60 protein-coding genes and 2 pseudogenes (1 of these 62 only partly in view) are annotated in these 55,551 nt (G+C 66.2%); 19 read left to right on the forward strand and 43 right to left on the reverse strand.

All coding sequences use genetic code 11. The features are described from left to right. Window positions 1–201: 201 nt before the first annotated feature. The 7 genes from CSQ99_RS05765 to CSQ99_RS05795 all read right to left on the reverse strand — a co-directional run bounded on the left by CSQ99_RS05765 (window position 202) and on the right by CSQ99_RS05795 (window position 9,651). The gene (locus CSQ99_RS05765) at window positions 202–2,889 is read right to left on the reverse strand and encodes a fumarate reductase/succinate dehydrogenase flavoprotein subunit (RefSeq protein ID WP_099038111.1); all 2,688 of its coding nucleotides are present in this window, start codon (window positions 2,887–2,889) and stop codon (window positions 202–204) included. After that, window positions 2,889–3,632 (reverse strand): ABC transporter ATP-binding protein, encoded by a 744-nt coding sequence (locus tag CSQ99_RS05770; RefSeq protein WP_099038112.1) that lies wholly within the window; start codon window positions 3,630–3,632, stop codon window positions 2,889–2,891. The genes CSQ99_RS05765 and CSQ99_RS05770 overlap by 1 nt, the downstream gene beginning before the upstream one ends. Next, on the reverse strand, window positions 3,629–4,444 hold the full coding sequence (locus tag CSQ99_RS05775) for an ABC transporter permease (protein WP_099038284.1): 816 nt from the start codon (window positions 4,442–4,444) through the stop codon (window positions 3,629–3,631). Before CSQ99_RS05775 ends, CSQ99_RS05770 begins: the two co-directional genes overlap by 4 nt. A gap of 44 nt (window positions 4,445–4,488) precedes the next feature. Continuing rightward, on the reverse strand, window positions 4,489–5,910 hold the full coding sequence (locus CSQ99_RS05780; RefSeq protein ID WP_099038113.1) for an ABC transporter substrate-binding protein: 1,422 nt from the start codon (window positions 5,908–5,910) through the stop codon (window positions 4,489–4,491). Window positions 5,911–5,926: 16 nt separating this feature from the next. Then, window positions 5,927–6,154, reverse strand: coding sequence for a 4Fe-4S dicluster domain-containing protein (locus CSQ99_RS05785; protein ID WP_099038114.1), 228 nt, complete (start codon window positions 6,152–6,154; stop codon window positions 5,927–5,929). Next, window positions 6,154–6,915: a GntR family transcriptional regulator gene (locus tag CSQ99_RS05790; RefSeq protein WP_245908737.1), complete on the reverse strand. Its 762-nt coding sequence runs from the start codon at window positions 6,913–6,915 to the stop codon at window positions 6,154–6,156. The genes CSQ99_RS05785 and CSQ99_RS05790 overlap by 1 nt, the downstream gene beginning before the upstream one ends. A 240-nt stretch (window positions 6,916–7,155) precedes the next feature. Further along, window positions 7,156–9,651, reverse strand: a complete 2,496-nt coding sequence (locus CSQ99_RS05795) for a glycogen/starch/alpha-glucan phosphorylase (protein WP_099038116.1) — start codon at window positions 9,649–9,651, stop codon at window positions 7,156–7,158. Between the two features lie 61 nt (window positions 9,652–9,712). On the opposite strand from CSQ99_RS05795, the gene CSQ99_RS05800 reads away from it, so the two are divergent. Next, the gene (locus tag CSQ99_RS05800; RefSeq protein WP_099038117.1) at window positions 9,713–10,327 is read left to right on the forward strand and encodes a pyridoxamine 5'-phosphate oxidase family protein; all 615 of its coding nucleotides are present in this window, start codon (window positions 9,713–9,715) and stop codon (window positions 10,325–10,327) included. Between the two features lies 1 nt (window position 10,328). Here the strand turns inward: CSQ99_RS05800 and CSQ99_RS05805 are convergent, their stop codons facing one another. The 7 genes from CSQ99_RS05805 to CSQ99_RS05835 form a co-directional block, all read right to left on the reverse strand. Next, a complete protein-coding gene (locus CSQ99_RS05805) occupies window positions 10,329–11,093 on the reverse strand; it encodes an SDR family NAD(P)-dependent oxidoreductase (protein ID WP_099038285.1) in 765 nt (254 codons plus the stop codon). A 77-nt stretch (window positions 11,094–11,170) separates the two neighbouring features. Next, entirely contained in the window at window positions 11,171–11,761 is a 591-nt protein-coding gene (locus CSQ99_RS05810; RefSeq protein WP_099038118.1) for a TetR/AcrR family transcriptional regulator, read from the reverse strand. A 67-nt stretch (window positions 11,762–11,828) separates the two neighbouring features. Then, a complete protein-coding gene (locus tag CSQ99_RS05815; RefSeq protein WP_099038119.1) occupies window positions 11,829–12,839 on the reverse strand; it encodes a zinc-binding dehydrogenase in 1,011 nt (336 codons plus the stop codon). Further along, complete coding sequence (gene phnE, locus CSQ99_RS05820) at window positions 12,815–14,416, reverse strand: phosphonate ABC transporter, permease protein PhnE (protein ID WP_099038120.1); 1,602 nt, start codon at window positions 14,414–14,416, stop codon at window positions 12,815–12,817. Before phnE ends, CSQ99_RS05815 begins: the two co-directional genes overlap by 25 nt. 2 nt (window positions 14,417–14,418) lie before the next feature. After that, on the reverse strand, window positions 14,419–15,231 hold the full coding sequence (phnC, locus tag CSQ99_RS05825; RefSeq protein WP_099038121.1) for a phosphonate ABC transporter ATP-binding protein: 813 nt from the start codon (window positions 15,229–15,231) through the stop codon (window positions 14,419–14,421). Window positions 15,232–15,235: 4 nt separating this feature from the next. Further along, window positions 15,236–16,207, reverse strand: a complete 972-nt coding sequence (locus tag CSQ99_RS05830) for a phosphate/phosphite/phosphonate ABC transporter substrate-binding protein (protein WP_099038122.1) — start codon at window positions 16,205–16,207, stop codon at window positions 15,236–15,238. A gap of 28 nt (window positions 16,208–16,235) precedes the next feature. Beyond that, window positions 16,236–16,922 (reverse strand): phosphonatase-like hydrolase, encoded by a 687-nt coding sequence (locus tag CSQ99_RS05835; protein WP_281258452.1) that lies wholly within the window; start codon window positions 16,920–16,922, stop codon window positions 16,236–16,238. Between the two features lie 109 nt (window positions 16,923–17,031). Between CSQ99_RS05835 and CSQ99_RS05840 the strand changes: the two genes are divergently transcribed. The 3 genes and pseudogenes from CSQ99_RS05840 to CSQ99_RS31755 form a co-directional block, all read left to right on the forward strand. Beyond that, the gene (locus CSQ99_RS05840; protein WP_099038287.1) at window positions 17,032–18,393 is read left to right on the forward strand and encodes a hypothetical protein; all 1,362 of its coding nucleotides are present in this window, start codon (window positions 17,032–17,034) and stop codon (window positions 18,391–18,393) included. Window positions 18,394–18,445: 52 nt separating this feature from the next. Next, window positions 18,446–19,786: a molybdopterin-dependent oxidoreductase gene (locus tag CSQ99_RS05845; protein ID WP_245908764.1), complete on the forward strand. Its 1,341-nt coding sequence runs from the start codon at window positions 18,446–18,448 to the stop codon at window positions 19,784–19,786. 4 nt (window positions 19,787–19,790) lie between these two features. Continuing rightward, window positions 19,791–20,255, forward strand: a pseudogene (locus CSQ99_RS31755) (hypothetical protein); the annotation flags it as partial. A gap of 9 nt (window positions 20,256–20,264) precedes the next feature. On the opposite strand, the gene CSQ99_RS30675 reads toward CSQ99_RS31755, so the two are convergent. The 3 genes from CSQ99_RS30675 to CSQ99_RS05860 are packed head-to-tail and all read right to left on the reverse strand — an operon-like array spanning window position 20,265 to window position 22,214. Continuing rightward, window positions 20,265–20,894 carry a methyltransferase domain-containing protein gene (locus CSQ99_RS30675; RefSeq protein ID WP_141562649.1) on the reverse strand — a complete coding sequence of 210 codons (630 nt, stop codon included), beginning with the start codon at window positions 20,892–20,894 and terminating at the stop codon, window positions 20,265–20,267. Between the two features lies 1 nt (window position 20,895). Next, the gene (locus tag CSQ99_RS05855) at window positions 20,896–21,561 is read right to left on the reverse strand and encodes a TIGR04282 family arsenosugar biosynthesis glycosyltransferase (protein ID WP_099038124.1); all 666 of its coding nucleotides are present in this window, start codon (window positions 21,559–21,561) and stop codon (window positions 20,896–20,898) included. After that, window positions 21,558–22,214, reverse strand: a complete 657-nt coding sequence (locus tag CSQ99_RS05860; protein WP_099038289.1) for a glycosyltransferase family 2 protein — start codon at window positions 22,212–22,214, stop codon at window positions 21,558–21,560. The genes CSQ99_RS05855 and CSQ99_RS05860 overlap by 4 nt, the downstream gene beginning before the upstream one ends. A gap of 102 nt (window positions 22,215–22,316) precedes the next feature. On the opposite strand from CSQ99_RS05860, the gene CSQ99_RS05865 reads away from it, so the two are divergent. From CSQ99_RS05865 to CSQ99_RS05895, 7 genes are all read left to right on the forward strand, one after another. Next, complete coding sequence (locus CSQ99_RS05865) at window positions 22,317–23,012, forward strand: response regulator transcription factor (protein WP_099038125.1); 696 nt, start codon at window positions 22,317–22,319, stop codon at window positions 23,010–23,012. After that, a complete protein-coding gene (locus tag CSQ99_RS05870) occupies window positions 23,002–24,027 on the forward strand; it encodes a sensor histidine kinase (protein ID WP_099038290.1) in 1,026 nt (341 codons plus the stop codon). The genes CSQ99_RS05865 and CSQ99_RS05870 overlap by 11 nt, the downstream gene beginning before the upstream one ends. A gap of 87 nt (window positions 24,028–24,114) precedes the next feature. Further along, the gene (locus tag CSQ99_RS05875; RefSeq protein ID WP_099038292.1) at window positions 24,115–25,401 is read left to right on the forward strand and encodes a sensor histidine kinase; all 1,287 of its coding nucleotides are present in this window, start codon (window positions 24,115–24,117) and stop codon (window positions 25,399–25,401) included. After that, complete coding sequence (locus CSQ99_RS05880; protein WP_099038291.1) at window positions 25,398–26,042, forward strand: response regulator; 645 nt, start codon at window positions 25,398–25,400, stop codon at window positions 26,040–26,042. Before CSQ99_RS05875 ends, CSQ99_RS05880 begins: the two co-directional genes overlap by 4 nt. A 72-nt stretch (window positions 26,043–26,114) precedes the next feature. Then, entirely contained in the window at window positions 26,115–26,564 is a 450-nt protein-coding gene (locus CSQ99_RS05885) for a nitroreductase/quinone reductase family protein (protein ID WP_099038126.1), read from the forward strand. A 70-nt stretch (window positions 26,565–26,634) separates the two neighbouring features. Next, window positions 26,635–27,057, forward strand: a complete 423-nt coding sequence (locus tag CSQ99_RS05890; RefSeq protein ID WP_141562650.1) for a hypothetical protein — start codon at window positions 26,635–26,637, stop codon at window positions 27,055–27,057. A 229-nt stretch (window positions 27,058–27,286) separates the two neighbouring features. Next, entirely contained in the window at window positions 27,287–28,132 is an 846-nt protein-coding gene (locus tag CSQ99_RS05895; protein WP_176560892.1) for an LLM class flavin-dependent oxidoreductase, read from the forward strand. An 84-nt stretch (window positions 28,133–28,216) separates the two neighbouring features. On the opposite strand, the gene CSQ99_RS05900 is transcribed toward CSQ99_RS05895, so the two are convergent. From CSQ99_RS05900 to CSQ99_RS05920, 5 genes and pseudogenes are all read right to left on the reverse strand, one after another. Next, window positions 28,217–29,335, reverse strand: coding sequence for an NAD(P)H-dependent flavin oxidoreductase (locus tag CSQ99_RS05900; protein WP_099038129.1), 1,119 nt, complete (start codon window positions 29,333–29,335; stop codon window positions 28,217–28,219). Between the two features lie 13 nt (window positions 29,336–29,348). Beyond that, window positions 29,349–30,237: pseudogene (locus CSQ99_RS05905) on the reverse strand (alpha/beta hydrolase). Further along, window positions 30,238–31,299: an NAD-dependent epimerase/dehydratase family protein gene (locus tag CSQ99_RS05910; protein ID WP_099038130.1), complete on the reverse strand. Its 1,062-nt coding sequence runs from the start codon at window positions 31,297–31,299 to the stop codon at window positions 30,238–30,240. After that, window positions 31,296–32,072 (reverse strand): S-methyl-5'-thioadenosine phosphorylase, encoded by a 777-nt coding sequence (locus tag CSQ99_RS05915; protein WP_099038131.1) that lies wholly within the window; start codon window positions 32,070–32,072, stop codon window positions 31,296–31,298. Before CSQ99_RS05915 ends, CSQ99_RS05910 begins: the two co-directional genes overlap by 4 nt. A 6-nt stretch (window positions 32,073–32,078) precedes the next feature. Then, window positions 32,079–32,297 (reverse strand): hypothetical protein, encoded by a 219-nt coding sequence (locus CSQ99_RS05920; RefSeq protein ID WP_099038132.1) that lies wholly within the window; start codon window positions 32,295–32,297, stop codon window positions 32,079–32,081. Window positions 32,298–32,368: 71 nt separating this feature from the next. Here CSQ99_RS05920 and CSQ99_RS05925 point away from each other — a divergent pair, with 71 nt between their 5' ends. Beyond that, window positions 32,369–33,244, forward strand: a complete 876-nt coding sequence (locus tag CSQ99_RS05925; RefSeq protein ID WP_099038133.1) for a 1,4-dihydroxy-2-naphthoate polyprenyltransferase — start codon at window positions 32,369–32,371, stop codon at window positions 33,242–33,244. Between the two features lie 37 nt (window positions 33,245–33,281). On the opposite strand, the gene CSQ99_RS05930 is transcribed toward CSQ99_RS05925, so the two are convergent. Together CSQ99_RS05930 and CSQ99_RS05935 are read right to left on the reverse strand one after the other, a co-directional pair. Then, a complete protein-coding gene (locus tag CSQ99_RS05930; RefSeq protein WP_099038134.1) occupies window positions 33,282–34,388 on the reverse strand; it encodes a DUF1214 domain-containing protein in 1,107 nt (368 codons plus the stop codon). Beyond that, on the reverse strand, window positions 34,385–34,960 hold the full coding sequence (locus CSQ99_RS05935; protein WP_099038135.1) for a TetR/AcrR family transcriptional regulator: 576 nt from the start codon (window positions 34,958–34,960) through the stop codon (window positions 34,385–34,387). The genes CSQ99_RS05930 and CSQ99_RS05935 overlap by 4 nt, the downstream gene beginning before the upstream one ends. A gap of 124 nt (window positions 34,961–35,084) precedes the next feature. Between CSQ99_RS05935 and CSQ99_RS05940 the strand changes: the two genes are divergently transcribed. Then, a complete protein-coding gene (locus CSQ99_RS05940) occupies window positions 35,085–36,248 on the forward strand; it encodes a sulfotransferase family protein (protein WP_099038293.1) in 1,164 nt (387 codons plus the stop codon). 11 nt (window positions 36,249–36,259) lie between these two features. Here CSQ99_RS05940 and CSQ99_RS05945 read toward each other — a convergent pair whose 3' ends face one another. Further along, the gene (locus tag CSQ99_RS05945) at window positions 36,260–36,625 is read right to left on the reverse strand and encodes an ester cyclase (RefSeq protein WP_099038136.1); all 366 of its coding nucleotides are present in this window, start codon (window positions 36,623–36,625) and stop codon (window positions 36,260–36,262) included. Window positions 36,626–36,771: 146 nt separating this feature from the next. On the opposite strand from CSQ99_RS05945, the gene CSQ99_RS05950 reads away from it, so the two are divergent. Then, complete coding sequence (locus CSQ99_RS05950; protein ID WP_099038294.1) at window positions 36,772–37,446, forward strand: response regulator; 675 nt, start codon at window positions 36,772–36,774, stop codon at window positions 37,444–37,446. Here the strand turns inward: CSQ99_RS05950 and CSQ99_RS05955 are convergent. Beyond that, a complete protein-coding gene (locus CSQ99_RS05955) occupies window positions 37,424–37,846 on the reverse strand; it encodes a response regulator (RefSeq protein ID WP_099038137.1) in 423 nt (140 codons plus the stop codon). The genes CSQ99_RS05950 and CSQ99_RS05955 overlap by 23 nt on opposite strands. Before the next feature lie 104 nt (window positions 37,847–37,950). Between CSQ99_RS05955 and CSQ99_RS05960 the strand changes: the two genes are divergently transcribed. Continuing rightward, a complete protein-coding gene (locus tag CSQ99_RS05960) occupies window positions 37,951–39,540 on the forward strand; it encodes a sensor histidine kinase (RefSeq protein ID WP_245908739.1) in 1,590 nt (529 codons plus the stop codon). Here the strand turns inward: CSQ99_RS05960 and CSQ99_RS05965 are convergent. After that, window positions 39,529–40,563, reverse strand: a complete 1,035-nt coding sequence (locus CSQ99_RS05965) for an aminotransferase class V-fold PLP-dependent enzyme (RefSeq protein WP_099038138.1) — start codon at window positions 40,561–40,563, stop codon at window positions 39,529–39,531. The genes CSQ99_RS05960 and CSQ99_RS05965 overlap by 12 nt on opposite strands. Beyond that, complete coding sequence (locus CSQ99_RS05970; RefSeq protein WP_099038139.1) at window positions 40,560–40,868, reverse strand: DUF4229 domain-containing protein; 309 nt, start codon at window positions 40,866–40,868, stop codon at window positions 40,560–40,562. Before CSQ99_RS05970 ends, CSQ99_RS05965 begins: the two co-directional genes overlap by 4 nt. A gap of 48 nt (window positions 40,869–40,916) precedes the next feature. Between CSQ99_RS05970 and CSQ99_RS30910 the strand changes: the two genes are divergently transcribed. Next, window positions 40,917–41,075, forward strand: a complete 159-nt coding sequence (locus CSQ99_RS30910) for a hypothetical protein (protein ID WP_099038140.1) — start codon at window positions 40,917–40,919, stop codon at window positions 41,073–41,075. Between the two features lie 9 nt (window positions 41,076–41,084). Here the strand turns inward: CSQ99_RS30910 and CSQ99_RS05980 are convergent, their stop codons facing one another. The 8 genes from CSQ99_RS05980 to CSQ99_RS06015 form a co-directional block, all read right to left on the reverse strand. Continuing rightward, on the reverse strand, window positions 41,085–42,260 hold the full coding sequence (locus tag CSQ99_RS05980) for a MinD/ParA family ATP-binding protein (RefSeq protein ID WP_099038141.1): 1,176 nt from the start codon (window positions 42,258–42,260) through the stop codon (window positions 41,085–41,087). 15 nt (window positions 42,261–42,275) lie between these two features. Next, window positions 42,276–43,250, reverse strand: coding sequence for a c-type cytochrome biogenesis protein CcsB (gene ccsB / locus CSQ99_RS05985; protein WP_099038142.1), 975 nt, complete (start codon window positions 43,248–43,250; stop codon window positions 42,276–42,278). Continuing rightward, window positions 43,247–44,821, reverse strand: coding sequence for a cytochrome c biogenesis protein ResB (gene resB / locus CSQ99_RS05990; protein WP_099038143.1), 1,575 nt, complete (start codon window positions 44,819–44,821; stop codon window positions 43,247–43,249). The genes ccsB and resB overlap by 4 nt, the downstream gene beginning before the upstream one ends. Before the next feature lie 98 nt (window positions 44,822–44,919). After that, entirely contained in the window at window positions 44,920–45,693 is a 774-nt protein-coding gene (locus CSQ99_RS05995) for a cytochrome c biogenesis CcdA family protein (protein WP_099038296.1), read from the reverse strand. A 23-nt stretch (window positions 45,694–45,716) separates the two neighbouring features. Then, window positions 45,717–46,310 (reverse strand): TlpA disulfide reductase family protein, encoded by a 594-nt coding sequence (locus tag CSQ99_RS06000; protein ID WP_099038297.1) that lies wholly within the window; start codon window positions 46,308–46,310, stop codon window positions 45,717–45,719. A gap of 14 nt (window positions 46,311–46,324) precedes the next feature. Continuing rightward, window positions 46,325–46,933 carry a histidine phosphatase family protein gene (locus CSQ99_RS06005; RefSeq protein WP_099038144.1) on the reverse strand — a complete coding sequence of 203 codons (609 nt, stop codon included), beginning with the start codon at window positions 46,931–46,933 and terminating at the stop codon, window positions 46,325–46,327. Continuing rightward, window positions 46,930–48,246, reverse strand: coding sequence for a glutamate-1-semialdehyde 2,1-aminomutase (hemL, locus tag CSQ99_RS06010; protein WP_099038145.1), 1,317 nt, complete (start codon window positions 48,244–48,246; stop codon window positions 46,930–46,932). The genes CSQ99_RS06005 and hemL overlap by 4 nt, the downstream gene beginning before the upstream one ends. A 51-nt stretch (window positions 48,247–48,297) precedes the next feature. Beyond that, window positions 48,298–48,630: a nitroreductase/quinone reductase family protein gene (locus CSQ99_RS06015; RefSeq protein WP_099038146.1), complete on the reverse strand. Its 333-nt coding sequence runs from the start codon at window positions 48,628–48,630 to the stop codon at window positions 48,298–48,300. A 65-nt stretch (window positions 48,631–48,695) separates the two neighbouring features. Between CSQ99_RS06015 and CSQ99_RS06020 the strand changes: the two genes are divergently transcribed. Both CSQ99_RS06020 and CSQ99_RS06025 read left to right on the forward strand, forming a co-directional pair. After that, complete coding sequence (locus CSQ99_RS06020) at window positions 48,696–49,076, forward strand: nitroreductase family deazaflavin-dependent oxidoreductase (RefSeq protein ID WP_099038147.1); 381 nt, start codon at window positions 48,696–48,698, stop codon at window positions 49,074–49,076. Window positions 49,077–49,180: 104 nt separating this feature from the next. Continuing rightward, window positions 49,181–49,897 (forward strand): polyamine aminopropyltransferase, encoded by a 717-nt coding sequence (locus tag CSQ99_RS06025; protein WP_099038148.1) that lies wholly within the window; start codon window positions 49,181–49,183, stop codon window positions 49,895–49,897. A gap of 69 nt (window positions 49,898–49,966) precedes the next feature. On the opposite strand, the gene CSQ99_RS06030 is transcribed toward CSQ99_RS06025, so the two are convergent. From CSQ99_RS06030 to CSQ99_RS06050, 5 genes are read right to left on the reverse strand one after another with little or no spacing between them, the layout of a single operon-like run. Continuing rightward, on the reverse strand, window positions 49,967–51,325 hold the full coding sequence (locus tag CSQ99_RS06030; RefSeq protein WP_099038149.1) for a cytochrome P450: 1,359 nt from the start codon (window positions 51,323–51,325) through the stop codon (window positions 49,967–49,969). After that, complete coding sequence (locus CSQ99_RS06035) at window positions 51,322–51,807, reverse strand: pyridoxamine 5'-phosphate oxidase family protein (protein ID WP_099038150.1); 486 nt, start codon at window positions 51,805–51,807, stop codon at window positions 51,322–51,324. Before CSQ99_RS06035 ends, CSQ99_RS06030 begins: the two co-directional genes overlap by 4 nt. A 19-nt stretch (window positions 51,808–51,826) precedes the next feature. Then, a complete protein-coding gene (locus CSQ99_RS06040; protein WP_099038151.1) occupies window positions 51,827–52,138 on the reverse strand; it encodes a hypothetical protein in 312 nt (103 codons plus the stop codon). A 45-nt stretch (window positions 52,139–52,183) separates the two neighbouring features. Beyond that, window positions 52,184–52,804: a TetR/AcrR family transcriptional regulator gene (locus CSQ99_RS06045; RefSeq protein WP_099038152.1), complete on the reverse strand. Its 621-nt coding sequence runs from the start codon at window positions 52,802–52,804 to the stop codon at window positions 52,184–52,186. A 10-nt stretch (window positions 52,805–52,814) separates the two neighbouring features. Further along, entirely contained in the window at window positions 52,815–53,672 is an 858-nt protein-coding gene (locus CSQ99_RS06050; protein WP_099038153.1) for an oxygenase MpaB family protein, read from the reverse strand. A 149-nt stretch (window positions 53,673–53,821) separates the two neighbouring features. Here CSQ99_RS06050 and CSQ99_RS06055 point away from each other — a divergent pair, with 149 nt between their 5' ends. Beyond that, window positions 53,822–55,183: a WS/DGAT/MGAT family O-acyltransferase gene (locus tag CSQ99_RS06055; protein WP_099038298.1), complete on the forward strand. Its 1,362-nt coding sequence runs from the start codon at window positions 53,822–53,824 to the stop codon at window positions 55,181–55,183. Window positions 55,184–55,201: 18 nt separating this feature from the next. Here the strand turns inward: CSQ99_RS06055 and CSQ99_RS06060 are convergent, their stop codons facing one another. Beyond that, a complete protein-coding gene (locus CSQ99_RS06060) occupies window positions 55,202–55,465 on the reverse strand; it encodes a hypothetical protein (RefSeq protein ID WP_099038154.1) in 264 nt (87 codons plus the stop codon). A 14-nt stretch (window positions 55,466–55,479) separates the two neighbouring features. Continuing rightward, window positions 55,480–55,551 carry the 3' portion of a DUF3093 family protein gene (locus tag CSQ99_RS06065; protein WP_099038155.1) on the reverse strand. 420 nt of this gene lie beyond the right edge of the window, so only the last 72 of its 492 coding nucleotides appear in the window; the start codon falls outside the window, past its right edge; the stop codon is at window positions 55,480–55,482.

Below are 55,551 nucleotides of genomic sequence, written 5' to 3' on the forward strand. Positions count from 1 at the left end.
CCGCCCGGCTCCTCAAAGTGACGACGAGCAAGTCCGACCACGCCACCAGAGCCCGCATCCCCAAGCGCGCACAATCACATGAGGCAACGAAACCACCCTCGCGCGCATCTTGACATGAGGCAACACGCGGTCGACGATGTGGCGTGTGGGACTAACCAATACCAAAGTGACGCAAGAGAATTCAGCAAGCCGGTTCGGCGGTTAGTTCGCGAGAGCCCGCCTCGCATAGGCGCGTACGTCGGCGTCGCCGTCGTCGAGCGCGCCGGCCAACGCCTCTCGTGCGAGTGTGGCCTCCTCGGAGGACGCCCACCGAGTGAGGCTCAGTACGGCGGCCTTGCGGACGTCGAGGTGCGGATCGGACAGCGCTCGCGACAGCGATTCTACGGCAGCGCCCGGTGACGGCGCTCCGGCCAACGCGCGGGCCGCGCCCTGCCGGATCTGCCAGGCCGACGCGGTGAGTGCGCCTTCGACCGTCGCCACATCGACGTCGTCCCAGCCGATGGTTCCCATTGCCGCCAACGCCGCGGCCCGCACCAGGGGGTCCGTATCCTCGATGAGCCCGCGGACGGTGTCGGCTCCGGTACGCAGTGTGCCTAGCCCGTTCGCGACGCCGATGCGCACTTCCCGATTGGCATCACTGCGGGCCGCCGCAACCCCGGCGTCATCGTCGACCGACACCAACGCGCGGACGGCCTCGATACGCACCCCGTGATCCTTGTCGGCGAGCGCTCGGCGGTACTGCTCGACGCAGCCGGCCCGGCGGGAGCACAAGACGTAGACGGCGGCACCCCGAACGACAGGGTCGACGGACGTCAGGAGGGTTCGTAACGCGCCCGGGTCGGGCAGTACCTCGACCAGTTCGCGGATGCCGTCGGCCGCGACGCGACGCACTGCGGCGTACCTATCGCTCAGCGCGGTAAGCAGCGCAGACGCATACCCGTCAGGCAGGTGCTCAGTGAGCACATCGACAGCCGTCCTGCGCACCCCGGCGTCGGCATCGCGCAGGAACGGCGCAAGCTCATCGATCGTGGGCTCGTCGAGTGCCAGTAGGGCAGCGATGCGCGGCGACGGTGGCTGTGCCGCCGCGCGGTCGCGGACCCGGGACACTTCGGAAGCCGGCGCCTGCCCACCCACGAGGTCGGGCTGGCGCACGGGGATGGGTTCGGTTTCACCGCTCGGCAGTTCGTCGAAGCCGGGCACGGCGACGAAGTACGGCGCGACAGGCCGCTTGAGGAACTCGATGTCGCCGTCGGCGGTCTTGCGAAGGTTGAGGTGATAACGCCAGCCGACGTCGTCGCGTTCGGGGGTATCGCTGCGGTCGTGGTAGAGCCCCCAGCGGGACTCCGTGCGGGTGAGCGACGAGCGCGCAGCCATCTCAGCGCAGTCGCGAATGAACGACACCTCCACCGCCCGCATCAACTCGTGGGGCGTCATTGCGCCGATGCCCGCGATCTCGTCACGCATCCGGTCGAACGTCTGCACCGCGATGGACAGTTTGGCGGCCGTCTTGGGCGGGGCGACGTAGTCGTTGACGAAGCGTCGAAGCTTGTACTCCACCTGGGTCTGCGGCGGACCGTCGGGATGCTGCAGCGGCCGGTAGATCAGTTCATGCGCGGTCGCGATTTGATCGTTCGGAAGCTGTTGCGGCGCTTCGACATCGGCCAAGGTAGACGCCGCGTGACTGCCGGCAAGATCGCCGTAGACGAAGGCGCCGATCATATAGTTGTGCGGTACGCAGGCGAGGTCACCTGCAGCATACAGACCTTCGACGGTGGTACGCGCGTGCTCGTCGACCCAGACGCCGGAAGCGGAATGACCGCTGCACAGACCGATTTCGGAGATGTGCATCTCGATGTCGTGAGTGCGGTAGTCATGGCCGCGGTTGGCGTGGAAGGTGCCGCGGGTCGGCCGCTCGGTCGTGTGCAGAATGCCCTCGAGCGTGTTCAGCGTCTCGTCGGGTAGGTGGCTGACCTTGAGGTAGATGGGTCCGCGCGCCGACTCGATCTCGCTCTTGACCTCCGACATCATCTGCCCCGACCAGTAGTCGGAGTCGACGAACCGCTCTCCCTGCGCGTTGACCTGGTAGCCACCGAACGGATTGGCGACATAGGCACAGGCGGGCCCGTTGTAGTCCTTGATCAACGGATTGATCTGAAAGCACTCGATTCCCGAGAGTTCTGCGCCGGCGTGCAGCGCCATCGAATAGCCATCGCCTGCGTTGGTCGGGTTCTCGTACGTGCCGTACAGGTAGCCCGACGCGGGCAGCCCGAGCCGCCCGCATGGTCCGGTGGCGAGGATGACGGCCTTGGCGCCGACCACGACGAATTCACCGGTACGGCTGTTCAATGCCGCGGCGCCGACCGCCCGCCCGTTCTCGGTGAGCACGCGGACCGGAACGAGCCGGTTCTCGATGCGGATCCTCTCGCGCATCTTTTTCTGCCGCAGGACGCGATAGAGCGCCTTCTTGACGTCTTTGCCCTCCGGCATCGGCAACACGTATGAGCCGGAGCGATGGACGCGACGCACCGCGTACTCGCCGTGCTCGTCCTTCTCGAACTTGACGCCGTAGCGCTCAAGCCGCTGCACCATCGCGAAGCCGCGGGTGGCGGTCTGATAGATGGTGCGCTGGTTGACGATTCCGTCGTTGGCGCGGGTGATCTCGGCGACGTAGTCCTCGGGTGTGGCCTTGCCGGGGATGACCGCGTTGTTGACGCCGTCCATACCCATCGCCAACGCACCCGAGTGCCGCACGTGGGCCTTTTCGAGCAGGAGAACCTGCGCGCCGTTCTCGGCTGCGGTGAGGGCGGCCATCGTTCCTGCCGTGCCGCCGCCGATGACGAGGACATCGCAGTCGAGCCGGACGGCGTCTTCGAGTAGAGGAACTTCCATCAGCTGACTGACTCCGAATGATCCAGTGCGGCGATCACTTCGGCGCGCATTGCCGCGCGTGTGACGCTGGTGTCGCGTGGTGACGGTACGTCGAGCAGTGCTCGTAACGGCTGGCCCGCGCGCCCGAGGACCGCGATGCGGTCGCCGATAAGCAGCGCCTCGTCGACATCATGGGTGACGAAGACGACGGTGGTCGGGTGCGCCCGCCAGGTGTCGATGAGCAGGTGCTGCATGGTGGCGCGGGTCTGCGCGTCGAGGGCGCCGAAGGGTTCGTCCATCATGACTGCGCGCGGCGCACCGGCCAGTCCGCGGGCAAGTTGTACACGCTGACGCATACCGCCGGACAAGCTCTTCGGAAGATACTTCTCGAATCCAGTGAGGCCGACGTCGGCGATCCAGCGCAACGCTTCTTCGCGACGGCCCTGGCGCGGACGCCCAGCCAACTTGAGCGCAAGCTCGACGTTTGATTGGACTGTGCGCCAGGGCAACAGCGCGTTGTCCTGGAACACCATCGCCCGGTCGCGCGACGTCGTGGTGACACGGTCGCCGTCGCCGAGCACCTCTCCCCTATCGGGTGGCAGCAGACCGGCGAGTGCGCGTAGCACCGTCGATTTGCCGCAGCCCGACGGTCCGGTCAGCACCAGGATCTCGCCGGGTGCGACGTCGAGGTCCAATCTGTCGACGACGGCCGCGCCTCCGTAACTGAGCACCACGTCGCGCAGCGCCAAGGACATACCCGTCATCGTGCGTTCTCCTCACCGCGGGGCAGCCAGCGGGTGACGCGGCGGCCGATCAATTCGACGGCGGCCGACGTCGCGAAGCCGAGCACGCCAATGGTGATGATTCCGACGAACACGTCCGGGTAGGCCAGCACGGTGTACGCCTGCCAGGTGCGGTAGCCGACGCCGAGTCGTCCGGAGATCATCTCGGCGGAGATCACGCAGATCCACGCGACGCCGATGCCGACGGACAGTCCACCGAAGACGCCGGGAAGGATCCCGGGCAACACGACTCGGGTGATGACGTCGGTCCGATTGCCGCCGAGCGTACGCACGGAGTCCTCCCACAGCGTCGGCAACGCACGGACGGCGTGGCGGGTGCTCACCATGATCGGAAAGTAGGCCGCGAGGAAAGTGATGAAAACGATCCCGGCCTCGTCGGTGGGGAAAAGCAGAATCGCCACGGGCACGATCGCGATCGCGGGGATAGGCCGAGCCAGTTCGGTGAGCGGGCCGAAGACGTTCGCGAACCTCGATGAGCGGCCGAGCAGGATGCCGGTGACGACGCCCGCGACCGCCGCGAGGACGAAGCCGGTGAGGATGCGGATCAGCGACTGACCGAGGTCCAACCAGTAGTCCTGCGTACCGATCCGGGTACTGAAGGCGGCGAGGACCTCGGTGACGGTCGGCAGCGTGTCGAACCGCAGCCACAGCCGAACATCGTTGGCGGTCAACACCTGCCATAGTGCAATGGCCGCTGCCACCGACGCGATGCGCACGGACCAGGCGGTCCAGCTGCGGCGTACCGGCGCCCTGACACCGGCTTCCGTCGGCACCGCGAAGGCGGGGGCGTCGGCGGTCAGCACCGCGGGAGCGGCCGTCACACCGCACCCACTAGCGCCTGCTGGTAGTCGACGACCGTCGCGCCGGGATGGCCTCCGATGTAGCGCTGCGCACCGGCGGGCGTTCCAAACGGCAGGTAGTTGCGCCCGTCCTGGACCCAGACGGACTTGTCGGCGAACCAGCGGGTGCCGAACTCGGTATCGGGGACGTAGGCGGCACGCACATGCTGACCGCCGGCGTTCGCCTCGCGGATGGCCCGCAGCAGGCATCCCGGGTTGGCGGCGGGTTGGGTGGCGTCCGCGCCGTCGATCCAAAGTTCGCTCGCCAGTTTGGGATCGGCAACAGCGACGTTGCAGACCGGGTCCTGGCCGCTCAGTGCGGACGGGTTGGTCGCCGAGTTCAGCGCCGCGTCGTAATCCTGCCCGCGCTCTGCGAACGCCTTGCGGATAGCGGTGTCGTCGACGAACTCGTCGATGTTCAGGTCGGCGAAGTCGCCGATGGACTTGAGGTAGGGCACGTCCCCCTTGAACGCCTCGATGAGTGACGGCTTGAGCGTGGTGTCGAAGCTGGTGCCGCCGGGTCCGTTGTAGAGGTACACGACTTCCTGCGGCAGACCGCTGCCCTCGGCGACCAGTTGGGCCGACTCCAGCGGGTTCTCGTTGAGGAACTCGGTGGCATCGAGTTGCGCCTGCAGGAACGCGTCGAGCACCTCCGGGTGCTGGCCGGCGTAGTCACGGCGGACGACGACCCCGTGGAAGGTCGGGTAGTCGCCCTCCGCGCCGTCGTAGAGCAGCTGGGCCTTGTCCTGGAAGACGAGCAGGCCCGGCCAGGCTACGAACTGCGAAAGGGCCTGCGCCTGGCCTGATTCCAGTGCTGATGCGCCGACCTGCGGCTGCTGGTTGAGCACCTCCACACCCGTCTTCGGATCGATGCCTGCGTTGTCGAGCGCGCGGACCAGCGTGCCGTGGCCGGCGGAACCGACGCTGGCGGAGACCTTCTTGCCCTCGAGGTCGCTGATCGAGCGGACTGGTGAGTTGGGCGGGACCACGACCATATTGAGCGAGCCGGTCGGGCTGTATCCGGTGACCGACACGAACTCCGTGCGGGCACGTTCGTTCGCCTGGGTCTTGGACCCGTTGATGAGCAGCGGGTAGTCCCCCATCGAGCCGATGTCGATCTTCTCGGCGACCATCTGCGCGGTGATGGGCGCGCCCGTGTCGTAGTCCTGCCACTGCACGTTGTACTTCTTGCCGGTGGTATTTGAGACGTCGGCGAGACGCTGTTCCAGGAAACCCTTGGCCTTCAACAAGGTTCCTGCGGTGACGGTGTTGATCGTCTTCGACTGATACCCGACGACGACGTTGACCGTGCCGTCGGACTGAGACTGTGAGTCGAGCGAGCAACTGGCGAGTGCGGCGGTGGTAACGGCGGCGAGCAGCAAGGCGAGTGCGCGTTTCATGGGATGTCCTGGAGTCTTATCGGAGGAGGTAGGGCATGTTGACGGAGACGGCGCCGGTGGGACAGCGCGCCGCGCACGGGCCGCAGTACCAACACTCGTCGACGTGCATGAACGCCTTGCCGTTCTCGGGGTTGATGGCCAACGAGTCGAGCGGGCAGATCTCGACGCACAACGTGCAGCCTTCGATACACAGCGACTCGTCGATGGTCACCGGCACGTCGACGCGCTGATTGACCTGGGCCATCAGTTCCCCCTAATCAGATTGCTGCGCAGAGTGATTCGGTCCCCGCGCATACGGATGTACTCGAGGTCGACGGGTCGGCCGTCGTCCAAATGGGTGAGGCGCTCCAACAGCAGCACGGGCGCGCCGTCGGGCACTTGCAGGATCGCCGCCGAATGTGCATCGGCGGCAACGGACTCGACAGCCAGGGTGGCTCCGCCGAGGCGACGGCCGGTGACCTGCTCGATGAGCGCGAACACGTCATTGACCTCGAGGGAATGCTCGACGACCGCACGACCGATGTCGGGGGCGAGGTAGGTCATGTCCAGCGAAAGAGGTAGATCGCCGAGGTAACGCAGGCGTTCGATGAAGACCACGGGCTCTGAAGGACGGAGTTGCAACCGGTAGGCGACCGACGGCGGCGCAGCGACGTTCATGGTCGTGCGCACTTCATTGCGGATTTCGCCGTAGCCCTTGAACGTCTCCTTCAGACCGACGAGCGCGTCGAGGCCGTGGTCGTACTTCCTGATCGCGACGTGGGTACCGGTGCGCGGCCCGCGGTCGATGAGGCCTTCGTCCTTCAACGCCGCGAGTGCCTCACGAACGGTGTTGCGGGAGACGAAGAACTCATCGGCGAGGTCCTGCTCGCTCGGCAGCCCATCGGAATAGCCGCCGGCATGGATCTGGTGCCTCAGGACATCGGCGACCAGGCGCGCCTGGTCGGCGCGGGGTCGGCGAAGCGGTGTCGGTTCCGCACGGTGCGCACGGGCTTCTTGGCTGGCCACGGTCACCTCCCGGGGGCTGTTCGTCGTGTGACTGACCTGGTCAGTGACGCTATCGGGGGATTCGGCGGTGCCCGCGCGATCGATTACGGGGGCCTGCGCGGCGCACCCCATTGCGCCGGTCCAACGCGGGACCGACCTGCTGTTAAGGGGCTTGCGGCCGCCATTGCGCCACTTATGGAACGGTGCAACGGTTTCAAATCGCGGTGAGCAGAACGCCCACCGCAGATGAGTTCGGGGGTGCTAGACCTTCACCGTCACCGGCAGCACGTTCCAGATGTCGTCGGAGTACTCGGCGATGGAGCGGTCCGACGAGAACTTGCCGCTGCGCGCCGTGTTCAGGATCGACATCCGCGTCCACGACGCAGTGTCCCGCCACGCCGCGCTCACGCGCTCTTGACATGCGACATAGGACGCGTAGTCGGCGAGAACCAGGAACGGATCGTCGTGCCGCAGGTTGTCGACCAGCGGACGGAACACCTCGGTGTCGCCGCGGGAGAACCGCCCACCCGCGATCAGATCCAGCACCGCGGCCAGCTCGGCGTCGCCGTCGATGTAGTCCGACGGCCGGTACCCGTCGCGCTTGACCTGCTCGACCTCGTCGACGGTCAGACCGAACAGAAAGAAGTTCTCGGCGCCCGCCTCCTCGCGGATCTCGACATTCGCGCCGTCGAAGGTGCCGATCGTCAGCGCGCCGTTGAGCATGAACTTCATGTTTCCCGTGCCCGACGCCTCCTTACCCGCCGTGGAGATCTGCTCCGACAGATCGGCCGCCGGGTAGATCAGGTGGGCGTTCTGCACATTGAAATTCGGGATGAACGCGACCTTGAGGAACTGGTTGACATCCGGGTCGTCGTTGACGGTCTCGCCAACGGCGTTGATCAACTTGATGATTCGCTTGGCCAGAAAGTAACCGGGCGCGGCCTTGCCGCCGAAGATGAATGCCCGCGGCGGAAGGTCGATGCCGGGGTTGGATTTGATGCGGTGATACAAGGTGGCGATGTGCAACACGTTGAGGTGCTGACGCTTGTATTCGTGAATTCGCTTGACCTGGATGTCGAACAGCCAGCCGGGATCGAGCTGCACGCCGGTCGTCGATGACACATAGTCGGCCAGCCGCGCCTTGTTCGCCCGCTTGACGTCCCGCCACTTACCGCGGAAGGCAGCGTCGTCGACGAACGCTTCGAGCCTCTGCAACCTGTCGAGGTTCGACAGCCAACCCTCACCGATCGTGTCGTCGAGCAGATTCCGCAGGCCCGGGTTCGCCAGCGCCAGGAACCGTCGCGGAGTGACCCCATTGGTCTTGTTGGAGAAGCGCTCCGGCCACAACTCGAAGAAGTCCTTGAGCACGCTCTGCTTGAGCAAGTCCGAGTGCAGCGCCGCGACGCCGTTGACGGCGTGGCTGCCGACCGTGGCCAGGTGGGCCATTCGGACGTTCTTTCCGCCGTCCTCGCCGATGAGCGACATCCTTCGCAACCGGTCGTCGTCACCGGGGAACGCCGCACGCACCTCGTCGAGGAAACGGCGGTTGATCTCGTAGATGATCTCGAGGTGCCGCGGCAGCGACTCGGCGAACAATCCCAGCGGCCACGTCTCCAACGCTTCGGGCAGCAGCGTGTGGTTGGTGTAGCCGAACGTGGCCACCGTGATGTCCCAGGCCTCGTCCCAATCCAGTTGACGTTCGTCGACCAGCAGCCGCATCAGTTCCGCGACGCCGATCGACGGATGGGTGTCGTTGAGCTGCAACGCGAATCGGTCGGCGAGATCGGTGACGGACGCGTCGGCCAGGTCATCCATGATGTGCAGGACGTGCTGTATCGAGCACGAGACGAAGAAGTACTGCTGAAGCAACCGAAGCCGCTTGCCCACGTCCGGCTCGTCGTTGGGGTACAACACCTTGGTGACCGTCTCCGAGGTGACCTCGTCCTCGACGGCCTTGTAATAGTCCCCGGTGTTGAAGGCATCCAACGCGAACGACTCGACGGCGCGTGCACTCCACAGGGTCAGCACGTTGCACGTGTTCACGCCGTAGCCCTGAATGGGGGTGTCGTAGGCGACACCTTTCAAGACGCGGCCGGGCACCCAGCGGACGCGGTCATGTCCGGCGTCGTCAAGGTAGTGCTCGGTGTGGCCGCCCCAGTTGACCAGATAGTTGACGTCGGGCTTCGGGATCTCCCAGGGGTTCCCATTGGCTAGCCAGTTGTCGGTCTTCTCGACCTGCCAACCGTCGTGGATCTCCTGATCGAAGATGCCGAACTCGTAGCGGATTCCGTAGCCGATGGCCGGGCGCTCCAGCGTGGCCAGCGAGTCCAGGTAGCACGCGGCCAGCCTGCCGAGGCCACCGTTTCCCAGCCCGGGTTCCTCCTCGCAGGCCAACACCTCGTCGAAGCCGACACCGATTCCCTCCAGCGCCGCGCGCGCCTGCTCCTCGATCCCGAGGTTCAGCAGATTGCTGCCGAGCTGCGGGCCCATCAGGAACTCGGCCGACAGGTAGCACGTGACCTTGCGGCCCAGATCGAGCGAGGTCAGCGTGGACGCCGCCCGGTTGTCCTGCATGCGATCGCGGACCGCCAGCGCGGTCGCGCGGTAGAAGTGCTCCGGCGTCAGGGCAGCGGCCGGCCGGCCGATCGAGTAGCGAAGGTGGTCGACGATGCCCCGTCGCAATGCATCGGCGGACCGCCCGGAGCGGCTGCGCTCATCGAGGTCGGCGGCTTTTCCATTCTGGGTGACGTCGCTCATTGCCGGAGTGTGGCATTAAATGACGTCGCACAAATGAACTTCAGGCGAGCATGATGTAGCCATGCGCAGCGTAGTCACCTCTGTCGAGGACCTCCGTGCGATCGTCGGAGAACCGCAGCAGGCCGTCGCGAACAAGGTCAAGGACCGGCTCTCGCCTGTGCAGCGGGATTGGCTGGCGCACTCTCCGCTCGGCTTCGTTGCGACGACCGATGCACGGGGCCGCGTCGACGTCTCCCCGAAAGGCGATCCTCCCGGTTTCGTTCACGTCATCGACGACACCACCATCGCGATCCCGGAACGGCCGGGCAACAAGCGGGTCGACGGCTACCTCAACGTATTGCAGCGCCCGCAGGTCGGCACTCTGTTCTTGATTCCCGGTCGCGGCGACACGCTGCGGATCAACGGCGCGGCCCGGATCCTCTCTGACGCCGACTATTTCGACGCGATGGTGGTGAAGGGCAATCGGCCCATCCTCGCGCTGGAGATCGACATCGAAGAGGTGTTCTTCCACTGCGCCAAGGCTTTCATGCGCTCAGACACCTGGGACCCGTCGACGTGGAATCCGACGGCGCTCCCGAGTGTTGCGGAGCTCGCCAAAGCCGTTCGTAGCGACTGGACTTCGGCCCAGCTCGAGGAGTACTACGGCGAGGACAACTACCGCAAGATGCTCTACTGAGTCAGATCTGGTTGATACCGCCGTCGACGGGGATGTCGGCACCTGTAGTGAAGCTGCTCAGATCCGAGGCCAGGAACAGCGCGGTCTTGGCGACCTCGTCGGGCGTGCCGAAGCGGCCCATCGGAACGATGCTGCGCTGGTAATTCTCGAACTGCTCCCGGGAATCAGGCTGCCCGTCGAAGAGCATCCGGGCGAGCGTCTCGATCCCGGGTGTATCGGTCGCACCGGGGCTCACGGAGTTGACACGAATTCCACGGTCCCGCAATTCAAGAGCCCAGGTCCTGGCGAACGAGCGCACAGCGGCCTTGATTGCCCCGTAGACCCCGATCGCGTCGTTGCCGCGTACCGCGGTCGTGGACGCGTTGAGGATGACCGACCCGCCGTCGTTGAGTAGCGGCAGAGCTTTCTGCACCGTGAAGACGACACCCTTGAAGTCCACCCCGAGTTGGTAATCCAACTGCTCTTCGGTGATTTCTCCGATGCGTGCCACTTCGAGAATCGCGGCGTTGGCGAACACCACGTCGATGCGCCGACCACTTTCGGCGACCACGGAGTAGAGCCGGTCGAGATCCTCGGCCTTGCTCACGTCGCCCTGGACCCCGGTCGTATGGTCGCCGAGTTCCTTGACCGCCAAGTCGAGCTCGGCCTGCCTGCGGCCGGTGATGAAGACGTAGGCGCCCTCCTCGATGAACCGCTTGGCGGTGGCGAACCCAATGCCGGTCGAGCCGCCGGTGATGACCGCTGTCTTGCCCTCAAGTAGTGCCATGTTCGTGCCCTTCACTAGTTATGTACTAATCAGTCAATAACTAGGACGTACTGGATCCACGATCTATTCCGCACCGGTCAAGGGGTGGGAATGAGCGCGATCATCTCTTCGGCCGCGGTCTTGAGGTGGGGCGGCTTCACACCGCCTTCGTGCAGCGCCTCGATACCGCGCATGAAGGTCAGCAGGGTGCCGGCCAGCGCCTTCGCGTCGACCTCGGCATCGATGTCCCCGTCCTGCTGCGCTTCGGCGACGGTGTCGGCGAGTTCGTCGCGCCATACCGAGTACGCGCGCTCGACCTTGCTCTTCACCTCGTCGTCGGTGGAGCCGAGTTCTGCGGCGCTTCTTGCCATCATGCAGCCGCGCCTGGCCTTGTCGGTGGCGGCGGCCATGGCCTGCCAGCGGATATGGCGCGTCAGCCGTTCGTAGGCGCGGTACTTGGGGTCGTGTAGTTGGGCACGGACGCCGTCGAGAGCAGTGGCGATGTAGTCGTCGAGCGACCGCATGAACAGACCGTGTTTGTCGCCGAACGCGCCGTACAGGCTGCCCTTGCCCAGTCCGGTCGCGGCCGTCAGGTCGTCGACCGAGGTTGCCCCGTAGCCGCGTGTCCAGAACTCATCGCGGGCGGCCGCGATGACGTCGGACTCCTCGAACTTGCGGGGGCGGGCCATATCCCACACTACGTCCGTTTTGGAATGAATATTCCGTAAAGTCTGCTGTGAAGAGGCTCCGGTCGGCTCAGGGCTTGATGGCGGCACGCAACTTGCCCGCCGGCACCGGAGCGAGCGCCGACGCGATGGCGTCGAGGTCGACGGGGTCGGCGACCACGCTGTGCCACGGATACGCCTCGAGTGTGCGCTCCAGGAACTTCACAGCGCGGGTGAGGTGCCGAGGTTCGTAATTGTGGACACCGGTGATCGTGAGCCACTGCCGCACCATCGTCTCCGGGCTCACCTCGATCCGCCGACCCGGCATCACCGAGCCGGCCAGCACCAGCACCCCGCCGGTACTCAAGCGGCCGAACGCCGAATCGATTGCCGTCGAGGACCCGGAGAAGTCGATCGCTGCGTCCACCGACCCGCCGCCGTCGGGCGTTCCGCCGAATCGGCTCACCATCTCAAGCCGCTGTTGATCGAGGTCGGTGACGCGCACCCGCGCGCCGGCCTCGGCGAGCGCCGCGGCGGCGGTGAGGCCGAGCATGCCCGCCCCGACGACGAGCACCCGGCGTCCGGCGACGTTGCCCGCAGCTTCCAGGGTCGCCATCACCGTCGCGGTCGCGCATGCCGCGGGTGCGGCCACCGCATCGGGCATGGCGTCTGGCACCTTCGCCATCGCCGTACCTGCAGGCAGCACAACGTGTTCCTCATAGGCGCCGGACAGCGGCCAATCGCCGTCGAAACGTTCATGACCGACCTTTCGCACCGAAGAGCACTTCGCAGTGAATCCGGATCGGCAGCGTGCGCACCTGCCGCATGACACGGTGACCGACCACACCACGCGGTCCCCGACCGCGACCGAGCGGGTGCCTCCCGCGACGACGGTGCCGACGGCCTCGTGCCCCAGCACCGAGGGGCACGGTGCGCGGCGGCGGCGGGTCACGGTGTGCAGATCACTTCCGCACACGGTGGCCAACCGCACGCGAACCAGCGTTTCGCCACTGCCGAGTTCGGGCAGGTCGACATTCTGCACGTCGACGCCGCTGCCCGTCCACACCGCGGCGCGGGTCACACGAGTCTGGATCGTATCCATCCTGACAGCCTCTCGATCGTGTAGACGATCACGAAGATGATCAGCACGATGGCGCCGGTGACGTCGAAGTTGACGGTGCGGATCGATTCGAACAACAGGAACCCGATACCGCCCGCGCCGACGATGCCGAGAATCGTCGACGTCCGGATGTTGACGTCGAACATGTAGAGACTCGACCCCACCATCGATGGCATCGCCTGTGGAATCACCGCGGAGAACAGCACTTTCCACCATCCGCCGCCGACCGACCGGACCGCCTCCATGGGTCCGGGGTCGATCTCCTCGACCGAGTCCGCCACCAGCTTGGCCAGGAATCCGATGGATGCGATCGCCAACGCACAGGTGCCTGCGACCGGTCCGAGCCCCAGCGCGGCGACGAAGACCACCGCAAGGATCAGCTCCGGCACCGCACGTACCGCGAGTATCCAGCCGCGCGCCAGCCAGTAGACGGTTGCGTTCGGAGACACGTTGCGGGCAGCCAGGATTCCGACCGGGATCGACAGCACGATGCCTATCGCCGTCGACACCACACCGATCGCCACCGTCTGCAATGCGGCTGCCCACAGGTCAATGCCCAGCGCCTCGAAGTTGGGCGGGATCATCCTGGTGAAGACTTCCAGCGACGGTCCCACCCAGGTGAACAGAGATATCGGATTGATCTCCAACACGAGAAGCGACGCGATGGTCGTGACGATGAGCAGGCCGGAGAACACGAAGCGCATCACGCGATCTCGTCGTGGACTCGATTGGGACGGGTTGAGCAGCATGCGCCGCACCCAGATCGCCAGCAGTTCCATCGCCACGATGATCACCAGGATCACCAGCACGATGCCCAGCGCTCGCGGATAGATCAGCCCCCGCAGTGCGTCCTGCAGCGCGAATCCGATGCCGCCCGCGCCGACGAAGCCGAGCACCACCGACATGCGCAGGTTGATGTCGATGCGATAGACGAACGTACCGATCCACGACGGCATGACCTGTGGGATAACGGCATTGATCATCTCGCGGAAGTACCCGACCCCCGTGCTGCGCACCGCCTCCCGCGGACCCGGGGCGGTCTGCTCGATCGCGTCGGCGAACAGTTTGCCGAGCATGCCGATGGAGTGCACGGCCAGCGCCAGAATGCCGGGCAGGATACCGATTCCCAGCGCCCGCACGAACAGCACGGCGAATAACAGGTCGGGCATCGCGCGACAGAAGGTGATGAAGGCACGTGCCACGGCATACACCGCCGGATGGGGGGTGGTGTTTCGAGCGGCCATGAACGCCAACGGAACCGAGGCGATCGCGGCCAGCACCGTACCGAGCACCGCCATCAGCAATGTCTCGAACGCCAGGTTGCCGATGCGGCCCGGATCGTCAAGCCGCGGCGGCAGCATGCGATCCAGCAGCCGCATCACATCGTCGAGACCGTCGACCAGGGTGGCGAGGTTGAAGTCGATGTACCACGCCGCGGCCAGGGTGGCGACCACCGCGCCCACTGCCAGGATCGGCAGCAATCCCGGCAGCGGAGCCCGCTTCCGGACGGGCGGGGCCGCACCCGGGTCGGCAGGAGGATCCTGCAGCGCGGTGCTCACTACTATCCCGTCACCCGTGATTTCGACTCTGCGACTGTGGGATCCACGCGTTGGTAGATTTCCATGACGTCCTCGCGCGTCATCCCGACAGCGGGCCGGTCCAGCACCTTCTGGCCGTTGCGAAGACCGACGAGCCGGTGCGCCCAGCCGAGCGCGAGGTCGATCTGGTGCAGGGTGCAGACCACGGTCAGCTTCTCCTCGACGCAGACCTGGAACAGCAGATCCATGACGACACCGGCGTTTTCGGGATCAAGGGAAGCGACCGGCTCGTCGGCAAGCAGAAGTCCCGGCTGCTGCATGAGCGTGCGGGCAATCGCCACTCGCTGCTGCTGTCCGCCGGACAGTGTGTCGGCGCGTCGCTCGGCGAACTTCGCCAGACCGACACGGTCGAGGTGCGCCATCGCCTCGCTGCGCATCTTCCTCGGATAGGTCAACGATCCGTACCGCGGCACACTCAGCTGACCGAGCCCGCCGATGAGGACGTTCTCCAGGCAGCTGAGGCGGCCCACGAGGTTGAAATGCTGAAAGACGAATCCGACATTGCGGCGCAGCGCCCGCAGCTGCGCCCGCGACGCCGTATCGACCCGCGTCCCGCCCACCTCGACGGTGCCCGATGTGACGGGATGCAGACCGTTGAGGCAGCGCAGCAGCGTGGACTTGCCCGATCCCGAAAGACCCAGCAGCACAACCAGTTCACTGCGGTGCACGTCAACGGATACGTCGTCGAGCGCGAGGGTGTCGCCGAATTTCTTCGTGACGTTCTTGGCTGAGACGACAACGTCGTCGCCCGCCACTGGCGAGTCGGCGTCCGACATCAGGTCAGCTCTTGCACTTCTCGGAGCCGGTGACCTCGCACACCTTGCGCACGCCGTCGTAGTCGGAGTCCGAGGCGGCCACGACACCCCATGCACGTTCGTCGGTGATCAGGCAGCCGTCGCCTTCGCAGAAGCCTTCCTGTTCCAGCACTTCGGCGTTGGCCTTCTCCGTGAAGACCTTCGTGAGCTTCTCGATGGCTTCGGTGCCCAGCGAGTCGTTGGCCGCGAACACCGAACCGGCGATCATCTCCGACTTCCACACCGTCTTGATGGCACCCGGCTGCAGATCGCCCTTCTCGATCAATGTCGAGTCGACCATGCTGTCCTGCGCGAAGCCCGCGTCGCAGTCACCCGAGTTGACGGCCAGCACCGCCGCGTCGTGGGCGCCCGCGTAGATCGGGGTGACGGCGGCGGAGATGTCGGCCTCCGACCCCGACGTGATCACGCCCTCCTCGATGAGCCCGGCCGTCGGGTACAGGAAGCCCGACGTCGAACCGGGATCGACGAAGCACACCTTCTTGCCCGCGAAGTCCGGAAGGCCGTTGACGGCGCCGTTGTCGGCCTTGGCGATGCCGTATGACTGGTATCCCGGCTCTTCGCCCTTCTCCCCGATCACCGCGCCGAGCGGCGTGATCTTGGCGCCGTTGAGGCCGGCCACCACGTAGGCGAACGGGCCGAAGAAGGCCAGGTCGACGTTCCCGGCGATCATGCCCTCGACCACACCTGCATAGTCGGAGGCCTGGACGAACTCGACCTTCGATCCGGTCTCTGACTCCAGCAGCTTGATCAACGGCTCGTAGCTGGCCTTGAGGTCCGCGGAGTTCTCGGATGGGACACCGGCCAGCTGGATCGTCTCGGGGAAGCCCTGTGCGTTCTTCTCGTCGGATGCGGAATCGGAGCCCGAACATCCGGCTAGTACAAGCGCTGATACGGACACCACGACTGCGGCGGTCAGGAAGCGGTGGCGAATTTTCATGCGTGGCAATCCTTTTGGTTGGGCGATTTCAATCGGACAAGACGTGCTCGGGGAATTCGGCCACCGAATCCAGCACGTGGGTGGCTCCGGCGGCGAGCAGCGTTTCGGTGTCGTGGGCGCCGGTGAGAGTGCCTGCGACGATCGAGGCGCCGGCCCGCACTCCGGAAAGGACGTCGCTGGCGGTGTCACCAAGGACAGCAACCTGCGCGACGTCGTCGACGCCGGCCAGCATCAGCGCGGTGAGCACGAGGTCCGGATAGGGGCGGCCGCGGCAGCCCTCGCCCGGTGCCAGCGTCAGGTCGGCGATGTCCTGCCATCCCAGCGCTGCCAGCAATCGCTGTTGGGTCGACGGACTGAAGCCGGTGGTCAGTGCGACCTTCACGCCGGCATCGCGAAGCTGTGAAATCGCCTCCGCCGCACCGCTGATGGGTGTCACACCCTCGTCGATGTGCTTTTCGTAGGCCTTCTCGAATGCTGCGTTGGCCTCGTGCGCGCGGTCCTCGGTTCCGAACAGAGCCCGGAAGACCTCGATCTTGGATTGGCCCATCGTGTCCAGGACGTACTGCCGGGCCTGCTCGCGTTCGTCGCCGCCGGCGGGGACTCCCACCGCGGACGCTGCTTCATCGAATGCCCGGATGACCAGGCCGTCGTCGCTGACAGTGGTACCGGCCATGTCGAGCACCGCCAGCGCGATTTCGTGTTTCTGGTCTCGCACAGCCACACCCTGTGCGGTGGTGCGGACCATCAGGTACCGGCCGGCGAAACGCAGGATGAACAGTCGTTGGCGAGTTGGTCTAGACCACTGCGTCGGTATGGTCGACGAGATGGCGGCCACAAATCACCGGAAAGAGATCGTGGCGGCCGGCGTCGGAGTTGTCCTCGTCGTCGCGGCGTTCGTGGTGCCGCATCTGGACCTGGGCGTCGTCACGCCGCTGATCAATGCGACTCCCGACCGCTTCAAGGACTTCGCGGGCACCGCGCCGATCTTCGGGTGGTGGAATGCCCACGTCGGCTGGGGCACGGTCCCGGCCATCGTGATCGGTGTGGCGGCGGTGCTGTGGGGACAGTCGGTGGCGCGGCGGTTGCCGTGGCGATGGGTGCCGTGGGTCGCCTGGGCGACGGCGTGCGCTTGGGCGTTCTCGCTGGCGATGATCGACGGCTGGGAGCGCGGCTTCGCTGGACGGCTCACCGCCCGCCACGAGTACCTGCGGCAAGTGCCCACCGTCGTCGACATACCGGACGCGGTGCGCACATTCGCCGGCAGAATCCTGGATTACCAACCGGATTCGTGGATCACCCACGTGTCGGGTCACCCGCCGGGCGCGCTGCTGTCCTTCGTCTGGCTTGACCGCATCGGGCTGGGCGGCGGCGCATGGGCGGCGTCGCTGTGTCTGCTCGTCGGTTCCAGCGCCGCTGCCGCGATCGTGGTTGCGGTGCGCGCCCTGGCCGACGAGAACCTCGCTCGGATGGCGGCACCGTTCGTCGCGGTGGCGCCGACAGCGATCTGGATCGCGGTATCGGCCGACGGCTACTTCGCCGGAGTCGCGGCCTGGGGTATCGCCCTGCTGGCGTTGGCGGCTCGGCGCACGACCCGGTGGCCGATGCTGGCAGCCGTCGGCTCGGGACTGCTGTTGGGCTGGGGCATCTTCCTGAACTACGGCCTGGGGCTCATGGCGATTCCCGCGATAGCGGTGTTGCTGGCCGCCGTGGACTGGCGGGCGGCGCTGCGCGCGCTCGTTCCCGCGGTTCTGGCGGCGCTCGTGATCGTCGCGGTGTTCGCCGCCGCGGGCTTCTGGTGGTTCGACGGCTATGTCCTTGTTCAGGAACGCTATTGGCAGGGCATCGCCAATGACCGTCCGTTCCAGTACTGGTCGTGGGCCAATTTCGCATCGGTGGTGTGTGCGATCGGCCTCGGCAGCGTGGCGGGCATCGGTCGGGTCTTCGACCGTGCCGCGATCAGGCTCCGGCCGGGTCTGCATCTGGTGGTGCTCGGCGCGCTGATCGCGATCGTGTTCGCGGATCTGTCCATGCTCAGCAAGGCCGAGACAGAGCGCATCTGGCTGCCGTTCACCATCTGGCTGACGGCGGCGGGAGCACTGCTGCCGCCGCGGTCACAGCGCTGGTGGTTGGCCGTCAACGTCGTCGGGGCACTCGCACTGAATCACCTGATCCTGACGAATTGGTAACGGAAGCGGACCAGGGGCACACAACAGGGGCATGACAAGTGACTCTGGAGTGATGGCCGACGGTGATCCGCCACCGCCACCGACGGACTCGGGCGGATACGGATTCCCCAGGCGGGTGTGGCGCGGGGTGGATAAGCACCCGCCGCCTGGGTTGCAACGCGCAACGCGTTGGCGTAGCCCGCTGCGCGGCCTCTGGTTGACATCGGTTCTGGGGTCGGTGCTGCTGGTCGCGCTCCCGGTGGTGACGATCACCGGGCTGCTGTCCTACATCGCGTACGGACCGCAGTTCGGCCAGGCGATACCGGGCGACGTCGGTTGGCTCAAGTTACCGACGTTCGACTGGCCGACGGACCCGTCGTGGCTGTATCGGCTCAATCAAGGCCTGCATGTCGGACTCGGACTGGTCCTGATCCCGGTCGTGTTGGCGAAACTCTGGTCGGTGATCCCGCGGTTGTTCGCGTGGCCGCCATCGCGGTCGATCGCACAGTTACTCGAACGCATCTCCTTGCTGATGCTCGTCGGCGGCATCCTGTTCGAGATCATCACCGGCGTCCTCAACATCCAGTACGACTACATTTTCGGCTTCAGCTTCTACACGGCCCATTACTACGGCGCGTGGGTCTTCATTGCAGGCTTCGTGATCCACATCGCCTTCAAGATCCCCCGCATGTGGGCGGGACTTCGGTCGATGTCGATGCGAAAAGTACTGCGCACCAATACCAAAGACACCCGTGCCGAGCCATACGAGCCAGACGGTCTTGCCGCTGCCGAGCCCGGACCAGCGACGATCAGTCGCCGCGGCGCCCTCGCTCTGGTCGGTGGTGGTGCCCTGTTCGTGGCGGTGATCACGGCGGGTCAGACCATCGGCGGCTGGACCCGCCAAACTGCACTCCTGCTGCCGCGCGGACTGAGTCGTGGTGACGGCCCCAACGACTTCCAGGTCAACCGCACCGCCGCCGCGGCGCAGATCACCCCCGATCTCACCGGCGAGCGATGGCGCCTCACCCTGACCGGTCGGCCCGGACCGATAGTGCTCGACCGCGCAATGCTGGCCGCGCTGCCCCAGCACACCGCCCGCCTGCCGATCGCGTGCGTCGAAGGGTGGTCCACCACCGAGACGTGGACCGGGGTGCCGCTGCGGGATCTGGCCCGGATGGCCGGGGTACCCGACCCGAAGTCCGCGTTCGTGCGTTCAGTGGAACGCTTCGGTGCGTTCAACCGCGCCACCCTGCAGGCCAACCAGGTCATGCACCCGGATTCGCTTCTCGCACTTCGAGTCAACGACGCCGACCTGTCACCCGATCACGGCTTCCCGGCGCGAATCATCGTTCCGGCAATGCCGGGTGTGCACAACACCAAATGGGTAGGCTCTATCGATTTCAGGACCGAATGACTTGATAATCAACAGTTTTCGCCGGATCTACGGGTCGCATCCGCTGCACCTGCTGACGCTGACCGCCGGCTTCGCACTCTTCGGCTACGTGTTGGCCACCATCAAGCCCCAGGCGTTGTGGAACCCGAACGTATGGTGGCAGTCCATTGCGGTGTGGTTCGCCGCCGCGATCATCGCCCACGACCTCGTCTTGTTTCCGATCTACTCGCTGGCAGACCGGTTGTTGGTCGCCACCGGCGGGGGCCGCCCATCGGCTTCGCGGGTCCCGGTCCTCAACTACGTCCGGGTACCTGCACTCGGCGCGGGGCTGTCACTTCTGGTTTTCCTGCCCGGCATCATCGAGCAAGGCGCGCCGACGTTCAAGGCCGCTACCGGTCTGACTCAGGACGTATTCCTGGGCAGGTGGCTGCTGCTCACTGCGGCGATGTTCGCCGTCAGCGCGGTCATCTACGCGATTCGGCTGGCTCGCACCGGCCCGCTACGCCGGAGTGAGACTGGCCAGGACGCGCTGGCCGATCGGATGGATGTCCGTCAATGCCAGTCCGGCTTCCTGGGCGAGCCCAGCCACGCAATCGATGCCGACCGACGCCCACCGGAACCAGGGCCCGACCGTTCGGGATGACTCGAGCCGCACCCAGCCGGTGTGGACACCCGTTGCCACCGGGTCGAATTCGGCGATGCACCGGCCGCCGCGATGCAACAGCTCCGCCGATCGCCGGAGTACCCGCAGCGGGTCGCCGCCGAGCCCGACGTTGCCGTCGGCGAGGAGCACCGTGTGCCACCGCCCGGTCGCAGGCAGGGTGTCGAAGACATCGCGCCGAAGGACTGGTGCGCCGCTGCGTCGAGCCAGACAGACGGCGGTCTCGGACTGGTCGACGCCAAGTGCGGGTACACCGCGGCGAACCAGCTCGGTAACCAATCGCCCTGGCCCGCAACCCAGGTCGATGGTTGGACCACTGCACAGTCCCACCACAGCATTGTCGAACTGGTCGTCGGCATCGCGCCCACCGATCCACTGCCGCACCGGAAGCTTGCACACTTCGCCGTCGTCCCGCCTGATCCAGCAGCGTTCGCCGTCCAGCGCGCGGTCATAGAGGTTCCCCAACATGTCAGTGCATCACCCCCGCAGTGGCACGGACGAACCGACTGTCGGCCGCGCACATCTGCCGCACCGCATCGATGTCGTCGACGGTGTCGACATCGGCCAGCTCGGCTACAAGGTCCACGTGAAATCCCTTCGCACACAACGCAGCCAGGGTCAGCGCACCCGTGTCGGGCCGCGACATCGGCACTTCCCGCAGACAGTCGGCCATCGACGCATCCGAAACGCCAAGCACCCACCATCCGCCATCGTCAGCCAGTCCCAGCACCGCATCGGTGCCGATGAGTTCGGTCCCACATTCGACAATCATCTCGGCCGACACCTGGGGTGTGTCCATGCCGATCTGGAGCACCCTTCGGTTACCTGCCGCTGCCGCCGCGTCGACATGGGCGTTGGCGAGGCGCTCGGCGAAATCGTCGCCGCGCTGCGGCACGACGGTGAACGCGGCAAGGCGGCTGCGGATCTCGTCGGATGCAGCGGCGGCATCGAGATCTCCCGTCATCGCCACCACCCGTGCCTGTACAGGTGCGGCGGCGACCGCGTCAAGGGTGTCCAGCAGCGCCGCCGCCGCGATGGCGGCGGCGCATCGATCGCCGACCGAAGCGGCCAGACGTGTCTTGGCCAGTCCGGGCACCGGTGCCTTCGCGACGACGAGTGCGACCACCGGAATCACGAGATCACCCGCCAGAAGTCCATGGCCGCCACCACACTGCCGCGCAGCGACCCGCTCACCTTGGATCTCCCGCCGGTTCGCGGCCCGTAATCCACGTCGCGCTCGACGACCTGCCAGTCCGCGGCCGCCGCCCGCACCAGCAGTTCGAGCGGATACCCCGACCGGCGGTCCTCCACACCGAGCCCCAACAACGCATCGCGGCGCACCACCCGCATCGGGGCGATGTCGTGCACGGGCAGGCCATGCTTGTTTCGCAGCCGCCAGCACACGGCCGCGGTCCCGGCGCGGGCATGCCACGGCCACTTGAGTCCCTTGACGGCGCGCCGCCGTCCGATCGCCATATCGGCTCCGCGTTCGAGGTCGCCGACGAGTTTCGGCAGATCGCGCGGGTCCAGCGAACCGTCGGCGTCGATGACCGCCACGATCGGCGTCGCCGCCGCCACGATCCCGGCGTGTACCGCGGATCCATAGCCCGGACGGGTTTCGGTCACCACGTCCGCACCGTGGCGTCGCGCTACGTCAGCGGTGCCGTCGGTGCTGTTGTTGTCGACAACCAGGGCCAGGTACCCGTGCGGGATGGCCGCCAGCACGCCCGGCAGTGACGCCGCCTCGTTGAGGCACGGCAGCACCACCGTGACGGGACAGTCGGGCATATACCCGAGGCTATCCACTCCTGCAGGCGCTTAACCAGGCGATCCGTGACGAAACCATGACGTCGGCGCAGGTCGCGGGTTTACGAGGCTAACCTCGGTGGTGTGACGAGGGTGCTGATCGCCGACGACGACACCGTCGTCCGCGATGTCGTGCGCCGGTACCTGGAGCGCGACGGCCTCGAAGTCGCGATCGCCCACGACGGCAACGAGGCCCTGCGGCTGCTCGGTTCGCAGCGCATCGACGTCGCGGTGCTCGACGTGATGATGCCCGGCCCGGACGGGCTGACCCTGTGCCGCAGCCTGCGGCAGCGCGGCGACTATGCGATCCCGGTCATCCTGCTTACCGCGCTCGGTGAGGAAGACGACCGGATCGCGGGGCTGGAGGCCGGCGCCGACGACTATCTGACGAAGCCGTTCAGCCCCCGCGAACTGGCACTGAGGGTGCGGTCGGTGCTGCGCCGCGCGCCCACGCCGACGGGCCCATTGGCGCTCGACATCACCGTCGGCGATTTGAGCGTGTCGACGGCCGCCCGGTCGGTGACCGTCGCCGGGCAGGCGGTGTCGCTGACGAACCGCGAGTTCGACCTTCTGACGTTCTTCCTGACTCATCCCGACGCCGTGTTCTCCCGCGAGGAACTGTTGAAGCAGGTGTGGCGCTGGGACTTTGGTGACCTTTCGACGGTGACGGTGCATGTGAAGCGACTGCGGTCCAAACTCGGTGACGCGCATCGACTGCAGACGGTGTGGGGCCGCGGCTACCTCTGGAGCAGTGACGAGCAGCGAGCTCATGCCGACTGATTTATGGGAGATCGCCTCGTGGGCGCTGGCGTGCTCGGTGCCCGTTGTGCTGGCGGGCGCGATCATCATCCGGCTCGCCCGGTCGTGGTCGTTGGCGGTCAGCATGGTGGCGCTGGTACTGATCCCCGTCCTGGCGACATTCACCGGAGTCCTTGGCGCCAGCGGGTTCATGGTTACCGAGACGTTCGAGCAGACGGCGGTTGTGCTGGTCATCGTCTCGGTGGTGACGATTCCCGCGGCGGTGATGCTGGCGCGGTACCAGGCCCGCCGCACCGTATGGGAGCAGGAGATCCGTGACTCCGAACGGGCCGCAGAGCAGTCGCGCCGCCGTCTGGTGGCCTTCGTGAGCCACGACCTGCGCACGCCGTTGGCCGGGATCCGCGCGGTGTCCGAGGCTATCGCGGACGGCGTGGTGCCCCAATCCGAGGTGCAGGTACACGCCAAAACCATTGAACAGGAATCGATTCGGCTTGCCGAGATGGTCGACGATCTGTTCGAGATGTCGAAGATCAACGCCGGCGCGATACAACCCGCGCTGGACAAGGTGGCACTCGACGAGGTGGTCGACGACGTTTTGGCCGCGCACCGGATCGCCGCTGAGCGCGCCGGTGTGCACCTGAAGGCCGAGTTGCCCTCGAAACCCGTGCGGGTGGTCGGTAGCGATCGCGCGCTGGTCCGGGTGCTGTCGAACCTGGTGGCCAACGCGATCGCGCACACCCCTCAGGGCGGGCAGGTCTCGCTGGCACTCGGCGCTGACGAGAACGGCGCGTGGGCCCGGGTCGACGACACCGGCGTCGGCATCTCCGAGGCGGATCTGCCGCGGGTGTTCGACGTCGCCTATCGGGGCTCCAACAACCGTGTCCCGCGAGCGGATTCGTCACTCCCCAGCGGATCGGGACTCGGACTGGCCATCGCGGCCGGTCTGGTTCAGGCCCACCGTGGCACGCTGTCGGCGCACAATCTGAGTACCGGCGCACGGTTCGAGGTGCGGTTGCCGTTGGCGGCCGACGACTGAGGTCCACCGATGGTGGGGATGGCCCTACCGTCGATCGGGTAGCACACCGGATGTGTCCGACCCTGACACTTGCCTAGGGTGAACGACATGACCGCCGCCCCCGCGCAGCCCGAACGCGATGGCCTTCTCCGGCGTCTTGCCGGCGACAGCGGCTATCTCCTCAGTGGATTCCCGCTCGCGGTCGTCGGCTTCGTCATCATCGTGACCGGGCTGTCGGCCGGAGTCGGCCTGCTGGTCGTCGTCGTCGGCCTGCCCGTGCTGGCGCTGACCGTGCTGGTCGCGCGACTGCTCGCCGACATCGAGCGACTACGCATACCGGCGATACTTCGCCGACCGCGGACCCGGCCGACCTATCGGACATCGCAAGCGGGCGAGGGGATCTGGAACCGCATCACGACACCGCTGGCACAGACTCAGGGCTGGCTCGACGTCGCACATGCCCTCCTGCTCTTTCCGATCGCGGTGTTCACCTTCTGTGTCGCCGTCACGTGGTGGGCGGCGGCGATCGGCGGGACGTTCACCGTCGCGTGGGATTGGAGCATTCCGCGCGGACCGGACAACCAATCGCTCGCCCAGCTGATCGGGCTCGGCGACAGCGCGTTCGCCAGAATCGCCTTTCAAACGGCCATCGGGCTGGTCTGCCTGGTCACTCTTCCGGCGGTGATGCGGCTATGCGCGCTGGCCCAGGCCGGATTCAGTCGCCTTCTGCTGACCGGGGTCGCCGAGATGCGCGAGACAATCACCGTGCTGACCGACCAGAAGGCCGCGGCGGTGTCCGCGGAGGCGGTTGCGCTGCGAAAGCTGGAGCGGGACATGCACGACGGTCCCCAGCAGCGGCTCGTCCGACTGGCGATGGACCTGGGCCGGGCCCAGCAACAGCTCGATAGCGATCCCGAGGCGCTGCGGGGCACCCTGGCCGAGGCGGTCGACCAAACCCGGGAAACGCTCGACGAGCTCCGCGCGCTCTCCCGCGGGATCGCGCCACCGGTGCTGGCCGACCGCGGCCTACCCAGCGCGTTGGCCGCACTCGCCGGCCGGTGCACCGTCCCCGTCGAATTGGTGGTCGACGCCGATCTCGGCCAACCGCACGGTCGGCTCGACGCGGCTGTCGAGAACACCGCGTACTTCACCGTCTCGGAGGCACTCACCAACGTCGCCAAGCACAGCGGAGCGACCAACTGCTGGGTGACGGTCGCCAACGGGCCTGGCCGGCTGGCGGTGCAGATCGTCGACGACGGCAGTGGCGGTGCGCACGTCGCCAAGGGGCACGGCCTGAGCGGACTTGCCGATCGGGTGACGTCCACCGGTGGTGCGCTCACCGTCGTCAGTCCGGCGGGTGGGCCGACCGAGATCAAGGTGGAGCTGCCGTGCTGAGAGTCGTGGTGGCAGATGACTCAGTCCTGCTGCGGGAAGGACTGATTCGGCTGCTGTCGGAGAACGGCCACGACGTCGTCTCGGCGGTCGGCGACGGACCGTCGCTGGTGCACGCCATCGAGCAGCACACCCCGGACATCTCGGTCGTGGACGTCCGGATGCCGCCGTCGCACACCGACGAGGGCCTGCGCGCCGCAGTCGAGGCCCGCCAGCGCGTCCCCGGCTCCCCGGTGCTGGTGTTGTCTCAGTACGTCGAGTTGTCCTACGCCGACGACCTGCTGGCCGACCGGGTCGGCGGCGTCGGCTATCTGCTGAAAGACCGGGTCGCGGCCGTCGCCGAGTTCCTCGACGCGCTGGGTCGAGTGGCCGCCGGCGGCATGGTGCTCGACCCCGAGGTGGTGTCCCAACTGCTTGTACGTCGCCGTCGCAACGACCCGCTGAAGGAGCTGACCCCGCGCGAGCGCGAAGTGCTCGCGCTGATGGCCGAGGGTCGTTCCAATGTGAACATCGCCCGCACCCTGGTGATCGCCGACGGCTCGGTCGAGAAGCATGTGCGCAACATCTTCGCCAAGCTGACACTGCCACCCGATCTCGAACAGAACCGCCGGGTGCTGGCCGTGTTGGCATATCTCAGCGGCTAGACGACCCGTGTGACCTGCGTCTTACTCGCCAGCCCTAGTATTTGAGTGATCGTTCTACTATCGTCGCTAACCATGGCAACGAAGAGTGTGGACAAGGCGCGGCGCAAGTTCCGGTTCGAGCGAAACATGGGTCGTATCGTGATGAACCCGTTGGTGACGGCGCTGGACCGCCTTGGCATCCGTTCGTCACTGGTGGTCGAGCTCGAAACCATCGGTCGCAAGTCGTCAGAACCGCGCCGGGTGCCATTGGCCGGCCGTATCGACGGCAACGACCTGTGGGTCATCTCTCAACACGGCCGCCGCGCCGGCTGGGCACACAACATCGCCGCCAACCCGAATGTCCGAGTGCGGGTGAACAACGAATGGCGCACCGGCACTGCAACTTTCGAACCAGATGACGATGTGCGCTCCCGAGCTCGCAGCTTCGGCGGCGGCGGACGGTTCGGGCAGTCGGCGACCGCATTGACGATGCGCGCGATGGAGAGTGACCCGATCTCGGTGCGGATCGCCTTCGCGGGGTGACCGTGGCACCTCCTGTTTCGACCTGACTTGTGCGGGTAGTCCCCCCGCGTCGGGAGGAAACGGAGGAAGTGTGAACAAGCAGCTAAGAACCGCAGTCGCCGTGTTCGGTGGCGCCGCCGCAATGACATTGATGGTCGGCTGCGGCGGTGGCGATGAAGGCGAATCGACCAGCACCACCAGCACGACCGAATCGACTTCGGCGACAACGACCACCACCGCTCCGGCGACGACTGCCGCGCCGGGTGGCACTGGCACGGTTCCCGGTGGACCCACCGGCGGTGGCGGCGCAGATGGTGGCGGCGGCACGATCCCGGGCGGCCCCACCGGGGGCGGCGGCCCGGATGGCGGCGGCGGCACGATTCCCGGTGGCCCCACGGGCAGTGGCGGTCCCGGCGGAGGCGGCGGCACGATCCCCGGCGGCCCGTCAGGCGGCGGCGGCCCGGGTGGTGGGGGCGGTTGTGTTCCCGGTGTGGGCTGCGTCGAGGTTCCGTAGTCCTTGCTGACCGACATCGAGTGTCGGGATATGTCACGCGATCTCGTCGAAATAGCGTGTGACGACCCGACACTCGGTGTCGGCGCCGATCTATTTATTGACCCAATGAGCTTTGTCCCCAACGGGCCCAAGGCCGGCGCATGGACATCTACGCGCCCACTGCCGAACATGGCAACGGAATTCGCGGCGGCCGATGAGCTCAATCCGGACCCCGACTGATCGCGGAATAATGTCCGCTCGACAGCGGTTCGAGCTGTTGATGCGTTACGGAATTTATGTCCCGTCGTTCGGCCCATATGGAGAGCCTGCCGTCCTTCGCGATCTGGCGATCGCCGCGGAAACCGCAGGATGGCACGGATTTTTCATGTGGGATCTGCTCAGCCCGGACGACTACGACCCTCCGGTTGCCGATCCGTGGGTGGCGCTGGCCGCGATAGCCCAGGCGACCAGCACGATTCGCCTCGGGCCGATGGTCGTTCCACTACCGCGGCGCCGACCGGCGAAACTCGCACTCGAAGCGAGCACGCTGCAGTCGCTGTCCAACGGACGGCTGATCCTTGGGCTGGGTACCGGAGTCGGCTGGGACTACACACGTTTCGGCGAAGGCTCGAGGCGGTCAGAACTCGCAGCAAAGCTCGACGATGGCGCCGCGCTGCTTCATCAGTTGCTTTCCGGCGAGCCCGTCGAACATGACGGGCCGTACTACAAGGCCACCGGTGTCCGCTTTCCGCCCACCGACGTTCCAGTGTGGACCAGCGGGTTCTGGCCGCGAAAGGGCCCGGTTCGAGGCGCACACGGAGCCCATGGACTCTTCCCGCAGATTCGCGATGAGACGGAGGACTTTCGGCTCCCCACACCGACTGAGCTCCAATCGATACGCGCCGAGTTCGTCGACAACGGCGGGCGGCCCGACGCTGACATCGCGATCTGGACGCCGAATGACGCCAAAGCACCATCGGCCTCACGTGCCGAAGAGTTTGAACAGGCCGGGGCCACCTGGTGGTTCCAAGACGGCTCCGAACTCTCGCCAGCCGAGCTGAAGAACCGGATCGCCGCTGGGCCGCCGATACGCTGATCGGCCGAACCGCCGCCGAGCGCACGGTTGTCCGCGGGGTCTGTCGCGTTTCATGTACGACAAGCGTGCGTTGGTGCGCCGCCCCTAGTCCGGCAGTGAGTTGCTCAGCCGCTCCGTCGCGGCCAGGTAGTCCTCGATGAATTCGCGCACGACCTCGCGCGCCGGCTTCACCTTGTTCATCAGCCCGACGCCCTGCCCGACGAAGTAGGTGGCCAACGCCTGGGCACCCGGATGCCCCTGCGCCGCAAGCACATCGACGCGGCGGATGACCGGCTCGGCCAGCATCGACTGCAGCGGCAGCGGCAATGTCTGGTGGCCGCCCTCGTGCGGCTGCCAGGCATCGGTCCAGTCGGACACCAGCTGCCGGGCCGGCTTGCCGGTGCGACCCGTGGAGCGAATGGTGTCGCGCGACGATGCGGCCAGGAACTTCCGCACGGTGTGGGGGGCCGTCTCGGCCTCCTCGGTCGTCAGCCACACCGACCCGGTCCACGCTCCGGCGGCCCCCATCGCGACGCAGCCCGCCATCTGCCTGCCCGTGACGATCCCGCCGGCCGCCAATACCGGTACCGCGTCGCCAATCGCCTCTAGAACCTCCGGGATCAACACCAGCGTCGTCACCTCACCGCAGTGCCCGCCGGCCTCGGTGCCCTGGGCGACGATCAAGTCCACTCCCGCGGCGACCTGCTTGACTGCGTGCTCCTTGGCGCCGACCAGCGCCGCGACGGGAACCCCGCGCTCCTTGCCCGCGTCGATCATGTAGTCCGGCGGTACGCCCAGCGCATTCGCGATCAGCTTGATCGGATGACTGAATGCCACCTCGAGCAGGTCCTTGCCGGTGTCACCGGACAGGAACGACGGGCCCGTCCGAGGCGACGCCTCTGGTTCGATGTCGTGCGCCGCGAGCAGGTCGGCGATGAATCCGCGATAGTCCTCGGGGATGCGGGCGGCCAACTCGCCTCGCGCCAGGTTCTCGCCCTTGCCCTCGAACTTGGCAGGCACGATCAGGTCGACGCCATACGACTTGCCGCCGACGTGGTCGTCGATCCATGCCAGCTCCTGGTCCAGGGTCTCGGGCGTGTAGGCCGTTCCGCCGAGAACGCCGAACCCGCCGGCGTTGGTCACGGCAGCGACGACGTCGCGGCAGTGGCTGAACGCGAAGAGCGGAAAATCGATGCCGAACTGCTCACAAATAGCGGGCTTCATCCCACCAGTATTACTAGGTGACACCTGTCGCCGACAGGAAGCCGTCGATCTCGGCGAGCATCTGGTGCCCGTCCTGCAGTTCGCGGTCGTTGTGTCCCGCCCCCGGCACCAGCACGTACCGCTTGGGCTCGTTGGCCGCGTCATAGAGTCGTCTGCTCAGGGCTGCGGGAACGATGTCGTCGCGATCGCCCGCGATCACCATGACCGGCACGCGCACCGACCCGATCCGATCGATCGACGGATACCTGTCCGCCAGCAGCCACCGCACCGGCAGCCACGGGTAGTGCATCGCGCCCACGTCGGGCAGGGATGTGAACGGCGACCGCAGGATCACCGCCGCGGGCGGCGTATCGACAGAGGCCGCGGGCGGCGTATCGACAGAGGCCGCGGGCGGCGTATCGACCGATGCCGCGGGCGGCGTATCGACCGCGAGGCCGACAGTGACTGCGGCGCCTAGGGATTCGCCGAAGTACACGATCTTCTCGACGCCGGGCTGTGCCGCCAGCCATGCCTGCGCGGCACGCGCATCGGCCGCCGTCCCGTCTTCGGAAGGCTTACCCGGGTTGCCGCCGTAGCCGCGGTAGTCGAACAGCAATACCGAAAGGCCCATCCTGTTCAGCGCTGCGGCCAGCTCGATGCGATCTGAGCGGTCGCCGCCGTTGCCGTTGCACACCAGCACTGCGGGCCGCCTCACCGGGCACTGGGAAATACCAAGCACCCAAACGGATTCCGTCGTCAGTTTCGAGAACGACGTCCTGGCCGTTGGGCAACATCGCCGCCGCGGGCGGCACCGGGCCCGGCGACGGGAAGTAGATCAGCCGTCGCTGCTGCGACCACACCAATGCCAGCAGACCCGATGCCACGAGCGCGACGATAGCGACAACGACCGCGAAGCGCTGCATCTATACCCGTAGTGGTGCGAACGCGAACTCGCGCAGGCCGTCGCGCGGATCGACCGCCGCATGAAATCCCAGCAGCCGCGCCGCTTTCGCAGGGTCGGCGACGATGTGGCGGACATCGCCGCTGCGGTACTGCCCGGTGACCACCGGGGCGGCAGCCTGATGTCGCCGCCGGGGCGGCTCCGCGGCACCGCGTGCGTCGCACAATTCGGACGCCACCTCCATGATCGAGATCGGCCGACCGGAGCAGACGTTGAACGCGTCGAATCCCTCGCGCGCGGTTTCCACCGATGCCACGTTGGCCGCCGCGATGTCGTCGACGTGCACGAAGTCCCGCATCTGGCCGCCGTCTTCGAAAACCCTTGGCACGTCTCCCGATTCCAGCTCCGAACGGAAGATCGCCGCAACCCCGGAGTAGGGGGTGTCACGCGGCATGTGCGGACCGTACACATTGTGATAGCGCAACGCGACGACCGCGCCGCCGCTGGCTTCGGACCAGGCCAGCGCGTAGTGCTCCTGCGCGGTCTTGCTCGCCGCGTAGAGGCTGCGCGGCCGCAGCGGCGCGTCCTCCCCCACCAGCAGCCAGGCAACCGTCGCACCGCAGATCGGGCAGCGGTGCTCGAACACCCCGGCGTCGAGGTCGGCCCGTGCGCGCGGCAGTGGGTCGACCGGGCCGTGCTCGGCGCAGTCGTATCGGCCCTGGCCGTAGACCACCATTGACGATGCCAGCACCAGCCGCCTGCAGTCCGCGGCGAACATCTCGGCGAGCAGGACCGCAGTGCCGAAATCGTTGTGGCTTCCGTACGAGGGTGCGTCCGCTGCGTTCACCCCTGCGCCCACCACGGCCGCCTGGTGGCACACCACGTCGACGCCATCCAGCAGTGGCGCCAGCGCGGACGCGTCACGGATGTCGAGCACCTGGCAGTCCGGCGGCGGCTCCGCGCCGTGGCCGTGCGCGGCGGGAAGCATCGCGTCGACGGCGACGACGTCGTGGCCCGCGTCGCGCAGCGCGGCACCGACCCGGGTCCCGATGAACCCGGCCGCACCGGTCAGCAGAACTCTCACGGCAGATCGATGGGAAGTTGGACACCCTCGTGCGGCTGGCAGTGCGTGCACGTCTGCTCGAGGGAAACTCGATCGATAGCCTCGTGCATGAGCTTCTTGAACGGCACCATGTTGCGTTCGAACTCGGCGAAGACGTCAACAGCCCGAACAGCGCTTCCGCTGTCGATACCCGCGTCCAGATCTGTCACCAAAGCGATAGCCGCATAACACATTTCGAGCTCACGGGCCAAGACCGCCTCCGGGTATCCGGTCATGTTGACCAGACTGAACCCCTGGTTGGCGAACCATCGGCTTTCGGCCCGAGTCGAGAATCGCGGCCCCTGCACCACCACCATCGTGCCGCCGTCCACCACGCCGGGCAGGTCGGCCACGGCGGCACGCAGTGTCGGGCAGTACGGGTCGGCGAACCCGACGTGGATTCCGCCGGAGTCGAAATACGTGTCGTCACGACCGCTGGTGCGGTCGACCAATTGGTCGGGCACCACCATTGCGCCGGGACCAAGCTCCGCGGTCAGACTGCCGACCGCGCACGGTCCGAAGATCCGTCGGACACCGAGGGCACGCAATGCCCACATGTTGGCGCGGTACGGCACGGTGTGCGGCGAGAATTCGTGCCCGGCGCCATGCCGTGGCAGGAAGGCGACCTCATGGGCGCCGACGGTGCCGACGGTGATCGAGGCACTCGGCTCGCCATAGGGAGTGTCCAGGTTGATGGCGCGGGCGTCGGACCCGAAGAAGGTATAGAACCCGCTGCCGCCGATGACTCCGAGCAAGGGCCGCTACTCGCCCGGGGTTTCGTCCTCGACCGGCCGCGACGCACGCCGAGCCCCGTCGCGGATTTCGAATACGTCGGTCGCGAAACCGCCGATGGCGTTTGCGACGTCCTTGACTGCGGTGGTGATGATCGAAGCCACGTCGCCGACGGTCGACGCGCCCGACCCGACGATCTCCTGCATTGCGTCCTTGCGGATCTCGGTCTTACTGAGTCGCTCCTCCATGTGATCAGTCTGCCACGGCTAGGAGTGCCGGACTCACGGACGAAAGCAACCATCGTGCAAGACTTGCATTCGTGGCCAGTTTCGCGCAGTGGGTGGAAGGCGCCCGGCCCAGGACACTGCCCAACGCGATCGCCCCGGTCATCGCCGGCACCGGCGCGGCCGCCTGGTTGCACGGTTTGTGCTGGTGGAAGGCCCTGCTGGCAATGGTTGTCGCGGTCGCGATGATCATCGGGGTGAATTACGCCAACGACTATTCCGACGGCATCCGCGGCACCGACGACGTGCGGGCGGGGCCGCTGAGGCTGGTGGGGTCAAAGGTCGCCACGCCGCGGTCGGTGCTGACCGCCGCGGTGATCAGCCTGGCCATCGCGGCCGCGGCCGGACTCGCGCTCGCGTGGTTCAGCGCCCCGTGGCTGATTCTCGTCGGCGGGCTGTGTATCGCCGGCGCATGGCTGTACACGGGCGGCTCCAAACCGTATGGCTATCTCGGGCTGGGTGAGGTCGCGGTGTTCGTGTTCTTCGGCCTCGTCGCCGTGCTCGGCACCCAGTACACGCAGGCGCTGCGGATCGACTGGATCGGGGGCGCGATGGCCGTCGCGATGGGCTGCATGTCGTCGGCGGTGCTGGTGGCCAACAATCTGCGAGACATCCCCACCGACAAGGAATCCGGCAAGATCACGCTGGCCGTACGCCTCGGCGATCCGCGGACCCGGCTGCTGTACCAGGGGCTGATGGCCGCGGCGTTCGTCCTGACGCTGGTGCTGATGCTCGCGACACCGTGGGCGGCGGTCGGCCTGGTGGCGCTGCCGCTGGCGGTGCGGGCCGCGGCCCCCGTGCGAAAAGGTCTCGGTGGCAAGGAATTGATCCCGGTCCTGCGCGACACCGGGCTGACGATGCTCGTCTGGGCGGTCGCGGTGGCATTGTCACTCGCGATTTCGGCGCGCTGATCAACCGTCAAGGTTGATGAGCGCGCCCGATTCGCAACTAGCTGACGGCCGTCGGAGCGTCGGACACCTTCACCAGCGCCACCTCGGGCTTAGCCGGCACGTCGTCGGCCAAAAACCAGCGGAACGCGAGATTGCCGCGTGGATAGTCAAGCGTGGTAATCGAATTCGGGTGCTCAGTCATACCGCGTGAGATGACGACCGTCATCGAGCCATCCGCGTTGGGCACCGCCGAGTAGCCGTTGACCGAACTGCGCGCATCGGCGACACCGGGAGTCGCCATGAACTGGTTCCACACGACCAGGTTCCAGAATCGGCATGCCGGGGGCCGATGGGTGACGACGAGCGCCTCGCCGTCCTCGAGCACGAAACTGCCGTAGGCATAGCAGGCGTCGCGCGCCGACCAGCCGAAGTTGGCGTCGGGTACCTGGTAAGGCTCCGCGAATTCATTTGCAGTCGAGGAAATTTCGTGGCCCAGCGAGTGCGCATCCTCGCTGCGCACCCCCACGGCCAGCGGCAGGATCGCGAACATCGTGCGCAACCACGCCGCACTGGAACGCAGAGCGGTCGCGGTCTCGGCGTCGCCGTGCCGGAAGGTGTCTGGTTCGTCGAGCGCCTCGATGTGCCACTTCACCGGACGCCCGGTCTTGGGGTCGCCCTGGTAGTCACGTGTCATCAGCACCGCCGCTTCCGGCGTCGGTCCGAAGTCGAAGGAGAAGTTGCCGTCGGCATCGATGTCGAGATCGTCGTCACGCAGGATCGCGACGATCCGGTCAGACCACGCGCCCGGCGCCGGTTCGTTGTATGCGGTCACCGAGAAGTAGACGCTGTCGCCGGCGTTCCCGCTGATCCGATAGCGCCGGTTCGGGTCGACCGGGCACATGAAGTAGTAAGCGTCGGTATTGTCGCCGCCCCAGCGGCGGTCCGGCCGGAATGGAGAGTTGATCTCCACCCACAGCGGCCGGCTGGGATCGGCGAACAGGTAGGTGTCGAACGCGACGCCGAGCGTGGTCGCCAGCATGCGATAGCCGTCGGCGATGTGCCGATCATCGGTCACCGCGCGGTCGCCTTCGAGGAAGGTCTGGTCCAGACTGCCGAGCGTCTCGAGGAGTTCACGCCAGGCTGCGGCGGATTCGTGCTCGCTCATGCGCTGATCCCTCTCGCGATGAATTCGGCGGTGCGGTCCATCCAGGCCTCGTCGAGCGTCTCGGGGTGGGTGATGAGAGCAAGGAAGATGACGCCGGCGAGCGCGTCGATCACATCGTCGGGACGGACCTGCGGACGAACCTCGCCACGGTCGCGCGCCGTCTCCAGCCAATCGTCCAGCCCATGGGACAGGACGTCGACGAAACGTTCGAGCAGCGCCGCGTGCAGCGTGGGGTCCACGGCCATCTCCGCGACCAGGCCCGGCAGCGCCGCCAACGCAGCCGGGGTGGTCAGGAGGGCGAAGGTCCTGCGCAACATCTCGCGCACGTCGCCGAGCGTGCTTCCCGTCGAAGGAAGCTCGGTGTACTCCGTGACCGGGAATACGGCCTCGTGCACGAGGTGCGCCTTGCTGGGCCACCGACGATAGATCGCCGGCTTGCTCGTGCCTGCGCGCCGTGCGATCGCGTCGACAGACAGCGAGGCGTAATCGGTCTCTCCAAGCAACTCCGCCGCGGCATCCAGAACCGCGCTGTCGATCCGGGGATCGCGGGGTCGGCCAATTTCAACCATCATTATGAAACTGAAAGTAACATAAGTTGCCGTGACCGACATCGCAGCCGACTTCGAGCCGCCTATCGTCGAACTGGACGATCTCGCCGAACCCCGCTTCTCGCCCGAGGCCGAACCGCTACGACAGATGATGGGCTCGATGGCGGCCGCTTGCCCGCTCGACGCCGATGCGCTGCATACCAAGGCCGCCGCCGAGACCGGTCTCGGCGATTTCGGCTCCGACGACTACCGCGAACGCCTCGACGTGTACCTCGATGCACTGCAGGGCATTTCCGGCATGCATGACATGGGCGTCGTCAATTTTCACGCCCAACTGTTGCAATGGCTGAAGAACAGGCTGCTGCTCACCGACCTGTTGTCCCGCCATCCGGAGATCTGCGATATCGAGCTCGAGCCACCGGTGGTGATCGCCGGGCTGCCCCGCACGGGCACCACGCACCTGCACAACCTGCTCGCCGCCGCGCCAACGTTCCGCACGATCCCGTACTGGGAGAGCAACGAACCCTTCCCGCTGCCCTCGGAGGTGGGTGTCGAACCGGATCCCCGCCGGACCCGGATGGACGTCGCGGTGGAGGTGATGAACCTCGTGATGCCCCGCTTCGCGCTGATGCACGAGATGACCACCGACCACGTGCATGAGGAGATTCAACTACTGGCCAACGACTTCTCGACGATGCTGTTCGAGACCCTGGGGCACGTGCCGAAGTGGCGCGACTACTACCTGTCACACGATCAGACGACGCACTACGAATACCTCGCCACTGAGCTGAAGGCATTGCAGTTCCTTCGCGGCGGGCGACGCTGGCTGCTCAAGTCGCCCCAGCACCTCGAGCAGCTGCCCGTATTGAACGCGGTCTTCGGAGGCGTGATTGTCGTTTGTACACACCGAGATCCGGTGCCGGTCGTGCTTTCCATGCTCGCGATGCTCACCTACAGCGCGCGTATGCACCGTTACCCGGTGCCCGTGCAGGAGATCGCAGCGACGTGGACAGATCGTCTGGAACTGATGCTCAACGCATTGGTTCGCGATCGCGACGTTCTGCCGCCCGAGCGATCGATCGACATCCGCTTCGACGACTTCATGGCCGACGAAATGGGCGTCGCCTCAAGGATTTACGACCTCGCTGGAGAACCGCTACGTGCCGATGCGCGGGCGGCGATCGAGGGCTACCTGGCCGGACATGAGCGCGGTCGCCTCGGGCGCATCGCCACGTCCGCTGAAATGTTCGGCCTCGATGATGAAGACTTGCGAAACCGGTTCAAGCCGTACACCGATCGCTTTCTGTCGTGACCGCACCAACGTCAGCCTTCTGAGGTACCAGTCCAGTACTCGACAACGCGACCATCGGCGAACTTGAGGATGTCGTTGCCGATGAATCGCTTGGGCCCGTCCGGCGCCGCCCCGGTACCGATCCAGCGGGCTGCGAGCCGATCCCCGTCGACGATCGGCTCCACCTCGATGACGAACCTCAGGTCGGCGAGCATCGTCCTGGTCTTGTCGATGATCGAGGCCAACTCGTCTGGCCCGTGCACCTCACGGTCCGGCCAGTGGCCGACGAAATCCTCGGACACCAATTCGTACGCGACAGGTTGACCGGCCCACAGCTCGTTCAGCCAGCGCCCGTATAGCTCTTTCGCAGACTCAGTACGCTCTTCCGTAGAAGTCATGCGGGTTTACTACCCCGTCGCCGCCGAAGCTAAGCAAAGTTTGCTGTGATCAAGCTCACTTGACGCAGCGATATCCCGCCATCCCAACCATCCGATGCCCGCTAGCTGCATTGTTGACGGCCATGCCGTGAGGTGTGCTGGTAGCGGTGGCAGCACATGGATCCGAGACGGCCGGGGCGCGGGTGATCGTCGCCGACGATGACGTGCTGCTACGAGAAGGGCTGGCCAGCCTGCTGGATCGGTCCGGCTTTCAGGTCGTTGGGCGGGCCGCCGACAGCGCGGGGCTGCTCACAATGGTGGCTGCGCACCGGCCCGACCTCGTGATCGTCGACATCCGCATGCCGCCGACGCACAGCAACGAGGGCATCGACGCGGCCCGTGCGATCCGCGCCGAATCGCCGGAAACGGGCATCCTCGTGCTCTCCGCCCATGTCGAGGTCGACCATGCGATGGAACTTCTCACCGGCGATCGCCCGGTCGGCTACCTGCTGAAGAGCCGCGTCACCGATGTCGGCGACTTTCTGGACACCCTCATGCGCATCGCCAGGGGGGCATCCGTGGTGGACCCCGCGGTGGTGGCCGAACTCCTGTCGACCCGTCGGCGCAACGATCCACTGGCCATGTTGAGTGCGCGCGAGCTGGAGGTGCTGGCGCTGATGGCCGAGGGCCGCTCCAACGGGGGCATCGCACGACGGTTGTGGGTCACCGAGGGCACCGTCGAGAAGCACGTCCGCAGCATCCTGGCCAAGCTGGACCTGCCGGAAACCGGCGACGACCACCGCCGGGTCCGTGCCGTGATCACCTTTCTGGAGGCGCGCTGACCTGCTGGTTCCCAGCCTCGTTGCCACTGTGATGTCTATTCACCAATTCCACGATCGCCCGAGGCGACAAAGCGATCTTCGACAGGAATCCCACTGCGGCGCTGTCGGCGATCAGTTCGGCGAGGTCCTGTTCGGCGTGCGCCGAGATCAGAATCACCGGCAATGCTTGCGATTCGCCACAAGCACAGAGCTGTTCGACGAGGTCGAACCCACTCTCGTCGCCGAGATCGACATCGACGAGGGTGACGTCCGGGCGCAGGTCCCGGTAACAGCGCAGCCCGTCGGCGCTGTTCGACGCGAGGCCGACCACGGCGATGCCTGCGCGTTCGAGCATGTCGAGCGCGGCGCTGCGGAAGCTCTGGCTGTCGTCGACGATCAGGCAGCGCATGGCCGCACCCATAGCAACATTCCTTCAGCGTGCCCAACGATTGCCGGACCCCGCATTGCGGATAACTGGAATCTCGACGGTGCCGTAAACGTTTTTCCAACAGTGGTGACGACGACATGAAGCATGCGCCGACGATGCGGCGATTGGCGCCGTCGTCGCTGCCTCGAGGACTGCTCACCGCCCTGGTGCGGCCGACGACCCCACCGCTGAGCGTGGGCGTCGCGGTGGCGGTCGCGTTCATCGCCGCGGAAACGCTGTTGGTCTACCGCCTCAAGCAGGTCGGCCCCGAGGCATACGGGGCGATCTTCCTGCTCGGCGTCCTCGTCATCTCCGCGGGCTGGGGTTTCGGGCTCGCGTTGGCGACATCGATTGCGAGCGCCGTCGTTTATTTCTATTTCCACGTCGCCGATTCCGGGGTGCTCTTCCCCGACGAGGCGAAGGACTTCGTCGCGCTCCTGGTGTTCCTGCCCGTGGCCCTGTCCGCCAACATCCTGGGTAGGCAGGCCAGGATCCGGGCGATCGAATCCGAGCACCGCAGGCACGAGGCGGATCGCGCCGCGGCGATGGCGGGCGCGCTGGCCGAACAGCAGGCCGCGCTGCGTCGGGTGGCGACGCTGGTCGCGCGGGGCGTATCCCCGGCGGAGATTTACCCGACGGCAGTGGCGGAACTGTCCCGTGGTCTCAAGGTGCAGAACGTCACTCTGGTGCGCTACGTCAAGGAGGGCGCCCACGTCGTGGTCGGCGCCCGCGACGACAACGGCGACCCGATCTTGCCAGGAGGCGAGTTCCTCCCCATGGAGGGAGACAACGTGGCTGCGCTGATCTACCGAACGCGTGCGCCGGCGCGGATGGACACCTACGACGGCGCAACGGGCCCGACCGCGGACCGCATCCGTCGGCTCGGTCTGACGTCCGCGGTCGGCGCGCCGATCATCGTCGACGACCGCATGTGGGGCGCATTGATCGTCGGCTCGGCGGGAACCGAACGGCTGAGCACCGACACCGAACACCGCATCCGCGACTTCGCCTATCTGATCGCGATCGCGATCGCCAACGCCGAGACCCGCGCCGAGCTCACCGCCTCACGCGCACGCATCGTCACCGCGGCCGACCAGGCGCGTCGACGCTTCGAGCGCGATCTGCACGACGGTGCGCAGCAGCGCGTCGTCTCGCTCGGTCTCGAGGTCCGCGGCGTCGAGGAGTCCGTCCCGGCCGACCAGCCGGCGCTACGCGAACAGGTTGCGCACATCGCCGCCGGACTCACCGCGATCTCCTCCGACCTCAGGGAGATCTCGCGCGGTATCCATCCGGCCATCTTGTCGCGGGGCGGCCTCGGACCGGGCATCAAGGCGCTCGCACGCCGGTCGACAGTGCCGGTCGCTCTCGACGTCGACATCGACTCCCGGCTGCCCGAACAGGTCGAAGTCGCGGCGTATTACGTTGTGGCAGAGGCACTGACGAATGCTGCCAAACACGCCAAGGCATCGGAGATCAGCGTGCGTGCGACCACCGAGACCGGCGACCTTCGTCTCGACATCAGCGACGACGGAGTCGGCGGCGCCGTCGTCGGGGGTGGCACCGGCCTGATCGGGCTCAAGGACCGTGTTGAGGCACTCGCCGGCCGGCTCGAGATCATCGGGCCGCCCGAAGGCGGAACGAGGCTGATCGCCACGATCCCGGTCGACGCCGAGCCGCTAGGCCTGTAGCGCGTCGAGCAACCGGTCCAGGTCATTCTCGTTGTTGTAGAGGTGAAAGCCCACGCGGATCGCCCCTGCACGCACGGAAGCGCGCAGGCCGGCCCGCTGGAGTTTTGCCGCTGCCCCCTCGATCGGCAGCGAGACGATCGCCGAATCCTGCTGCGGCAAATCCAGTTCAGCCCGCAAGCGGTTGGCCAGCCCTAGGCAATGCCCCTGCACTGCGTCGCTGTCCAACGACGCCAGCCACGGCATGGCGAGTCCGACGCCAAGGACGCTGAACCACGCCGGCGACAGGTCGAACCGGCGAGCGTCGTCGGCCAGCCGAAGAGGCAGCCCGTAAATCGTCTGCCACGGCTCTTCACCGGCATACCAGTTGGCAGCGTGAGGTGTCATGGCGCGATTCATTCTGTCGCTCAACGACATCCACGCCGTACCCCGCGGCGACATCAACCACTTGTAGACCGCGGCGACGGTGACGTCGACCCAGTCCAGTTCGACGCGTTTCCACCCGAGCGCCTGCGTGATATCGATGACGGTCAGGGTCTCGGTCCCCGCCACGTGCGCGCGCAGGTCGTCCAAGTCGAGCACCGCACCGTTGGCGGACTGCACCAGGCTCACGGCGACGACGTCGAAATCGGCTGCGGCCGTCACCAATTCGTCGGCAGGCAGCTCGGTGACAGTGACGCCGCGACCCGCCTGGGCGGCAAACGGAAATGTGGTGCTGGTGAACTCACCGCCCAGGGTGGCCACCCTGGCGCCGTCGGGGATCGCCGCGGCCACCAGCCCCAGCGCAGCCGAGACGGTGCTGCTCATCGCCACCGAGGCGACGGGAACGCCCGTCAGCGCGGCATAGCCGGCCCGTCCGGCCGCCACGTGCTCGTCGAACGACGGGACATCCATGGTCCCGTTCTGCCACCTGCCGATGCAGTCCAGCATCGCGTCGACGACAAACTGCGGCGGTAGACCGTAGGTGGGCGAATTGAGAAATCCATCGGCCCCGAGGAACTCGGCGCCGAATGCTTCCCGTGTCATGGGGTGGGCGGCTCTTCGCCGCGGAGCCTGGCCTGCAGTTGCTCGCGATCCGTGCGGCGCCGTTGGTCGAGGACGGCGATGCTGGCGGTCGCGCGACGGCGAAGCGGCGCGAATATCCAGATGCCCAGCGGCAACGCGATCACCATGGCGAAAAGAAGTGCCACCACGATGGGAAAGTCCCGCAGCCCGAGCAGGTGGCCGGCGCCCCAGATCACTGCGGTCAACGCGACAACCAGTAGTAACCGGGCCAAGACGTAGACCACCAGGTCGGCTACGAGCCGTGTTCCTGGCCGACTGTCAGACACGGGCCGAGCCTACCGATGGCGCGTATATTCGGAACAAGGAGGTTTGTTGTGGTCTATCTGTTCGCGATTCTTGTCTTGGCCGGCCTGGTCTACGTGGGCCTACGGCTGATGCGCGCGAACGCGACTCGTCCGCAGCCCCGCACGATCGGCCCGGACGACGATCCGGAGTTCCTGCGCCGTCTCGGCCCGGAAGGCAAGCCGAGGTAGTCCCCGGTCTCAGAGCGGGTCGCGCCGCGTGCCTCCGAAACCCGATGCGATCACCGCCGCCAGTTCGAGCAACGCCTCTCGCGTCTGGGGCTTGAGTCGGTCGAGGCTGATCTCCGCGCCTTCTTCGAGGTGCGGATCGAACGGCACCTGCAGCACAGCTCGGCACCGCCGGTTGAAATGATCGACGACCTTACTCATATCGACCTTGCCGGATCGCGGCCGCACGGCGTTGATGACCGCGACCGAGTTGCGCACCATCTCCTGGTGCCCGTGCGCATCCAGCCAATCCAAGGTGGCCGATGCGCTGCGTGCGCCGTCGACCGACCCGGAGCTGATGACGATCAACGCATCCGCCTTGGCCAGTACCGCCGCCATCGCCGAGTGCATCAGACCGGTGCCACAGTCGGTGAGCACCAGACTGTAGAACCGTTCGAGCACCTCCAGCGTGCGGGTGTAGTCCTCGGAACTGAATGCTTCGGACACCGCGGGGTCGCTTTCCGACGCCAGGACCTCCAGGCGGCTGTCGCCCTGCGAGGTATACGCGCGGACATCGCTGTAGGCCTCGATCCCCTCCGCGTCGCGCAGTAGGTGCCGCACCGTTGCGGGTGTCTCCAGCGGCACTTTCTGGCTCAGAGTGCCTCGGTCGGGATTGGCATCGACGGCGATGACGCGGTCACCGCGTACCGACGCCAGCGTCGCGCCGAGCGTGGCGGTGACGGTCGTCTTGCCCACGCCGCCCTTGAGCGACAGGACGGCGATGCGGTGGCAGCCCCGCAGCGGCTGCTGTACCTGCGCGATCAGGGCGTCACGGTGGATGGCCTTCGGCCCTTCACCGACGTTGATCAGTTTGAACGACGCCAGATACAGCCATTTGCGCCAGCCCTCCGACGGCGCCCGTCTGCGCTGACCGAGCAGTGCCACGGTGGACAGGTCCAGATAGGGCGGCGGATCGTCGATCAACCCTGCATCGGCCGGCGGTGTCGGCTCCAGCGGTGTCGGCTTCAGCGGCAATCCGCGGGGTGGGGTCGGCGCGGTCCAGTCCGGCGGTACGTCCAACGCCGGGTCGGTGAACCGATTCTGGCCACGAAATCCAGTTGAGCCAGCAGAGTTTTTGTACGAAACGGCATCCGCTTCGAGGTCCTTGCCGAGACGATCCGCAGCGCTGTGCGCGGGATTGTCAGACACGCTGAATGCTCCCCTCTATCCGACTCCGGCGTACGAATGCAGCCCCACTGTCACGAGGTTGATGAAAAAGAGATTGAACACCATCGCGACGAAGCCCGCGACGTTGATCCAGGCGGCTTTGCGGTCACGCCAGCCCGCCGTCGAACGGGCATGGAGGTAGGCGGCGTAGATCACCCACGCGATGAACGACACCGTCTCCTTCGGGTCCCAGCCCCAGTACCGGCCCCACGCCTCCTCGGCCCAGATCGCGCCGAAGATGACACCGAAGCCGAACACCGGGAACGCGAAGATCGTGGTGCGGTACGCGATGCGATCCAGGGTCTGCGCGTCGGGCAGTCGCTGGATGACGCGGGCGACGACGCCCTCGCGGTCGGCCTCCCCCAGTGACGACATCTTCAGCAGAAACAGGATGCTGGCCACACCGCCGACCAGGAAGACCCCCGAGCCGAGACTGACCACCGACACATGGATCGGCAGCCAGTAGGACTGCAACGCGGGCATGACCGGGGCGGCATGGGTGTAGAGCCATTTGCCCGACACCGTCAGCAGGATCAGAACCGGCGCGAGCACGAACACCCACAGCGCGCGGAGCTGGGGCTTGCGCAACACGACGGCGGCGGCCACCAGGCCCGAGAAGCACGTCAGGTTGATGAATTCGTACATGTTGCCCCACGGCACCCGCGACGTGGCCATGCCGCGCAACACGATGCAGACCAGCAGCAGTCCGATGCCGAGATACGTCAGCGCCAGACCGGCTCCGCCGATCCGCTCGTCGACACTGCGGCGGGGCTTCTCGGCCACGATGCCCGGCGCACCGCCACCTGGGTGGACACCTGCGCTGACGGCCTCGCGCTCGATGACTTTGCGGCCGCGGCTGTACGCCAGTTCCACCGCGAGCAGGAGCAGTGCACCGACGAGCACCACGACCGACGTCGTGAAAGCCCAATCCGAGTACCTGGCCAGTCCGATGTCGATGTGGTCGGTGTTCATCCGCGACCTCGCTCGATCTTCATCTCACGTTCCTCTCGCTGCGCATCGTCAGCCCCGGCCAACAGGCGATCGGTCAGACGCTCGAATTCGTCGCCCCAGCCCGAGTTGTCGGTACGGGCCAACCCGCCCAGCTCGACGCTCACGGTACCTGGACCAGCGGGGGCGACTCGAATCCAGATCCGGCGCCTGCGCACCACGAGTGAGACCAGCAGCCCGCCCATCATCGTCAGCGCGAACACCAGCACCCATATCTGCGCGGGGTCGTGCGACACCTGCACGTTGATGAAGGGCACCGCGCCGTCGAATCGCACGACGGTGCCGTCGTCGAGGCGGGTCGACTCGCCGACGCCGAGGTTGACTCGAGCCTCCTTGGTCAGCCTGCCCTGCTCGATGAGGCGTGGGTCCAGGGTGAACAACGACTGCGGCCTTCCGGTATCCAGACCGCTGTCGCCCTTGTAGATGTCGATGGCGACGGCGGGATCGTTGGGGGCGGGGAAGCTCGATGACAGCAGCGTGCCGTGAAGCATCTCCGTGGGGGCGAACAGGCCCTGGATGGCGATCTGGTTCTTGCGGCGCTCGTCGGCGTCGGGATAGGTGCCTGCCGGCGGATCGAAGCGCATCGCACCCGAGGACAGCATGGTGATCTGGTCGTCCGGCCGCCACTGCAGCGTCTGCGTGCGGGTCTGACCGTCGGGGAACGTGACGGTGAACGTCGGGGCGTAGCCGTGGCCCTGCAGGTAGATACGGTCGCCGCCGATGCGCAGTGGGTGATTCACCTCGAGCCGGTACGGGCGCCAGGTGTTCGAACTCAAGTCGGCCCCGGCCTGGTAGTCGATATTCGCGGCGAACGATACGGCCTGCCCGCTGGGTAGATAGTCGGCCTGGAAGTCGTTGACCCGCAGGCAGATCGGATGCAGGGAGGTGCCGTCGACGGTGTTACCCGCCCGGAACGAGTCGAATGCCGCCGGCGACGCCGAGCAGAAACCGGGTCCGCCGTCCGCGACGACGATGACGTTTCCCTCGTAGCCGAACAGCTTCCCGGCCGCCACCGCGACGAGAAGGCCGAGCAGCGAGAAGTGAAAGACGATGTTGCCGAACTCGCGCAGATAGCCCTTCTCGGCCGATATTTCGACACCGGTGCCGTCCTGCTCCCGGGTGACCGTGCGCCAGCCCCGCAGCCTTCGCGTCACCGTCGCGGCCAGCGCCTGCGGCTCACCGGTCACTTCGGCGGTGTGATTCTTGGGCAGCCGGTTGAAGTTCCTTGGCGCGGCCACGGGAACGGCGCGCATGCTGCGGACATGTTCGATCATCCGCGGCGTCAGGCAGCCGACGAGTGAAATGAACAGCAGCGCATAGATCGAGGTGAACCAGAAGCTGGAGAACACGTCGAATGCCTGCAGTCGATCCAGCCACGGGCCGATCGTCGGATGCTCGGCGATGTACTGCGCGACCTTGGCCTCGTTGAGGCTGCGCTGTGGCAGCAGGGCACCCGGGATGGCGCCGAGCGCGAGCAGGAACAGCAGCACCAGCGCGGTGCCCATCGACGTCAACGTGCGCCAGGTGTTGCGCATCAGCGCGAACAGTCGCGAAAACCCTCTATAACCACCATTTTTTGGGGTTTTCACGTTCCCCGGCTGACGCGGGGCCCCTTCTCGCGCTTCAGTGGTACTCATATCGGCAGCGTCACGTCGCTGACAAAGGCGTCACGCACCCAGGACACGAACTCGTTCCACACTCCGGTGACCAACGCGGTGCCGACGAGGATGAGCAGCACGCCGCCGAAAATCTGGATTCCCCGCGCGTGCACACGCAGCCACGCCAGCCCTTGTACGGCCCGCGCCGAACCGAATGCCAACAGCACGAAGGGAATTCCCAAACCCAAACAGTAGGCGATGACGAGCGCCACGCCGCGCCATACGTTGGCACCCTCGGTCGCCGATGCCACCGCGATCACCCCTGTCAGCGCCGGCCCGAGGCACGGCGTCCAGCCGAGCGCGAACACCGCGCCGAGCAGCGGAGCGCCGCCGAGCGTGGAGAGCTGGCGTGGCGCGAACCGGGCGTCGCGTTGCAGCACAGGGATGAACCCGACGAACACCAGACCCATCACAATGGTGATCACGCCGCCGATGCGTTGCAGCAGAAGCTGATTGGTGATCAGGGTCGTGGTCATACCCAGCACCGCGACGGTGCCGAGTACGAACACCGCGGTGAACCCCGCGACGAACAGGGATGCGGCGCCTGCGACACGCAGCCGCGCCGTACGAACAGCGATGCCCTTCTCAGCCGACGTCGTACCCAGCCCGGGCTGGTCCTCCACACCGACGACCGCGGCGAGGTACGACAGATAACCCGGCACGAGTGGCACCACGCACGGCGAGGCGAACGACACCAGCCCGGCGAGCACGCTGACGAGGAATGCCAGCAGAACCGGGCCGCTGGCCATCAGCTCGTCGACCTGGTCGAGGGTCACGTGCTGCCCTTGTCCGGTTCAGGCGATTCTCTGGCCAGCCGCTCCACGACCGGCTGCAGGTCTTCGGCAAGCAACTCCCGCAGGAACACCGCGGCGACGCGGTGCTCTCGGTCCAGCACCACCGTGGACGGGATGACCGTGGTGGGATATCGGCCGCCGAACGCGATCATGGTCCGCATCGGAGGGTCATAGATCGACGGGAAGGTGATCTTACGGTCGACGATGAAATCAGTTGCGGCTTGACGATTGTTGTCGCGAACATCGATGCCGAGGAACGCGACACCTGCTGCCCGCGTCGCGTCGTACACCTGCTGAAGCTGGGTGATCTCGGTGCGGCAGGGCCCACACCACTGCCCCCACACGTTGATCACGACGACCTTGCCCGCGAAGTCGTCGAGCGAGATCGTCTTGGCGGGATCCATCAAGTCGGGCCCCGACAACGGGCCGGGACGGCCGCGGCTGGCAGGCGGATCGTAGAAGATGTCGGTCTTGCCGCCCGGAGCGACGAACTCGAAGGTGCCCCCTTGTGCGACGGCGTCGGTACCGGTGGAGCACCCAGCGAGCGCGACACACATCGCACTAGCCAGCATGGCCACGAACAACTTCACTGCCCGGCCAACTCCGCATAACCCCAGCCGACCAAACGATCGTCGTGGAAATAGAAGGACGTCAGCGAGGCCAGGTTGCACAGCCGCCGAGTCGGAAAGTGATGCAGATTCCGCTTCGTCATCGCGCGTCGCAACGTTTCGACAGGCAATTGATGACTGACACACACCGCCTCGTGCCCGGCGGCCTTGACCCGCGCGCGCTCCAGCGCCGCCGTCATCCGTTCAGCGATTTCCTTGTACGGCTCGCCCCACGACGGCTGCCGCGGATTCCTCAGGTGCCACCAGTTCCGAGGATTGCGCAGCGCACCGTCGCCCGGCGATACTCGTTGGCCCTGAAAGATATTCATCGACTCGATCAGGTCAGCGTCGGTGTCGATCGGCACATCGTGGAGCGCCGCGATCGGTGTCGCGGTCTCCTGTGCGCGCTCCAACGGCGATGCGACGACGTAGGTGATGTCGCGTTCTGCCAGCCAGTCGGCCACCGCGCGCGCCTGGGCCTGACCACGCTCTGAGAGATGGTAGTCCGGCAGCCGGCCGTACAGGATCTTCTCGGGGTTGTGCACCTCACCGTGGCGCATCACATTGACGATCGTTTTCTCGCTCATGTGGTTTGCGTCGCTTCTGCTGCGGCACGCGCGGCGCCAGGAAGGGCGGCGGCAATGCGATCGAATGCGTCGTCATCCAGTGCCGTTGAGACGAACCAGGTTTCGAACGCGCTGGGCGGTGGATAGATGCCCGCATCGAGCAGGCCGTGAAAGAAGGCGGGAAAGCGCCACGTTTCGGTCGACCGCGCCGACGCGAAGTCGGTCACCGGCTGGTCGGTGAAGAACACACTGAGCATGTTTCCGGCACGCTGAACCCGATGAGCCACACCGGCTTCCGTCAACGCCGCGGAGAAAAGGCCGTCGAGGCGGTCGGCATTGGCGTCGAGCGTTGCGTAGACGGTGTCGTCGGCCGCGCGCAGCGTGGCCAGCCCCGCGGCCATCGCGACCGGATTGCCCGACAGCGTGCCGGCCTGGTAGACGGGCCCGAGCGGGGCGAGTCGCTCCATCACCTCGGCCCGGCCTCCGAACGCCGCGGCGGGCAGGCCGCCGCTCATCACCTTGCCGAAGGTGAACAGGTCGGCATCGACGGGATCTACTCCGTACCAACCTGATCGGCTGACCCGGAACCCGGTCATCACCTCATCGGAGATCAGCAACGCGCCGTGCGCGGAGGTGATGTCTCGCAGTGCCGCGTTGAAACCGGGCAGCGGCGGGACAGTGCCCATGTTGCCGGGGCTGGCCTCGGTGATGACGCAGGCGATCTCGTCGCCGAACTGAGCGAAGATGTCCTCGAGTGCCGCGACGTTGTTGTAGGGCATGACGATCGTGTCGGCTGCGGCGGCTCCGGTGACACCGGGCGACGAGGGCAGGCCAAGGGTCGCGACGCCGGAGCCCGCGTCGGCCAGCAGGGCATCACTGTGCCCGTGATAGCAGCCCGAGAACTTGATGATCTTGGCCCGCCCCGTGTAGCCGCGGGCCAGCCTGATCGCACTCATCGTGGCCTCGGTGCCGGAATTCACCATCCGGATCCGCTCGACCGGCGCCACGCGGCCGATGATCTCGGAGGCGAGTTCGGTCTCCGAGGGCGTCGGGGCGCCGAAGGACAGGCCGTCGACCGCGGCGCGTTGGACGGCGTCGACGACGGCGGGGTGCGCGTGCCCGAGGATCATCGGCCCCCACGAGCACACCAGATCGACGTATTTGTTGCCGTCGGCGTCGGTGAGCCAGTAGCCGCTGGCCGAGGTGATGAAGCGCGGGGTGCCGCCGACCGAGGTGAACGCACGGACCGGGGAGTTGACCCCGCCGGGGATGACGGCGCATGCGTCGGCGAACAGCGCAGCTGAGGCCGCTGTCGCCGATGAGGTGCTACGCATGGCCACCAGTGTTCCAGCCGGGCGAAATGCGTCAACTACAGGGTGTAGTGGCTAGCCCTTCGGCGTGAGCGCGAACACCGGGTGGTCGGCATCGGCGGGCAGCTGACGCCAGTAACCCTCGACGACCTTGCCTGCCAGCGGGCGGTACACGGCGATGACGGGGCCGCGCTGCTCCACCGGTATTTCGCTGGCGACGTACTTCCGGTCGCTGACCTGGACATCGGCGTCGGCGCGGACGTTGCGCACCCACTCCGTCTCACCGCGGGTCGACACCAGATACTTCACCCCGTTCACCTCTGGCACGACCACCGGAATCTTCTGGGGTTGCTTGCTTACACGCTTGGTCACGATCAGTGTCTCGCTGCCGCCGACTCCCGTCGCCATCGCGATCCTGTTGAAGATCGTTCGCGTAAACCACGGGGGCTTGAGATACGAGTTTGATGGTTGATATGCAATTGCCGCAATGGCTGGCACGGTTCAACCGGCACGTCACCAACCCGGTCCAGCGGCTGTGGGCAGGCTGGGCGCCGACAATGGGGATTCTCGAGCACGTCGGCCGGAAATCGGGCAAGCAGTACCGGACGCCGCTGACGGTCTTCTCCACCGCCGACGGGGTGGCGATCCTGCTGACCTACGGCCCTGACCGCGACTGGCTGAAAAACCTCACCGCGGCCGGCGGTGGCCGAATGAGGCGCTACGGCAAGACCTTTGAGCTGAGCGATCCGCAGATAATGCCCAAGACTCGAGCCGCACCTTCGGTGAAGGGGCTGTGGCAGCCGATCTTCGCACGGCTCCCCTTCGAACAGGCGGTGTTGTTGAAGCGTGTCTGATTCGGCAAACCGCACCGAGGCGGAGCGCGGCGGCATTGCGGTGAGGTGGCGTCCGGCAATTGCGCTTACCGTGATCGCTGTCGGTTCGGACTATCCTCGCTTCGATGAGCGCACGCTTCGAAGAGCTTGGCTGGCAGCAGACGCCGATGGGCGTGATCAGCCTGCGGCGCCGGTTCGACGCGACCGCGCGAACCGATGTTTACGAGATCAAACTCGATGACGAGTATGTGATGACCAGTCTGTTCACCGCCGCCGAGAGGGAACTGGCACGGCTGGGGTTGGCTCGGACGCCAGGTGCTGACCTGGATGTCGCCATCGGGGGACTCGGCCTGGGCTACACCGCCCGAGAAGCTTTGGAATGCGCCCGGATTCGGACACTCACTGTCATCGAATACTCCGATGCGGTCATCGATTGGCACGAGCGCGACCTGCTGCCGGACACCGTCGGCCTGGCCGCCGACAGCCGCGTCGGGCTGGTGTGCGCAGACTTCTTCGCCTCCGCGACGAGCGCGGTCGGATTCGATCCGGACCACCCCGGCCGAACATATGACGCGATCCTGCTCGACATCGACCACTCGCCCCGCCACGTGTTACACGATCCACACGCAGAGTTCTATTCCTACGCCGGCTTACTGGCCGCATCCGCCCATCTCGCGCCGGGCGGCACGTTCGCCATGTGGTCCGACGATGCACCGGACGAGGAGTTCAGCGCGGTTCTCGAATCTGTATTCACCGACGTCGAAGCCCAACAGATCTGGTTCGACAATCCACTGACGCAGGGACGTTCGGCCGCCACCATCTATCTCGCGAACCGGCCGTGACGAACCGACTGGACGCTGACTTCGATAGCGCAAAGTGGCTGCCTGAGAGTGCGATTCGCGACCGAGTCGTCAGACCCGCAGACCGACATGAGCGCGGATGGGCCCCTTGGCGACCGTGGTGAACGGCACCTCGCAGGCGAAGTCCTGGTCTATCGAGCGGACGGTCATGGCCCGGACAATGGTGGCCAGCGCGAGCGTGGTTTCCAGCCGCGCGAAGTGTTCGCCGATGCACGGCCGTCCGCCGCCAAGGAACGGAAGAAACTGCCAGCGGTCGCGCGTCTTGACGTTCTCCGGACTGAACCGATCGGGGTCGAAGTCCATCGGGTTGGGCCACAGCGTCGGATCATGGTGCAGCGCATAGATTCCCACGGCGACGAGGCTGCCCGCCTCGACGCGGTATCCGTTCACCGCGATATCGCGAGTCGCCAGCCGCGCGACGCCCGCCGCGGGCGGGCACAGACGAAGCGCTTCGTGCAGCACCTGCACGGTGTACCCGAGGGCGGGTACGTCGTCGGGCATCAGCTCCCGATCGCCGATGGCGGATGCCTCGGCGGCAACTCGATCCTGGATATCGGGATGGTGGCCAAGGATCCACAGTGCGTAGGTGAGCGCCGTCGCGGTGGTGTCGTGGCCGGCGAGCATGAAGATCAGCAGGTCATTGGAGATGTCATCATCAGAGATCGGCTTCCCGGTTTCCGGGTCGCTGGCCGCGAGCAGGGCCTGCACCAGTGGCGCATCTCGGGTGGGGTCTGCTCGGCAGGCCCGCACCATCTCGTCGGTGATCGTGCGCATCGCGGCGACCGCGGCACGAGCGCGGCGGCGCGCCGGCGTCGGCATCCATCGCGGTGCCCGCACCGGCCGCAAAGCGCGGTCGGCGGTGTAGGAGGACGCGACGTGCATGCAGTTGGCGATCGTGTCCGCGCGTTCGTTGAGGTCGACGCCGAGCACCGAACGGCCCAACGACTGCATGGCGATGCGGCGGCACTCCACGTCCAGGTCCACGTCACCGCCTGCCGGCCAACGGTCGACGAAATGCTGTGCGGCCCTGGACATGTGCCCGCCGAAGTTGCGGACGTTGTGTTTGGTGAACACCGGTTGCAGGGCCCTCTTGCGCGGCCGCCACTGCTCGTTGGGCAGGACGAAAAGACTGTCGCCTGCCATGTTCCGCACTTCGTCATGGATGACACACCGGTCCGATGACGCGTCGCTGCGCCCCAGGACATCACGCATCGCTCCGGGGGACATCACCGCCACGATCGGCGGCATCAGGCGCTTGGGTCCGAACTGGATGCGGGTGATGGGACCACCGGCGTCACGGATGACTTCCTGTCCGGTGTCGAGCCTGCGGATCAGCTTCACCAATTGGCGGATCGGCAGCGGGTTCTTCGGCACCAACGGCAATGTGCTGACGTCCACCGTTGACGTCATTCCACACTCCAGGTGAGCGGAGCGCCCTCGCCTTTCATCATGACGGCCCCTGCCATGATCCGGAGCCGGTAGGGGGTGAGCCGCAATGCGGCGAAACGTTCGGACGTCGGTCCGCCGGCCCACTCCGGAACGATTCGGGGGTCATAACCCACCGGCGCGGGACCGTTGGCGAACTTGTCCCAGACCGCACCGCGGGTCTCGTCGTCGAGGTACCACTCGACGAGGCATTCGGCGCTGCACGTGTCGTGGGTCGGTGCCCAGTAGTTCAGTGACATTTGCGGGTGCACGGCAAGGTGCGCCTTTTTCACCGGACTGGGCACCGTGGCGATCCAACCGAACAAATCGGTGCCGTCCCACTCCCAAATCGGATGCAGGACACGGCTGCGGGGATGGCAATTGGCGTCGACGGTGGCGGCGGACGCCCACACGATCGAGTGGGCCATCTCGATGAACGCAGGCGCGATCGTCTCGAGAGAGGTCACAGCGGAACTCTACGCGCCGTTAAGTCTTGTCCTGCTTGTTGCTGTCATCGCTGAACTTCGGGTTGCCGTCGTCGTCGACCCAATCGTTGACCGCGGTGCCCGATACTGCGCCATCGGTCCCCGGCATCGTGATGGTCGGACGGTCGTCGTTGTTGTCCTTGGCCATTTCCTTGGCCTTTTCCCTGTGCTCATCGGTCACTTCCGGCTTTTCGGTGGGCTCCGGCGGATCGGGCGCATCGACGACCTGGTGGTGCTCGTCGGTTTCTGGCTCGATGTTGCGTCGCTCTTCGGTGCTCTGCAACTGGTCGGTCCCCTGATTTTCTGTACTCATGGGTTAACGACTGCCCGAAGGTGTGACTTATCAAACAGATGGCGGCTAACCAGCGGGAACGGCCCGAAGCGCGGCGGGCAGGCTGGGCAGGAAGTGCACGGTGGCGAATGCGCGGATGTCGTCGGCGCTCTCCAGCGGCTGGACGCTGGGCAGCAGCAGTACCATCGCGGCGTAGCGAAGAATCGTGTCGGCGAATTCGGTGACGGCCTGCTCACCGATGCGCTCGGCGAAGCCGGCCGGGAAGATGACCCGCAGCGCTTCGGCCATCCGCACGATCGCCGCGCCGTGATGCTGGCCGGCCAACTCGAGGACGAGTGCGGGCTCGTCTCTGATCATCCGGTCCAACACGCGATGCCTGCGGAACTTCAGGATCGCCAGGGTGAACGCTTCGACGTAGTAGTTCGACTGCGGGCCAGCCTGTTTGAGCTCGTTGGCGATGTCGGCGAACAGCGACACGTTCTCACGTTCGATGACGGCGGCGATCAGTTCGTCCTTATTGCGGAAGCGCCGGTAGATCGTCGTCCGACTGATTTTCGCGCGCCGCGCGACGTCGTCGAGCGCCACCCGGCGAAACCCATGTTGTTCGAACTCGACGATGGCCGCGTCGAGGATCGCTTCCGTCGTGGACGACGAATTGGACCCCGTCGTGAACGACGAATTAGGCATTGTCGTGGGTTCAGCCCCTGGCATAGCCGGTCTGAGCGAACGCGTTGTAGCGCAACCGCATTGGCAGATGATCCCATAACCAGTTCACCGGCCGGGTCCGCCACAGCGCGGCGAAGCGCTGGTATCGGCGCTCTTGGCGCTCACTCCACGGAAGACCGAGCAGGTCCCTGGTCCGTGGCGGCATACCACCGGTGGTCAGGAACGCGGCCGCGGGGTTGAAGACCGGCGCCAGCACCCGCCACAACGCCTTGGGGACCCCCTTCGGGCACGGAAAACCCTTGGTGACATAGCCGACGCCGTACTTCGCGGTCGGATGCGCCACGACGATCTCGTCGATCATCCGGTTCCAATACCGCTCGAACCCGGCGTAGTCGGCGGGCATCGGCCGGTCGCTGACGCCGTAGCGGCGATACCAGGTCTTGGACTCGAGGTAGATCTGTTCCTTCTCCTCGCGGGTCAGCCGCTTGACGAAGGTGTCGGCGAAGTAGAGCACCTGTTCGACGAAGGTCGCATGGGCCCAGAAGTAAGTCTCCGGATCGAGGGCGTGGTAGCGGGCGCCGTCCGGCATCTCGCCCTTGATGTTCGTGTGAAAGTCGCGGACCCGGATACCTTCGTTGTCGTCGTCGGCCCCGTAGACCGTCATGAAGATCGGCGGCAGCGACCGCTTGACCCGCGCGGCGGTGTCGTCGAAGAACACCGAATGGTCCAGCACCCCTTGCCCGAGTTCGGCGAGCATGTTCTGCAGGACGGCGGGTCGCGGGCCGATCAGGTACATCCGGTTATCGCCGAAATAGCGCCAGACCAGCGACTTCGGGCCCAACGGCAGGGCATCACGGGTCTGTTCGGCGTTCTCCGCCAAGTCGGTCACGTGAAACAGTGTTACAAATTTCGAACTTTGTACCAACAGTTACGGGTGTGATGCCCGTCGCACTTGAACGGCGCTGCAGGCATATCGTCGAGGCCTCTGCTTTCCAAGCCCAAGGAGCGCCGGTGGTGAAGCGTCTAGGTCCGCAGGACATGCTCTTCTTGTACGGCGAAACCCCCAGTTCGATGATGCACGTCGCCGCACTGATGCCGTTCACCCCGCCCACCGATGCACCCGCCAACTATCTGCGGCAGATGTTCGAGGACACCCGGGGCCTTGAAGTGGTTTCACCGTGGAACCTCAAGCTGTCCCATCCGCGCATGCTGCGCCGGCCCGATCAGTCGTGGGTCGTCGACGACAAATTCGACATCGACTACCACGTCCGGCGGTCGGCACTCGCGAGCCCGGGCGACGAACGCGAACTGGGCATCCTGGTCTCCCGGTTGCACAGCCAAAACATCGACTTCACCCGACCACCATGGGAACTGCACTTCATCGAAGGCCTCGAAGACGGACGGTTCGCGATCTACATGAAGATCCATCACTCGCTGGTGGACGGCTACACCGGAAACAAGATCCTCGAACGCAGCATGTCAACCGACCCGTCGCTGCGGGATCAGCCGCTGTTCTTCAACGTCGGGCCGCCCTCGAGAACGCGCTCCAACGCGCCCAAACCGTCGCGCAATCCCATCGCGAGCCTGCTCGGCGGTGCGGTCGGAGGGGCGCAATCGCTTCTCAACGTCGGAAAAGCGTTGTACAACACTCAAATCCGCAGCGACGATGGATACGGTGACATCGCCAACTCCTTCCAGGCCCCGCATTCGATCCTGAACAAACACATCAGTCGCAATCGCCGGTTCGCCACACAGGTCTACCCCTTCGAACGCCTGAAGAACATCGGCGTCAAACACGGCGCCACCGTCAACGACGTCGCCCTGGCGATCATCGGCGGTGGCCTTCGCGCCTTTCTCGACCACCTCGGCGAGTTGCCCGCCAAACCCTTGATCGCGTTCCTGCCCGTCAACATCCGACCGAAGGACGACGTCGGCGGCGGCAACGCGGTCGGGACGATATTGGCCACCATGGGCACCGATATCGAAGATCCCGTCGAGCGACTGAAGGCGATCACCGCATCGACGAAGGCGGCCAAGCGGCAGCTGCAGAACATGTCGCAGACCGAAGTGCTGGCCTACACCGCGGCGCTGATGGCGCCGACGGCGCTGCAGCTCGCCAGCGCCATGACCGGTGTCAGGGGGCCGTTGCCTTTCACTTTCAACTTGTGTGTGAGCAATGTTCCTGGACCACGAGAGACGTTGTATCTCAACGGAAGCCGGCTGGAGGCTACCTACCCGGTGTCCATTCCGATGCATGGAATGGCACTGAACATCACGCTGGAGAGCTATGCCGACACGATGAACTTCGGATTCATCGGATGCCGCGATGCCCTGCCACATCTGCAACGTCTCGCGGTCTACACCGGCGACGCGCTCGATGAGCTGGACAAGCTGGCCTGACGGCGAACGTGAATGCGATCAACCCGTTAGGGCTACCGGACCGCGCCGAACGCGCCGCAACCGCGCCACCCCCAGTACCGCCAGCACGCCCGCCACTGTCGCCAACAGCAGCGACAGCGTGAGTAGGGGCGGGCTGTAGACCAACGAGGTAGTCGGCGGCTCCCCCTCGATGATCGGGGGGACCTCCACCGTCGTGACCGAGGCCAGCCAACTCAGCACACAACCGATCGCAGCGGCCAGCGCCAGCACCAGTTCGATGACGGCGCCACGCGGTCCTTTCACAACAGGGGCGCCCGTCACGACGCCGGCTCGGGCGGAATGCGTTCCTCGACCACCCGAGTCAACTCGGTCCGCAACCGCTGGTGTTT

Source organism: Mycobacterium neglectum (assembly GCF_002591975.1).
Classification (GTDB): Bacteria; Actinomycetota; Actinomycetes; order Mycobacteriales; family Mycobacteriaceae; genus Mycobacterium; species Mycobacterium neglectum.

Excerpts from the sequence above, each read along its gene's own strand:
- CSQ99_RS05815 (WP_099038119.1), bottom strand. The coding sequence starts at position 12,839 with ATGGATACGATCCAGACTCGTGTGACCCGCGCCGCGGTGTGGACGGGC.
- ccsB (WP_099038142.1), bottom strand. The coding sequence starts at position 43,250 with ATGAACACCGACCACATCGACATCGGACTGGCCAGGTACTCGGATTGG.
- CSQ99_RS05875 (WP_099038292.1), top strand. The coding sequence starts at position 24,115 with ATGACCGCCGCCCCCGCGCAGCCCGAACGCGATGGCCTTCTCCGGCGT.
- phnC (WP_099038121.1), bottom strand. The coding sequence starts at position 15,231 with ATGTCGGACGCCGACTCGCCAGTGGCGGGCGACGACGTTGTCGTCTCA.
- CSQ99_RS05935 (WP_099038135.1), bottom strand. The coding sequence starts at position 34,960 with ATGATGGTTGAAATTGGCCGACCCCGCGATCCCCGGATCGACAGCGCG.
- CSQ99_RS05960 (WP_245908739.1), top strand. The coding sequence starts at position 37,951 with ATGAAGCATGCGCCGACGATGCGGCGATTGGCGCCGTCGTCGCTGCCT.
- CSQ99_RS06020 (WP_099038147.1), top strand. The coding sequence starts at position 48,696 with ATGCAATTGCCGCAATGGCTGGCACGGTTCAACCGGCACGTCACCAAC.
- resB (WP_099038143.1), bottom strand. The coding sequence starts at position 44,821 with ATGCGCAACACCTGGCGCACGTTGACGTCGATGGGCACCGCGCTGGTG.
- CSQ99_RS06025 (WP_099038148.1), top strand. The coding sequence starts at position 49,181 with ATGAGCGCACGCTTCGAAGAGCTTGGCTGGCAGCAGACGCCGATGGGC.
- CSQ99_RS05845 (WP_245908764.1), top strand. The coding sequence starts at position 18,446 with ATGGCCGACGGTGATCCGCCACCGCCACCGACGGACTCGGGCGGATAC.
- CSQ99_RS05840 (WP_099038287.1), top strand. The coding sequence starts at position 17,032 with ATGGCGGCCACAAATCACCGGAAAGAGATCGTGGCGGCCGGCGTCGGA.
- CSQ99_RS05895 (WP_176560892.1), top strand. The coding sequence starts at position 27,287 with ATGTCCGCTCGACAGCGGTTCGAGCTGTTGATGCGTTACGGAATTTAT.
- CSQ99_RS06030 (WP_099038149.1), bottom strand. The coding sequence starts at position 51,325 with ATGACGTCAACGGTGGACGTCAGCACATTGCCGTTGGTGCCGAAGAAC.
- CSQ99_RS06040 (WP_099038151.1), bottom strand. The coding sequence starts at position 52,138 with ATGAGTACAGAAAATCAGGGGACCGACCAGTTGCAGAGCACCGAAGAG.
- CSQ99_RS05830 (WP_099038122.1), bottom strand. The coding sequence starts at position 16,207 with ATGAAAATTCGCCACCGCTTCCTGACCGCCGCAGTCGTGGTGTCCGTA.
- CSQ99_RS05945 (WP_099038136.1), bottom strand. The coding sequence starts at position 36,625 with ATGACTTCTACGGAAGAGCGTACTGAGTCTGCGAAAGAGCTATACGGG.
- CSQ99_RS05955 (WP_099038137.1), bottom strand. The coding sequence starts at position 37,846 with ATGGGTGCGGCCATGCGCTGCCTGATCGTCGACGACAGCCAGAGCTTC.
- CSQ99_RS06000 (WP_099038297.1), bottom strand. The coding sequence starts at position 46,310 with ATGCTGGCTAGTGCGATGTGTGTCGCGCTCGCTGGGTGCTCCACCGGT.
- CSQ99_RS05930 (WP_099038134.1), bottom strand. The coding sequence starts at position 34,388 with ATGAGCGAGCACGAATCCGCCGCAGCCTGGCGTGAACTCCTCGAGACG.
- CSQ99_RS06055 (WP_099038298.1), top strand. The coding sequence starts at position 53,822 with ATGCTCTTCTTGTACGGCGAAACCCCCAGTTCGATGATGCACGTCGCC.
- CSQ99_RS05805 (WP_099038285.1), bottom strand. The coding sequence starts at position 11,093 with ATGGCACTACTTGAGGGCAAGACAGCGGTCATCACCGGCGGCTCGACC.
- CSQ99_RS05780 (WP_099038113.1), bottom strand. The coding sequence starts at position 5,910 with ATGAAACGCGCACTCGCCTTGCTGCTCGCCGCCGTTACCACCGCCGCA.
- CSQ99_RS30675 (WP_141562649.1), bottom strand. The coding sequence starts at position 20,894 with ATGTTGGGGAACCTCTATGACCGCGCGCTGGACGGCGAACGCTGCTGG.
- CSQ99_RS05885 (WP_099038126.1), top strand. The coding sequence starts at position 26,115 with ATGGCAACGAAGAGTGTGGACAAGGCGCGGCGCAAGTTCCGGTTCGAG.
- CSQ99_RS05940 (WP_099038293.1), top strand. The coding sequence starts at position 35,085 with ATGATGGGCTCGATGGCGGCCGCTTGCCCGCTCGACGCCGATGCGCTG.
- CSQ99_RS05770 (WP_099038112.1), bottom strand. The coding sequence starts at position 3,632 with ATGACGGGTATGTCCTTGGCGCTGCGCGACGTGGTGCTCAGTTACGGA.
- CSQ99_RS05810 (WP_099038118.1), bottom strand. The coding sequence starts at position 11,761 with ATGGCCCGCCCCCGCAAGTTCGAGGAGTCCGACGTCATCGCGGCCGCC.
- CSQ99_RS05900 (WP_099038129.1), bottom strand. The coding sequence starts at position 29,335 with ATGAAGCCCGCTATTTGTGAGCAGTTCGGCATCGATTTTCCGCTCTTC.
- CSQ99_RS05795 (WP_099038116.1), bottom strand. The coding sequence starts at position 9,651 with ATGAGCGACGTCACCCAGAATGGAAAAGCCGCCGACCTCGATGAGCGC.
- CSQ99_RS05870 (WP_099038290.1), top strand. The coding sequence starts at position 23,002 with ATGCCGACTGATTTATGGGAGATCGCCTCGTGGGCGCTGGCGTGCTCG.
- CSQ99_RS05965 (WP_099038138.1), bottom strand. The coding sequence starts at position 40,563 with ATGACACGGGAAGCATTCGGCGCCGAGTTCCTCGGGGCCGATGGATTT.
- CSQ99_RS05785 (WP_099038114.1), bottom strand. The coding sequence starts at position 6,154 with ATGGCCCAGGTCAATCAGCGCGTCGACGTGCCGGTGACCATCGACGAG.
- CSQ99_RS05800 (WP_099038117.1), top strand. The coding sequence starts at position 9,713 with ATGCGCAGCGTAGTCACCTCTGTCGAGGACCTCCGTGCGATCGTCGGA.
- hemL (WP_099038145.1), bottom strand. The coding sequence starts at position 48,246 with ATGCGTAGCACCTCATCGGCGACAGCGGCCTCAGCTGCGCTGTTCGCC.
- CSQ99_RS06045 (WP_099038152.1), bottom strand. The coding sequence starts at position 52,804 with ATGCCTAATTCGTCGTTCACGACGGGGTCCAATTCGTCGTCCACGACG.
- CSQ99_RS05920 (WP_099038132.1), bottom strand. The coding sequence starts at position 32,297 with ATGGAGGAGCGACTCAGTAAGACCGAGATCCGCAAGGACGCAATGCAG.
- CSQ99_RS06005 (WP_099038144.1), bottom strand. The coding sequence starts at position 46,933 with ATGAGCGAGAAAACGATCGTCAATGTGATGCGCCACGGTGAGGTGCAC.
- CSQ99_RS05765 (WP_099038111.1), bottom strand. The coding sequence starts at position 2,889 with ATGGAAGTTCCTCTACTCGAAGACGCCGTCCGGCTCGACTGCGATGTC.
- CSQ99_RS06015 (WP_099038146.1), bottom strand. The coding sequence starts at position 48,630 with ATGGCGACGGGAGTCGGCGGCAGCGAGACACTGATCGTGACCAAGCGT.
- CSQ99_RS05995 (WP_099038296.1), bottom strand. The coding sequence starts at position 45,693 with ATGGCCAGCGGCCCGGTTCTGCTGGCATTCCTCGTCAGCGTGCTCGCC.
- CSQ99_RS05860 (WP_099038289.1), bottom strand. The coding sequence starts at position 22,214 with ATGCCCGACTGTCCCGTCACGGTGGTGCTGCCGTGCCTCAACGAGGCG.